Consider the following 56294-nt stretch of genomic DNA (forward strand, 5'->3'; position numbering starts at 1 on the left):
GATCGATCTCGGCTTCCTCTTCGCCGTCGACAGCGAGGTCGAAGTGCAGCCGGTTCTTCCCGGTCTTCGCACGGAACGGGGGACCGCCCCAGGTGACCTTCGGGCCGCCGTGCGGTGAGCGGATCGCGGTCTCCTGATCCTGGTCCCAGACCAATGGCCAGCCCAGTGCCTTGCTCCAGAAGTACCCGACGTCCTGCGAGCCGTCGCTCGAAAGCGCTCCGATGAACCCACAGTCGGCGAGGAAGTTGTTGCCCGCCTCGATGACGCAGAACTCGTTGCCTTCGGGGTCGGCGAGCACTACATGATCTTCCTCCGGGAGTTGACCGACGTCGTGGTGCCGGCCGCCGAGCGCGAGCGCCCGCGCGACCGTTTCCTGCTGCGCCTCCAGCGACGTGCTGGTCAGATCGAAGTGGATCCGGTTCGGACCGGTCTTCGGCTCCTGGGTGGAACCGAACCGGATCCGGAACCCGGTGTCGTCGCTCGGCAGCAGCACGATGCCGTCGCGTGCGTCCTCGGTCATTTCCCACCCGAGCACGCCGGCCCAGAAGCGCCCGAGGAGGAGCGGGTCGTTCGCGTCGAAACACAACGCGGAGAGTCGAGAAGTCATGCCGTTCCCTCCACTACCAGTGGACAGGCTGCCAAGCGCCTCTGTGTCTTCGAGGGCCCGACGCGTCGGCCAGCGTAGCGCGCCCAGGTTCGGTAGGCGACGTCGTTTACGGGGTAGTGGCGGCGTGGAGCCTGCGCCGTTGATTCAGCCGTTTTGTCCTACCCGCGAGGCCCCGGGTAATTCCGGTGCGTCGATGAACTGCGAGCCATAGATTGCGTGGGGTGACCGCGGACGTGCCTTCCAACCTTTCGCATCTCGGTGCGCCGATCGGGCCGATGATCCGCGTCCACGGCGGGTTCGCCAACCGGATGTACCGGCTCGACACCGACCAGGGATCGTTCGCGGTGAAGGAGTTGAACCTCGCCGACCGCCGCTGGACCTACCACGTCGAGGACGTGTTCAGGTTCGAGCGCGCGGCCTTCGCCGCCGGCATCCCGATGCCAGAGCCGATCTCGGTCAGCCACGACACGCTCGTCCACCGGTGGGTCGAGGGGGAGAAGGTGCCCGAAGCGCCGGTGCCGGCGGCGTACGCGTTCGAGATCGGTGAGATCCTCGCGCGCATCCACGCGCTCGACGTCGAGTGGAACCACCTGTCGATCGAGGACCCGGCGTCACGGGACTGGCCCGAGCTCGCCGAGCGGGCGGTGGCGACCGGACAGCCGTGGGCCGACGAACTCGCCTCCCGGGTGGAGACGTTTCTCGCGATTGCCCACTTCGTCGACACCTGCGAACGACCAGGCCCCGTCGTGCTGACCCACAGGGACATCCAGCCGTGGAACCTGCTCGCTCGAGACGGCCGGCCGGTGGTGCTCGACTGGGAGCTCTCGGGGATGCTCGACCTGTCCGGTGAGCTGGGCTCGACCGCGCTGAGCCTCGCGAAGGGACCTGGCTTCGACAACATCGAGCCCACCATCTTCCGTGCGGTCCTCGACGGCTACGTCGCAGGGGGCGGAGCGCTGCCGCCGTCGGGTCCAAGCTGGTTCGTGTTCATGATCGGCGGCTGGCTGGGGCACACGAGGTGGAACCTTCTCCGTTGCCTCGCCGGTGTCGAGGCGAGCACCGGCCCTGACCTCGCGCTGTCGCACGAGTCCGTGCGCAACGGCGTGCGCGGCCTTCCTGACCTGTTCGGCCGACTTCCGGAGCTCGAGACGCTGCTCGGGTGATTCAGCTGAAGCACTACGCGGACTCTAGTTGACATAATGTCGCTTATCGGACATTTCTGTGGGAGGCGCTGAGAGGGGCTGTCAGGTCAGCGCCGGGAAGGTTTTGGCGATCGGCAGGCTGTCGGCGAACGTCTGAAGATCCGGCGTGATGTCGCCGTGGATCTGCAGCGTCGTCATCTCGGCGAGTTGGTTCATCTCGGCCAGCAGATGCTCACAGTGGGCGTTGTGAGCGAACGCCGCCGCTGAGTCGGCGTACTGCTCGATCACCACGAACCTCTGTGGGTCGTTGTCCTCGAACCAGTCGTATCTCAGCGTCCCGGCTCGTCAGCCGTCGCCGCGGCCAGCGCCCGGGCGACCTGGAGGAAATCGTCTCGCCGGCCGTCCTGGACCGTCAGTTCCGCCCGTACGGTGATACTCATCCTCGAACGGTATCCCCCGGGAGGTTTCCGACCGACCGGACGCGGACGTTCTGTCATGCATAATCACCATTATGCAGCAATCATGACCGATAGTTGCTGCGCGCAACAATATGGACCGGGGGAGTCAGCCGGACTGTCGGTGGCGATCGGTACAACTCCCCTATGAAGGTTCTCGCAGCTCAGTCGGCGTTCTTCGCTGCCCGGCGTCCTCGCAAGGACTCCCCCCACACCACCGACGCCTACCGCCGCGACCTGGCCGGCATCACCAAACTGCTCAGCGACAACCTCGCCAAGGACCCCGACGAACTCCTCGTCGACGAACTCACCGCCCCCGTACTCCGGGCCGCCTTCGGCGCGTTCGCCGACGACCACGCGAAGAGTTCCGTACTCCGCGCCTGGTCGACGTGGAACCAGTTCCTCACCTTCTGCGTGTCCGACGGTCTGCTGGCGGGCAACCCGATGGGAGCGGTCGCCAGACCCAAGACCCCTCCCCTGTCCCCCAAGCCTCTCCGCGGCGAGGACACCCCCGAGAAGCTGCTGCGCTCCGCCGCCGACGGCACCAGGCAGTCCCGCGACCCCTGGCCGGAGCGCGACGTCCTGGTGATCGCGCTCGGTCTCGTCGCCGGTCTCCGCTCGGCCGAGATGCGCACCCTGACAGCGGATTCACTGGCCGGACGCCCCGGCGAGATGCGCCTGCACATCCACGGCAAGGGCAGCCGCGACCGCTCCATCCCGGTGGAACCGATCATGGAGAAGGTCATCGACACGTACGTCGACTCCTGCGCCCGACGTTTCCCCAGCAAGCGTTTCACCCGAACGACGAAGTTGCTGCTCGACCGCACCGGCGAACCCATCGGCCGAGGCGGTCTCGAATACCTGGTGAAGTCCTGCTACCGCTGGGCCGGCCTCCACGACCGCGTCCCGGTCGGCGCGAACCTGCACGCTCTGCGCCACACCTTCGCCACCAGACTCGCCGAGGACGGCGCCACCGCGACGGAGATCATGAGACTGCTCGGCCACGCCAGCCTGGCCACCAGCCAGAACTACATCGAAGCCACCGGCCGCGAACAACGAGCCGCCGCCGCCAGCAACCGCACCTACCGCTCCCTGGACCAGATGATCAGCACCTCTGACGCCGGGGACGTGATCAGCTGACCACCAGCAAATGAAGGTCTGGGCTAAATGCGTTGCTGGGCGTGGCCGGCGGCTGGTGTACTCGCAGTGTTCAGTCACCACCAGCTAGGAGCGCAGCATGCGACCTCTCTTCATGTCCACCCGGAAAGGCAAAACCACCTGTACAAGGGACATGAAGCTGCGTGAGAACACTGAACTTGGGAATCCTGGCGCATGTAGACGCCGGTAAGACCAGCCTGACCGAGCGGCTGCTGTACGCCGCCGGGGTCATCGACGAGGTCGGCAGCGTCGACGACGGCAACACCCAGACCGACTCGCTGGCGCTGGAGCGGCAACGCGGGATCACCATCAAGTCCGCGGTCGTCTCGTTCGCCATCGACGACATCACCGTCAACCTGATCGACACCCCGGGGCACCCGGACTTCATCGCCGAGGTGGAGCGCGCTCTCAGCGTGCTCGACGGCGCGGTTCTGGTCGTCTCCGCGGTGGAAGGCGTCCAGGCGCAGACCCGGGTGCTGATGCGCACGCTCCAACGGCTGCGCATCCCGACGCTGATCTTCGTCAACAAGCTCGACCGCGGCGGAGCGCAGTACGGGTCGCTGCTGAAGAGCATCGAGGAGAAGCTGTCAGCGGCGATCATCCCGATGGGCTCGACCGACGGACTCGGCACCCGCGCGGCCGCGTTCACGCCGTACGGGCGAGACGATGCCGGGTTCACCTTCAGCATGATCGACCTGTTCGCCGAGCACGACGATCAACTGCTGGCGACGTACGTGGAGAACGAGAACGCGCTCTCGTACGACGCGCTGCGCGGCCGCCTGGCCGAGCAGACGCAGCAGGCACTGGTGCATCCCGTGTACTTCGGTTCGGCGATCACCGGTGCCGGCACGGACGCGTTGATCGCGGCGATCCGGGAACTGCTCCCGGCCACCGAGGGCGACACCGACGGACCGGTCTCCGGGTCGGTCTTCAAGGTCGAGCGGGGACCTGCCGGGGAGAAGATCGCGTTCGTCCGGATGTTCTCGGGCGCGATCCGGACCCGCGACCGGCTGCGCTTCCAGGGCGGCAAGGAGTCGAAGGTCACCGCGATCAGCGTGTTCGACGCGGGCTCGGTGCTGACCCGGCCGGAGGTGTCCGCGGGCCAGATCGGCAAGCTGTGGGGACTCGGCGAGATCCAGATCGGGGACTCGATCGGGGTCGGCGACCACCCGGCGGAGAGCGGGTACTTCGCTCCCCCGACGCTGGAGACGGTGATCGCGCCGACGCGTCGGTCGGACAAGGGCAACCTGCAGGTGGCGCTGGCTCAGCTGGCCGAGCAGGATCCGCTGATCAACCTGCGCCAGGACGACGTCCGGCAGGAGACCTATGTGTCGCTGTACGGCGAGGTGCAGAAGGAGGTCATCCAGACGACGCTGGCCGGCGAGTTCGGCATCGACGTCACCTTCCGGGAGACGACCACGATCTGCATCGAGCGGCTGAACGGCACGGGCGCGGCGGTCGAGTTCAACAAGAAGGACGCGAATCCGTTCCTGGCGACGATCGGCCTGCGGGTGGAGCCGGCGCCGGTGAACTCCGGGGTCTCGTTCAGCCTCGAGGTGGAGCTCGGGTCGATGCCGTACGCGTTCATCAAGGCGGTCGAGGAGACCGTCCACGAGACGCTGCAGCAAGGCATCCACGGCTGGCAGATCCCGGACGCGAAGGTGGTGATGACGCATTCGGGGTACTCGGCGCGACAGAGCCACGCGCATGCGGTCTTCGACAAGAGCATGTCGAGCACGGCCGGGGACTTCCGGAACCTCACGCCGTTGGTGCTGATGACGGCGCTGCAGGAGGCCGGCACGACGGTGTACGAGCCGATGCACCGCTTCCAGGTGGAGATCCCGACGGACACGGTCCGAGGTGTCCTCGCCGCCCTCGCCAGACTCCGCGCAATCCCGCAGGTGCCGGCGCTGGGGTCGGAAACCTCAGTCCTGGAAGGGGAAATCCCCGCCGCCGCTGTCTATGAACTCGAGCAACAGCTACCGAGCTTGTCCCGCGGCGAGGGCGTCCTGGAGTCGGCCTTCGAGCGGTATCAGCCGGTCACCGGCCCACTGCCAAGTCGGCCACGCACCGACCACGACCCGCTGAACCGCCGCGAGTACTTGTTGCATGTACTCCGCCGGGTCTGAATCACAAATCGTTGGCGAGGGTGATCGACAGTGGGGCGAAACCTCGGCTTTGGTAGAGCTGAAGTGCGGCTTCATTGGCTGCGTAGGCCGTGACGTGCAGCCTGGTTGCTCCGCGTTCTTTCGCCCACTCCACGAAGGCGTCGACGAGACGACCCCCGACGCCCTGCCCGCGCAGGCTGGCTCGGACGAACATGCTCACCAGTTCCGCCCGGCTGGCGGTCCACATGTCCGACGGCTCAGCGAAGGTGCCGACGAGGTGGCCGACTACCCCGCCGTCGACGGACGGGCGAGGACCAGCGCTTGCGGATCAGCCAGCAGGTCCGAGCACCACTGGGCGCCGTACGCGGCGGGCCAGTCGGCGTTGCGGAGTTTGTCGCGGGCGGCGGCGTCCTCGGCGAAGAGTGCGGCGCTGGAGGCGACCACCCCGTCGAGGTCGTCGGCGGTCGCCGGGCGGATGTCCACGGAGCTACTCCTTGGTGCCGATGACGGTGGTGGCGTAGAGCTCTTCGGAGGTGCTGATCTGTGGGGTCAGGCCGTCGTGCTGGAAGATCGATGCGGCGGTTGATGCCTGTTCCTCGCTGGTTTCGGTCAGGATCGAGCCGCCGGGAGCTAGCCAGGAGCGAGCGTCCGCGCTGACTCGGCGGAGGATCTCCAGGCCGTCGTGGCCGCCGTCCAAGGTGACGCGCGGCTCGTGCACACGTGCCTCGGTGGGTAGGAGGCGCACCTCGTCGGTCGGTACGTACGGGACGTTCGAGAGCAGGAAGTCGACCTGCCCACGCAACGATCCGGGCAAGGCGGAGAACAGGTCGCCCTCGAAGACCTGGCCACCGATCGGCTCGACGTTGCGTCTTGCACAACGGACCGCGGCCGGCTCGACGTCGGCGGCGTACAGCTCGACATGCTGGGCTAACGCGACCGCGACGCCGAGCGCGCCGGAGCCGCAGCACAGGTCGACGACGACGGCACCTGGCCGGCTCAGCGCGACCGCTTCGCCGACCAAGTACTCCGTACGCCGCCGTGGCACGAACACGCCCGGGTCGACCGCGATCCGAAGCCCGCAGAACGACGCCCACCCGACGACGTGCTCGATCGGGAGCCCGGCGACGCGTTGCTCGATCATTGAGGCGAGCTCGGCATCGTCACGGGCCGAGGAGATCAGCATCTCGGCTTCGTCCTCGGCGAAGACGCAGCCGGCGGCGCGGAGGGTACTGACGATGGTGGAGTGGATGAGGAGTGACAACGAGAACCCTTCAACTGCTGGGGGCACTCCCGTGCTGTCGACTCTGCTAGCCGACGAAAGGTGGGAACGCCCGACCTGTACTGGCGGTGATCGGTCCCACCTCCTCAACTCGCATCCGATTCGACCCCGCAAACCCTACCGGACACCTCACCCCTCGACGGCGCTCACCCGTTCAGCCGAAGGCGTTCACTCCGGTGAGCTCTGCCGAGACCGTCCACAGTCGAGCCGCCGAGGCGGGGTCGATCGCGTACGGCCGCACGCCGGGCGCGTCGTCCGTGGACACCTCGGCGACCTCGCAGTCCTCGAGAAATACTCCGCCCAGGCCGTCGAGCTGCCGGGAGGTCGCCGCCCACACCTGGGTCGACGCGCCCTGCTCCGGCGACTTGAATCCCGGGTTGAGCGGATTGCCTTCCTCGTCGATCCAGCCGTAGCCGACCATCTCAGAGCGCTCCAGATGCCGCTGCAACGGCGTCAGGATCCCACCAGCTTTGGCCCGCTCTTGTGGCGGGTGGCGGGCCTGCCGGAACTCCAGGTCGTCCCAGCGGATGTCCGGCCCGACCCGGGTCTCGGGGCTGGCCATGATGCCGGCGTTGTTGACTAGACCCGGCTCTAGGTCAAGCGGCGAGGTGCGGATTCGCCTTGAGCGACTCGGCCAGCCGCTGGAGCGCCGGGTTCGGGCTGTCCGGGCTCCACGCCGCGTGCAGCGTCACCGAGTGCGCGTCGGCCGCGTCCAGTTCGCGGTACCGGATGCCTTGCACGCCCATCGCCATGATCGACCGCGGGACCAACGCGCACCCCAACCCAGCTCGTACCAGCGCGAGCATCGTCGGCACCTGCGACGCCAGTTGGCTCACGGCGTACCGGTTCATCCCGATCATCGCGGCGCAGATGTCATGCAGGTACTGCGACCCCTCCGGGCTGTAGCCGATGTAGTCATCCGTCACATCGGCAAGTGAAACCACGCCCGAGCCAGAGGCCAGCTTGTGATCAGCCGGTACTGCGAGCACCAGGTCCTCCGAGTGCACCAGCACCGAGTCGAACTGCTCCGGGATCGGCGGCCGCACCAAGCCAATATCAATCTCCAGATTCGCCAGCGCCTCGAACTGGTCCGGGCTCACCAACTCCGTCAGCTCCGACGTCACCGCCGGCGTCCGCTTGCTGACCATCGCCAGAAAATCGGCCAGTACTGCGTACGCCCCGATCGCCGTGAACGCGATCCGCAAAGTCCCGGTCTGTCCGTCGGCAGCGCGCCGGGTCGCCTCGGGCGCCACTTCGAGCAGCGCCAGAACCCGGCGGCAGTGCTCCAGGAACACCTCACCAGCGGCGGTCAGCCGCACTCCCCTGCCGGTCCGGTCGAACAACGAGACGCCGAGCGTGCGCTCCAGAGCCTGGATCTGCCGGGTCAGCGGCGGCTGGGTCAGGTTCAGTCGCTGAGCGGCCCGGCCGAAGTGCTGTTCTTCGGCCACCGCGACGAAGCCGCGCAGTCCCTGGAGCGAAAGATCCATCTGATGCCCTCACGGTATCGGTCGATGCGGAAATGGGCTTGGACGAGCATAACGGAAAGCCCTTACCTTCGAGCCCAGGGAAGCTCACGACCTATCACGACTCAGAGGAGTCCAGTTGTCCAAGCTGGCAGTGGTGATGACACCTGAACGAGCCGACGACGTCTGCAGTCCGGCGACCCGCGCGCTCCTGGCCGACAGGTTCGAGGTCAGCTGGGCGGGTTCCGACCTCAGCCCGCAGATGGTCGCCGACCTGGCCGCCGGCAGCGACGTCGTCCTGACCAGTTGGGGCACTCCGCCCCTGGACAAGGCGATCTGGGCCGACGGCAACGGCCCGAAGGCGGTCGCCCACGCGGCCGGCTCGGTGAAGAAGCTGATCGACCCAGTCATCCTCGAACAGGGCGTGGCGGTGTTCTCGGCCGGCACACGGATCGCATGGTCGGTCGGCGAATACTGCCTGGCCTCGATGCTCACCTTGGCGCGGCGCCTCCCCCAGTTCGATCAGGCATTGCGCCAGGGCGGTTGGAAGCAGAGCCACCTTCGCGGCGGCGAGTTGGCCGGCCAGGCGGTCGGCATCCTCGGTGCCAGTTCGACCGCGCGGGCGCTGATCACGCTGCTCAAGCCGTTCGGCTGCGACATCGTCGTCTACGACCCCTATCTGAGTGCCGAGAGAGCAGCAGAACTCGGCGTCAGGACAGCCGGACTCGAGGAGGCGCTCCAGTCGCGCTTCGTTTCGATCCACGTTCCTGACGTGCCGGAGACCCGCGGCCTGGTGACGCGCAAGCTGATCGAGCAACTGCCCGATCACGCGATCGTCGTCAACTCGTCCAGAGGCCCCGCGATCGATCAGCAGGCGCTGCTCGAGCATTGCCTCGACGGCCGGCTGTTCGCGGCGCTGGATGTCTACGACCCGGAGCCACCGAAGTTCGGCCCTGACGTACTGGCCGCGGGCAACCTCCTGCTCACGCCACACATCGCCGGGGACACCGTCGAAGGTCATCTCGCGCTCGCCGGCTACGTCATCGACGACGTACTGCGCTGGCTCGACGACGGCGTCCGGGGCTCCAGCTTCGTGGATCCCGCGGTCTGGCCGATCGCCGCATGAGCAGCCGGATCCGATCGGTCGAGGTGTTCCCGGTCCCGGTGCCGTTCGCGCGGCAGTTCGTGCTCGGCAGCGGTGCTGTCGGCGCACCCGGCCAGGCTACGGACCAGGGGGCCGCAGTCATCTTCGTGAAGCTCACCACCGAGGACGGCATCGTCGGCTGGGGAGAACAGCGGGCGCTTCCCAGTTGGAGCTACGAGACGGCCGAGACGATCGCGGTCGTGATCAAGCGCCACCTCGCTCCGATCCTGCTGGAGCTGACGCCGTTCGACGTCGAACTCTTCCACAGCCGGGCGACGAAGCGGTTGAGCCCGTCGGTCTCGAACGGTTTCCCGTTCGCCCGAGCAGCGGTGGACCTCGCGATGCACGATGCCGCCGGCAAGCTGGCCGGAGTACCGGTGCACGCGTTGCTCGGCGGGAAGCTGCACGACGAGATCCCGCTCTGCTCGGCGATCGGGGTCGGACCGCCCGAGGCCGTGCGGGAGCATGCCCGGCAGTCGTCGGACTATTCGGCGTACAAGGTGAAGATCGGTGGTGACCTGGACGCCGACGCGGCCGCGATCGAGACCGTCGCGGAGGTGGCCGGCGCCAAGCCGTTGTGGCTGGACGCCAACCAGTCCTACCGGCCGAGCGCGCTCAAGCAACTGCTCGACCGGACCCGGCACGTCCGGACCATTCATTGCGTCGAGCAACCGGTTCCGAGCACCGACACACTCGCCATGCACCGGTTGCGCGACCTGATCGACCTGCCGATCGCGATCGACGAAGGCAGCTTCACCGCCCAGGACCTGGCCCGGACGATCCAGCTCGAGGCCGCCGACCTGGTCGTGGTGAAGATCTGCAAGTCCGGCGGTCTGCGGAACGCGCTCAAGACCGCGCAAGTGGCGGTGTCGGGCGGATTGGAGATCCTCGCGAGCGGTCTGACCGACTGCGGGATCGGATTCGCTGCCGCGCTGCATCTGTTCAGCCAGCTCGACCTGGCCCTGCCGGCCGAGCTGAACGGACCCGAGTTGCTGTCCGACCTGTACGTCGAAGGGCTCACCATCACCAAGGCCGTCGCCACGGTCCCCACCGCGCCCGGTCTGGGCATCCAGGTCGACGAAGAGCGGATCCGCGCCGAGTCGATCGAACTGCTCTTCAGCTGAGGAGTCGCCATGTCCGCCCGCACCAACCCCCACCCACCACGCAGCGAACTGTCTCGCCGCGGCCTACTCAAACTCACCGGCCTGGCAGGACTCGCCGCGGCCTCGACCGGAGTTCTCTCCGCCTGCTCATCCACCCCGTCCGGCGCGGCAACCTGGTCGATGTGGTCGAGCAGCCCGGCCGAACGCAAGGTTTGGGACGACTTCAGCAAGTACGTCGCCGGCACGCTGAAGGTCGAGTCGATCCCGACCCTGACCCCGTCGGGCGGCTACCCGACCAAGCTCGACCTGCAACTCGTCAGCGGAACAGCCGGCCTGGTGACCGCGCTGAACGGAACCCTGATCCCCACCTACGCCGCCCGCGGCGCGCACCGTCCGCTCGATGACCTGATCGCCGCCGACCCCGACTTCCGGCTCGACGACTTCTACCCGGCCATCCGGAAGATCTCGACCTTCAACGGCCAGACCTACGCGATCGGCTTCGACGTCGCCCCGACGGTGCTCTACTACAACAAGTCCCTCCTGACGAAGGCCGGCATCCCGCTGCCGTCGCGGACCGAACCGATGACGTGGGAGACGTTCCGGGGTCTTGCCAAGGAGTTGACCCGGCCGCCGGACCAGTTCGGCTTCACCTGCGCGCCGGCGATCGACGACCTGGTCTCGTGGATCTACTGCGCGGGCGGCAACGTCATGAACGACGAGGGCACGGTCAGCACGCTGAACCGCCCGGAGGCGCTGCAGGCGATCCAGTTCGTCATCGACCTGTTCGTCAAGGACAAGGTGACGCCGCCGATCAGCAACCTGGTCACCGAGAGTTCGCTGTCCAATTTCATGGAGGGCAACGTCGCCTTCATGCAGAACGGCCCGTGGCAGGTGGTCAACGTCCGGAAGGCGAAGTTCGACTGGGACGTCATCCCGTTCCCCGCCGGCCCGGCCGGGAGTACGCCCCGCGTGTCCGGCTCGTCCTTCGCGATTCCGGCCGCGGTCAAGGGCGACGACCTCGAGTTGGCGTGGAAGCTGCTCAAGACGCTGACCAGTACCGGTGCGCTGGACATCTATGCGAAGGCCGGCCGGAACAACCCGGCGCGACTGGCGGCGGGCAGCGCGTTCAAGCCGCCACCGGACAACCTCGGCGTGGTGCAGCAGATCCTGGCGGGCAAGGTCGCCGGCGGCCACCCGTTCGACGTCACCACGAACTGGAACCAGGTCAAGCAACTGCTCGGCCAGGACCTGCCGCGCACGTTCCTCGGCCAGGTCAGCGTGCCCGAGGTGATCGACGGCCTGACGCCGCGCCTCGACGTACTGATGAAGCAGCACCAGGACAACATCCGCCAAGCCCAAGCCCGGAAGGGGTGAGCTCGAATGGCTGTCGACACGCTGCCCGCGCGGACTGCTCCGCGCGCGACCGCGCCGACCGGACCGACACCTCGCTGGCGGAACAAGGAGACGCTCGCCGCCTGGCTGTTCATCTTCCCGAGCCTGATCGGGTTCCTGATCTTCACCGCCGGGCCGGTCGTCGCGGCCGGGGTGATCTCGCTGCTCAATTGGAACCTCTTCAGCTCCCCCACGTGGGCGGGCCTGAAGAACTTCGCCCGGCTCGGGCCCGACCCGACGTTCTGGTCCGCGCTGGGCAACACGGCGTACTTCACCTTTGTGAGCGTGCCGCTGACGCTGCTGGTCAGTCTCGGGCTGGCCTTGCTGCTGAACCAGGGGCTGCGCCGGGTGGCGGTCTTCCGGTCGCTACTGCTGTTGCCGTACGCAACGATCACGGTGGCGGTCGCGTTCGTCTGGATCTGGCTCTACATCCCGCACGACGGACTGATGAACTCCGTGCTGGGCCTGGTCGGCATCAACGGGCCCGCCTGGCTGATCAGCGACAACTGGGCGATGCCGGCGCTGATCGCGATGAGTGTCTGGAAGAGCTTCGGCTTCGGCATGGTGGTGTTCCTGGCCGGGCTGCAGGCGATCCCGCAGCAGCTGTACGAGGCCGCGAGGGTGGATGGCAGCTCGGCTTGGCAGACTTTCCGCAGCGTCACCCTGCCGATGCTGTCGCCGGCGCTGTTCTTCGTCGTCGTCACGTCGGTGATCGGGTCGTTCCAGGTCTTCGACCAGGCCCTGATCATGACGAACGGCGGGCCGGGGTCCCGTACCACCACGCTCGTGATGTACATCTACCGAACCGGGTTCGAGAACTACGACCAGGGCTATGCGGCGGCTCAGTCGCTGGTGCTGTTCGCGTTCATCGTGGTGATCACCGCGGCCCAGTTCCTCCTCCAGAGGAGGCTCGTGCACTATGACAACTGAAGCCCTCGCGCCGCTGCGGCGGTCACTGGCCGGCAATCCGGTCGCGACCCGCAAACTCGTGGTGTTCGGCTGTTTCGTCGTCACCGCGGTGACGCTGGTCCCGGTCGTGATGATGGTGCTGGTCGCGTTCCAGTCCGACGCCGAGTCGATGGCCGCGCGGCCGTCGTTCTGGCCGAGCAGTTGGCATCCGGAGAATCTCACCCGCGCCTTCGACCTCGTCCCGCTCGGCCGCTACCTGCTCAACACGATCATCTTCGCGGCCGGCACCACCCTGCTGGAGACCGTGACGGCCGCCCTGGCCGCCTACGCCTTCGCCCGGCTGAACTTCCCCGGCCGGAGTTGGTTGTTCGGCATCTACCTGGCGACGTTGATGATCCCGTCACAGGTGACGCTGATCCCGCAGTTCGTCCTGGTCGCCAAGTTGCACGGGATCGACACCTGGCCGGGAATGATCCTGCCGCACGCGTTCACCGCGCTCGGCGTGTTCCTGCTGCGGCAGTTCTTCCTGGGCATCCCCCGCGACTACGAGGAGGCCGCCCGCCTGGACGGCGCGAACCGGTGGCAGGCGTTCACCCGGGTGATCGTGCCGCTGGCGATTCCGGCGATCGCGACGCTGGCCGTCTTCAAGTTCATCGGCCAGTGGAACAACCTGCTCTGGCCGCTCGTCATCTCCAACAGCGATTCAACCCGTACTGCGGCCGTCGGGCTGCAGGTCTTCCAGGACACCAACGGCACCCAGTGGAACCTGCTGCTGATGGCGGCGACGATCACCACCGTGCCGTTGATCGTGCTCTTCTTCCTGACCCAACGCTGGTTCGTCAAAGGCATCACCATGAGCGGGCTGGGAGGCCGCTGATATGAGCTATCTCTGGTCCGTCTTCACCAAGCCGTGGCCGGAACTCCCCGGTGACGAGCTCGGCCGGCTCGTCGCCGGGCTCGGCTTCACCGGCGCCGAGATCCCCGTCCGCGACACCGCCTACGTGACTCCCGCGACCGCCGAGGCCGAGCTTCCGAAGTTCGCCGCGCAACTGCGCGCGGAGGGCGTCGAACCGATCAGCATCGCCAGTGACCTGTCCGAGGCGACGTTCGCAGCGTGTGCGCAGGCAGGGGTGCCGATGATCCGGATCATGGCGCCGCTGGGCCCCGACGGATATGTCGCCTCGGTCAGGCGTACCAGGCGACTGCTTGAGGAGACAGCCGCGCTCGCGGAGCAGTACGGCGTACAGGTTGGGGTGCAGCCTCATCACGGCAAGTTCATGTCGTCGTCTTTGGGGGTCATGCAGTTGCTCGAGGGACTGCCTGGCCAGTTCAAGGTGGTCTGGGACGCCGCCCACGATGCGCTGGCGGGCGACGATCCCGCCATCACCCTTGAGCTGGTCCGCGAGCGCCTGGGGATCGTCAACCTCAAGAACGTCAAGTACGTCGAAGCCGACGGTGGCTGGAAGCCCTGGTTCGTCCAGGCCGGCGAAGGCTTGTCCGATTGGTCCGCGGTCTTCCGCCACCTGCAGGACTTCACCGGCCCGATCTGCCTCACCGGCCAGTACTCCGACCCGTCGGTGCCGGTCGAGGAGCGGCTGAGAGCCGACCTCCAGGCAGCTGTCACATCTTCGTTGGCCGATCCGTCAGGGGGATGACAGCAACGGAAAACCACTGAGGAGAACGACGATGGCCGTCAGGATGAAGAACCCCGCGAAGGTGTTGCCGGACGCAATGACCGGGATCCAGCACCTCTATCAGGCGATGCACAAGGGCGGCGTGCCGGCCACCACGCTCGAGCTGGTGCACCTGCGCGCCAGCCAGATCAACGGTTGCAGCGCCTGTGTGGACAGCGGGGTGAAGAGCGCGCGGAAGAACGGCGAGGCCGACGAGCGGCTGTTCCAGGTGGTGGCCTGGCGGGAGTCCGGCCTGTTCACCGACGCCGAGCGCGCGGCCCTGGCGATGACCGAGGCGGCGACCCGGCTGGCCGACCGCCCGGACGCGGTGACGGACGAGATCTGGGACGAGGCCGCGGACCACTTCGACGAGCAGCAACTGGCCGCGATCATCTTGATGATCAGCCTGACCAACCTCTTCAACCGCATCAACACCACGATCCGCGAACCCGCCGGCGCTACCTGGGGCTGATGGCCCTGACCGGCGTCACCGCCCGGGATCTCCGGGCCGGCTGAAGAGCCGCCCGCAGGGCCGGGGCCAGGATCCGGCGTACGTCGGCGTCCGTCATCGTCGACGCCGGACGGAGCGGGTTCAGGTAGCGGGTGAGGATCAGGCCACCGATCACCGCGACCGCGGCGGTGGCCCGATCGGTCGCCTCGGGACCGCGCAGAAATTCAGCAATCCGGCCGTGCACCTCGCGTTCGAGGAACTCCTGCAGCACCAGCATCACGTCCGCGTCCTGCGGCGCCATCCGGGTCAGCTCGGCCAGCGGCTGCGCGTCGGCCCACATCTCGAGCACCGCCTCGAGCAGCCGATCAGCGAACCCCGCCTGGTCCCCCTGCAGCGCCCGAGCCATCGCGGCCGACTTGCCGCAGCGAAACTGCATCGCCTCCCCGAACAGCCCTTGCTTCGATCCGAAGTGATAGCTGATCAGCGCGGAGTCGACCTCGGCCGCGGCAGCGACCTTGCGCACCGTCGTGTTCGGAGCGGCTGGTTCCACCGGCCGGGTCCTGGTCGAGCAAGCTCTGGCGGCGGGGCATCAGGTGGTGGCAGCCGTTCGTCATCCGGAGAAGGTCGAGCCGCGCGCGGGGCTGACCGTAGTACGGGCCGATGTGGCTGACGCGGCCGCAGTCCGTACCGCGGTGGCCGGCAGCGACGCCGTGTTCTCGGTCGTCGGAGGCAAACCGACCCGGCAACCCGTCGAACTCCACTCGACGGCGGCTCGCACGGTCATCGACGCCATGCACGAGCACGGCGTCAAGCGGCTGTTCGTCGTCAGTTCGGTCGTTCTCGAGCCTGGGTGGCGGCCCAGCAACGCGTTCTTCTTCAACAACGTGCTCGATCCCGTGGTGAACCGGGTGATGGTGCGGACGACCCACGACGACCTGCGACGGATGGAGCAACTGGTGCGCGCGAGCGGGCTCGACTGGACGATCGTGCGGCCGTCCGGATTGTTCAGCAACCACGCGCCGACGGCGTACGAACTGCCGGAGGACCAGGCCGACGGGTTGTTCACCGCCCGTGAGGACCTCGCGGCGAGCATGCTCGACCAGTTGAGCGGTGACGCCTTCGTTCGCCGGGTGATGGCCGTGATCACCACCGCGGTCCGGCCGAGGATCGCCCGGGTGATCTGGCGAGAGGCCATCATGTCGAGATGAGCGGCGGTGTTTCGACGTCCCCGCTGTCAGACCCCGACAGAGGAGCCACCGTGAAGTACATGCTGTTGATCTACGGCAACGCGGACACGTGGGACGCGCTGGCCGCCGAGGGGATCGAGTCCGTCTACGACGTGCACCGCGGGATGCTCGCGGAGACCCGTGCCAACGGCGAACTGCTCGCGGCCGACGGACTGACCACCGACCGGGCCCGCGTCGTCCAGGTCAAGGACGGGGTGCCGGCCGTGACGGACGGGCCGTTCACCGAGTCCAAGGAGGTGCTGGCGGGCTACTACCTGCTCGACTGCACCCTGGAACGCGCGACGGAACTCGCGGCCCGGCTGCCCGAGGCCCGCTACTCACCCGTCGAGGTCCGTGCGCTCACCGAGCCGTTCGAGGAGTAGGAACCGGCTGTCCAGGGACTTGCCGGTCTCAGCTCGGCGTTGACCTGAGACCGGCGAGCCACTGACTCAGCCGGTGTTACCCAGCTTCGGTCAGCTCGGACAGCTCGGTGCGAGAGTGACCCCACCTGAGGCGGGTTGGTCTCCCATCCCCCGGCCACCCTGGACGAACACGGTCGCGCCGGTCTCGGGCGCTCGCGCACCCTCGCCCAGACGCAGTGTGCTGGTCAGGCCGTTGCTCAGCCTCAGCACCGCCACGCGACGCGGCTGACCGGCCGGCATCGACGAGCTCACCTCGTGGATCCCGGTACAGACGGCCGGTTGGACCGCAGCCCGGCCGAGCTTTTGCGTGCCGTGACTCCTCACACCACGGCACTGCTCGGCGAGCTTCTTCATCGGTGACACACATCCCCCTCTCTTCGTTCCCCCGAGGAACAGTTGATGACGAAGCAACTGTCAGTACGGCGCAACGGTCCTCACTGCGCAGTACTGCGCAACAGTTGCACCACTCCGTACTCCACTCGGCACGGAAGTGATCCCGGCAGCCTTGCTCACGGTGACGACCTTTTCAAGGGATCGCCCGGTGAATCCCGCCTGCCGGAACCATTGTCCGCCGAACTACTACTGCCCGCCGAAACCAGTGGTCGCGATTCCCTTGATGATCTGCCTTTGGAAAAAGAGGAAAACGGCGACCAGTGGCAGCGCGGCGAGGATCGCGGACGCCATGTTCTGCGCATATTGCAGACCATAGGCGCTCTTTACCGTCTGCAGCCCGACCGGCAGCGTCATCAGGTCGGCGTCGGTGGTGACGATGAAGGGCCAGAGGAAGTTGTTCCACGCGCCGATGAAGACGAAGATCGCCACCGCGGCAAGGATCGGGCGCGACAGCGGCAGCACGATCGACCAGAAGACCCGGAGCCGATGGGCGCCGTCGACCCGGGCGGCGTCCTCCAGTTCCACCGGAATCTGGTCGAAGAAGCGCTTCAAAATGAGCACCATGGTCGGCGCAAACGCTTGCGGCAGAATGATTCCCCAATAGGTGTCGACCAGGTCGAAGGCGAGCATCTGCCGGAACAGCGGCACGATCAGCAACTGCGGCGGGATGATGATGGCCGCGATGATGGCGGCGTACAGCCAGCGCCGGCCGCGGAAATCCATTCGCGAGAATGCGTATCCGGCCAGTGCGGAGGTGGCCACGGTGACGAAAGTGATTGCCGCGGAAGTGATCAGGCTGTTCCACGCCCAGGCCGGGATGTCGCCGGCCGACAGCACCTTGCGATAGGCGTCCAGGCTGAACCCGTCCGGCGGCGACAGGCTGAGCGTCGAGGCACCGGCGTCGGCCTCGCTCTTCAGCGACGTGAGCACCGCCCACGCGAACGGGACCAGCCAGGTGGCCGCCAGGAACGCCAGGATCAGCAGCGCCACCATCCGCGAGACGCTCCACGGGTTCTCGCCCGGCTTGTATCCCCTGCCCTTGAGGCCGCGGGACAACGTGTAGGTGCTCACGAGCCACTCCTGCGGTTGATGAGTTTGTACTGCGCCAGCGAGACCAGCACGATGATCGCGAAGAAGAGGTAGGAGATCGCCGAGGAGTAGCCGAACCGGTAGCCGGTGAAGCCGGACTCGTAGATGTACTGCACGATCGAGCGGGTCGAACCGGCCGGTCCGCCGTTGGTCAGCATGTAGATCTGGTCGAACACCTTCAGCGACGCGAGCACCTGCAGCGTCAGGATCAGCGCGGTGGTCGGCGCGAGTTGCGGGATCACGATCGAGAACAGTTGCCGCCACTTCCCCGCGCCGTCGATCGCGGCGGCCTCGAACTGCTGCTCGGGGATGTTCTGCAACGCGGCCAGGTACAGCAGGAAGTTGAAGCCGATGGTCCACCACAAGGTGGTGATCACCACCGAGATCATCGCCACCTTCGGATCCTGCAGCCACGCCACCGGGGCGATCCCGAACTCGGCGAGCACGCCGTTGACCAGGCCGATCTTCGGGTTGTACATCCAGGCCCAGAACAGCACGACCACGGTGGAGGCGAGCAGGTACGGCAGGAAGAACGACAGCCGCCACAGCCACCGGCCCGGTAGGCCGAGGTTCACCAGCAGCGCGAAGGCCAGCGACAGCACGACCAGCGGCACGGTGCTGAGCAGGGTGAACCAGGCGGTGTTGCCGAGCGAACGCCACATGTCCGGGTCTCGTAGGGCCTCGGCGTAGTTCGCGAACCCGATCAGGTCGGAGTTGGAACCGGTCAGCGTCTCGCCGGTGAAGCTCAGGTACAGGCCGTAGATCGCCGGCACGACCAGGAACAGCACGAACAGGACCGCGAACGGCGCGGCGAACGCCCAGCCGGTCAGCGTCTCCCCCCGCCTGGCCCTGAGCTTGCTTTGGGCAACGACCGGCGTGGCGGCCGCGGGACTGTCGATGGCGGTCGACATACGCATCTCCTTCTCAGGCGTCAGACCGGTTGCGGCCGGTCGAGCAGCACGTTCAACCGCTTCACGAATCCGTCGAACCCGGCCGCGGGATCGCCGCTGCCCAGGTACACGTTCTGCACGTTCTCGGCGAAGTACCGGTGGAAGTCGCTGCCGGCGCCGCCGAACCAGGCGTCCGGGTCGTAGTTCACGTACTCCGGGATGCCGGCGTAGTTCGACTGGGGCTTCAACTGCTGGTACTCCGGGCTCTCGATCACCGGCTGGTACGCCGGGATGTGGCCCGCGCCCGCCCAGGACACGGACCGTTTGAGGATCTCCGCGACCATCCGGTACACGTGCTTGCGTCGCTCGGGTGACACCTTCGACTGCCGTGGCAGCACGAACGTGTGCGAGTCGGCGTACGCGGCCGGAGTACCGAAGAGGGTCGGGATGGGCTGCGCGTCGAACCCAAGCTTGGCCGCCTTGAGCACGGGCAACTCCCAGACTCCACCGAAGAAGAGGCCGCTCTCGCCGTGCAGGAACTCGCTGGTCGCGGTACCGCCGTCGCCGCTGCGGCTGGCGATGTTGTCGTCCAGCAACGAGCGAACGAAGGTCAGCGTCTTCACCGCGGCGGCCTCGTCGACGTCGGCCGGGCTGCCCGGGACGAGTTTCATCTCCGCGCCGGTCTGGCGATAGAGCGTGTAGAACAGCCGCCACATCTGCGAGCCGTCGCCGAGGTAGCCGTACGACAAGCCGTGTTTGCCGGTCACCTGCTGCAACTTGCGGGCGACCTCGACGAACTCCTCGGGCGAGTCCATCGTCTTCAGAGCGCTGGTGACACCGGCCTTCCGAGCGTGGTCGGTGTTGTAGTAGAGGACGAAGGGATGCGTGTCGAGGGCGATCGAGTAGAGCTTGCCGTCGTACATGCCCTTCTGCCACACCAGCGGCGGGAAGTCGCTCTCGTGGATGCCGACCTCGGCCAGTTCGTCGAGGTCCCACGGCTCGAGCAGACCGCCGGGCGCGTAACCGGCGATGCGGGAGGCGTGCATGACCGCCAGGTCGGGAGCTCTGCCGCCGGCCGAGGCCATCGCCAGCTTCGTGTAGTACGGCGGTCCCCAGGCCAGCACGGTCTGGGTCGCCCGAAAGCCGGCGTTGAGGCCGTTCACGGCGTCGACCAGGCCGGCCATCACGACGCCGTCGCCGCCGCTCATCAGGTGCCAATAGGTCAGGTCTTCCGCTGAGTTCCGTGCTCCCGGTGCGCAGCCGAGCAACAGGCCACCACCGGCCAGCGCGGCCGCTCCGGAGAGCAGGCGGCGCCGGGAGAACTGACGATCGATCGATGCCATGGGCTCTCTCCTTCGCAGGCGGCACCGATCATTACATCGTTGAAATAGGTTGACAAGAGGGTAGACGTCTTGGTTTTTGTGCGTTTATGTGGTCGGCGGGGGCTAGCGCGCCGTGCTGGCGCGGCTGACGATGCGGTGCGGGACGACTACCCGGCGTGGCTGGGCATCCTTGTCCGCCATCCGCTCACCGAGCAGATCGAGGGCCGACTGGACGAACTGCCGGCGATCGAAGTCGACGGTCGTCAGCGGCGGCACGGTGTACTGACTCTCGAGGATGTTGTCGAAACCCGCGACCGCGCAATCCCCCGGTACTGCGACCCCTGCCGTCCACAGCGCCGACAGGGCTCCGGCCGCGATCGTGTCGGTGAAGCAGAACAGCGCGTCCGGCGTCTCGTGGTCCTCGAGGTAGCGGCCGACCACCGTGGCGGCGCCCTCCGGACTCCAGCGGTCGAGGCCGATCTCGAGCTCCGGATCGTGGGGTAGGCCGGCTGCCTCCAGCGCCTCGCGATACCCGGTCGTACGGAGCCGGGCGGCCGCAGTACCGGGGGTGTCTGCGGTTCCGCCGACGCGGCCGGTGCCGCTCGCACCGCGGGGGATCTCCGGGGTGCCGACCGCTGCGATCCGGCGGAAACCCTGCTCGATGAGGTGCTGCGTCATCTCCCGGGCAGCGCCGACATTGTCGATGGCCACCTGGCTGACCACGTCCTGGTCGACGTCGCCGATCAGGACGACGGCGGGCAGTGGACCGGCGGTCATCACCGCACTGTCGTCGAGGTTGACCGGGTTGAGGATCAGGCCGTCGACGAGGTTCGCGCGAGCCTTCGAGAGCAACTCGAACTCTCGCTTCGGCTCGGCCGCGGTCTGCTCGATCTGCACTCCCCAGCCGCGCTGGTGAGCCAACTCCACGACCAGGTGGGTGATCTCGGCCGAGTAGGGCCGGAGCAGGTCGGGCAGCGCCAGACCGATCATCCCCGAGCGGCCGTTGCGCAGGCCGCGCGCGCTCAGGTTGGGAACGTAGTCCAGCTCGGCCAGGGCCTGCTCGACCCGCTCACGGGTCTCCGGACGGACGAAGACGATCCCGTTGATGACGTTGGACACCGTCTTCGGGGAGACCCCGGCCAGCTTGGCGACGTCTTTGACGGTGGCACGCATGCCCCCATTGTCACCGACGTCGGCTCGGCGGCTGGGATGCCTTCGTTGTCAACGGGTACTGCTCGATGAGGTCAGATGCCGCGAAGGCGTCGCGCGGCCAGTGTGAGTTCGGCCAGGTCGGCGGCCGCGGCGAAGTTGAACCGCAGCCACGCGCCGGGCTTCTCGGTGGCGAAGTAGCGCTGGCCGGCGCTGACCAGCACTCCGAGTCGCCTGGCCTCGGCTGAGACTTCGGTGTCCTCGATGCCGGGCGGAAGGCGGACCCAGAGGTGGAGACCGCCGTCGGGTGGCCGGTTGATCGTCCAGTCCGGCTGCACGTCGGCCAGTTGGGTCGCGAGTTCGCGGCAGCGTTGCCTCAGCGAGGTCGCGAGACCGCGCAGATGCCGTTCCCAGGAAGGCGAACTGACCAGTTCGAGAGCCGCCTCCTGCAGCGGACGCGGTACGAAGAAGTCATCGACCTGACGGATCGCCCGGAGGCGCTCGAGCACCGGCCCGCGGGCGATCAGCGCACCGATCCGCAGACTCGGCGCGGCCGGTTTGGTCAGCGAGGTCAGGTAGACGACCGTGCCGTCGCGATCCTCGGTCAGCAATGGCTTGGGGACCGGTGAGCCATGGCCGAGCAACCTGGCGAAGTCATCTTCCAGGATGAAGGCGCCTGCGGCCCGGGCAACTTCGACCACCTGCCGCCGGCGCTCGGCCGCGAGTACTGCGCCGGTCGGGTTCTGGTAGGTCGGCTGGCAGTAGAGCAGGCGCGCCCCGGACCTGGCGAAGGCCTCTGCCAGCAGGTCAGGACGCACGCCTTCCTGATCGAGAGGCACGGGAACTGGGCTGAGACCGGCGGCACGCGCCGCGGCCAGAGCACCCGGATAGCTCGGAGCTTCCACCAGGACAGGGCTTCCGGGGCCGGCGATGGCCCGAAAGGCGATCGACAAGGCACTCTGCCCGCCTGCCGTGATCAGTACGTCGTCCGGGGTTACGTCGGCCCCGGCGAGTCTGGCGAAGACCGTTCGCAACGAACTGAGGCCGTTGGCCGGCGCACGATCCCAGGCGTCGGGGCGGCGCGCAGCCCGGGCAAGGGCCGCGCTCAAACCTCGGGTCGGTTGCAGTGACGGGTGCAGGTAGCCGCCGTCGAGGTGGATCGCACCCTCGGGAGCCGGTCCAAGGGAGTCGCTGAGTGAGCGCGAGTCGACGCTGCGGTCGGCCAGGGCGACCGTCTGCCACGCGGTGTCGGGGATGGCGTCGGCTCGCGGTGAACGTGGAGCGACGTAGGTGCCGCTGCCGGGTCGGGTGATGACAGCACCTTCAGCAGCGAGTTGCGCGATCGCTCGGGAGACCGTGCCGGGACCGACGCGGTGACGGTCGATCAACTCGCGGCTGCTCGGCAACTTCTCCCCCGGCGCCGACCGCTGGACGAGGTCGCGGAGGGCGCTGAGCAGGGCGCCAGAAGTGCTACTGTCTGACATGAGAGAGCATAGTAGCGCTACTGCGCCGGAATGGGAATCGCTATCAGCCCTGCGGGCCGACACCCCGGGGTGCGAGCACGTCATCCACTTCAACAACGCGGGCTGCGGCTTGCTCGCGGCTCCCGTCCTGCAAGCGATGCAAGACCACCTCGATCTGGAAGCGCGGATCGGCGGGTACGAGGCGGCAGCCGCCCACGCGGACGAGGTCCGCGAGTTCTACGCCGAACTGGCCGCACTGATCGGCAGCGGCCCGGACAACATCGCGTTCGCAGGAAGTGCCACCCACGCCTATGCGACCGCGCTGTCGGCGATCCCGTTCCAGCGTGGTGATGTCATCCTGACCACCCGGAACGACTTCATCTCCAACCAACTGGCCTTCCTGTCGCTGCGGCGCCGGTTCGGCGTCGAGATCGTGCACGCGCCCGACCTGCCCGAGGGCGGTGTCGACGTGGACGCGATGGCGCTGCTGATGAAGGAGCACCGGCCGCGGTTGGTCGCGGCGACGCACATCCCGACCAACTCCGGCCTGGTTCAGCCGGTGGCCGAGATCGGCCGGCACTGCCGTGAGTTCGACCTGCTGTATCTGGTCGACGCGTGCCAGTCGGTCGGGCAGTATCCGATCGATGTCGAGGAGATCGGCTGCGACCTCCTCACCGGAACCTGCCGGAAGTTCCTGCGCGGGCCACGGGGTTCGGGGTTTCTGTTCGTGTCGGATCGGTTCCTGCGGGCCGGGTACGAGCCGCTGTTCATCGACATGCACGGCGCCGACTGGACCGCCCCGGGTGACTACCAGCCGAGCCGGACGGCCTCCCGGTTCGAGGAATGGGAGTTCCCCTATGCGACGGTTCTCGGCTGCGCTGCCGCTGTTCGGTACGCGCGGGAGGTCGGGGTGGAGGCGATCTCACGGCGTACTCCGGACCTGGCGCGCCGGTTGCGGAACGACCTCGACGCGCTGCCCGGAGTACGGGCGCTTGATCGGGGCAACCAGTTGGGGGCGTTGGTCACCATCGCGGTGGACGGGTGGGAGGCCGCGCCGTTCAAGGCAGCGCTGGATGCCCGGAGCATCAATTCGGCGCTGAGCTTCCGATGGTTCGCCCAGTTCGACTTCGGCGACAAGGACGTCGACTGGTGCCTGCGGCTGTCGCCGCACTACTACAACACCGAGGACGAGATCGCCGAGGTGGTCGCGGCCGTCGCCGAACTGCGGGCGGCTCGGTGACCACTCTCGACCAGGCGCCGACCTTGTGGCGCAACAGGGACTTCCGCAGGTTCTGGTTCGGCGAGAGTGTGTCGCTGCTCGGAACCCAGATCACCACCCTCGCGCTTCCGCTGACGGCGATTCACGCGTTCGGTGCCACCGACAGCCAGGTAGGGCTGTTGCGGTTCCTGCAGTTGGCGCCGTATCTCGGTCTGGCGCTGATCTTCGGTGTCTGGGTCGACCGGGCTCGCCGCCGCCGGGTGATGCTGGGCGCGAACCTCGTCCGGATGGTGCTGCTGGCAATGATCCCGACATTGCACTGGCTGGACCTGCTCGACCTTCCTTCGTTGCTGTTGATGGCTTGTGCGATCGGAATCGCCTCCGTGCTCTTCGACGTCAGTTGGATGTCTTACGTACCGGCGCTGGTCGAGGATCCACGCCACTACGTCGAGGCGAGTTCGAAGCTGGGAATGAGTTCGTCGGCTGCCGACGTGGCCGGTCCTGGCCTGGCCGGTCTGTTGGTGAGTTGGCTGACCGCACCAGTGGCGCTGATCGTCGACGCCTGCTCGTACGCGGCCTCTGTGGTGTCGTTGCTGCTGATCCGGCGGCCGGAGCCCCGCCCAGACCCTGCCGCGCGACGACATCTCGGCGTCGAACTGCGCGACGGCCTGCGTTGGGTCCTCGGTACGCCGCTGCTGCGCGCGCTCGCGCTGATCGGCTGCTGCTGCAACTTCTCGATGGTCACGGTCTGGACGATGTTCCTGCTCTACGGCACCCATGACCTGCACCTCGGGTCGCGAACGCTCGGAGTCATCTTCGCGACGGCTTCGGTCGGTGGACTGATCGGGGCCGCGTCGGCTCGGCGGATCATCGGCCGGTTCCCGGTCGGGCGGGTCTACCTGGTGGCGCAGTCGATGCTGCTGCTCGGCCCGCTGCTCATCGTGGTGGCGCCCGGCGGCTGGGTGGTGCTGTTCGTCCTGTCCTTCTTCGTCACCTATCTCGGGCTCGGCGTGGCCGGAGTGATCATCGTCAGCCTGCGGCAGAGCAGCACGCCGCAGGCGATGATGGGCCGGATGACGGCCGTCTTCCGCACCCTGCTGTTCGGCGGTGGCGCGCTCGGGGGACTCACGGCCGGGCTGCTGGCGGACGCGGTCGGCGCGCACATGGCACTGACGATTGCGGCCGTGGCGTCGGCGGCGGTCGTGGTCGCTCTGTTCTTCTCGCCGGTCAGCCGGCTGCGATCTCTCCCGGTACCGTGAGATTCAACGTCCGATAGAGGCTTATAGGCGGATCGCCGCGCTCAGGGCTTGGGCAAAGTCTCAACCGACATGTCAATGAGACGATGAAAGGCATGCCTGCCACGATTCAGCCGGAGTTGCCCGGCCATGAAGCCGCCGACAGTCACGACGTCATCCAGGTGCGGGGAGCCCGTGAGAACAACCTGAGCGGGGTCTCTCTGGACCTCCCGAAGCGCCGGCTGACCGTCTTCACCGGAGTCTCCGGCTCCGGGAAGTCGTCGCTCGTCTTCGACACCATCGCCGCGGAGTCCCAGCGGCTGATCAACGAGACCTACACCGCCTTCGTCCAGAACTTCATGCCCAGCCTGGCCCGGCCGGACGTGGAGTCGCTGCGCAACCTGAGCGCGGCGATCATCGTCGACCAGGAGCGGATCGGCGCCAACGCCCGCTCGACGGTGGGGACGGCGACCGACGCGCACACGATGCTGCGGATCCTGTTCAGCCGGATCGCGACGCCGGCCGTCGGGCCACCGTCGGCGTTCAGCTTCAACCGGGCCGAGGGTATGTGCCCGACCTGCGAGGGGCTCGGCAAGGCCTCCGAGATCGACCTCGACGAACTCGTCCACCGCGATCGCTCGCTCAACGCCGACGCCATCAAGGTGCCCGGGTTCGGCGTCGGCACGTGGTACTGGCAGTTGATGGCGAACTCCGGCCTGTTCGACCCGGACCTGCCGCTGAAGGACTATCGGGCCGAGCAGTGGGAGCAGTTCCTCTACCAGCCCGCCATGAAGGTGAAGGTCGGCAAGAGCAACCTCACCTTCGAAGGCCTCGTCGTCAAGGTGCGGCGGCTCTACCTGGCCAAGGACCGCGAATCGATGCAGAGTCACGTCCGGACGTTCGCCGATCGGGCGCTGAAGCTCACGGTCTGCCCGGACTGCGACGGCGCGCGACTGAACGAGGCCGCCCGGTCGGCGCGGATCGACGGCCTCGGCATCGTCGACTGCTCGAGGCTGCAGATCAGCGACCTGGCCGAGTTCGTCCGCGGCATCAAGAACCCCTCAGTCGGGCCGATGCTCGAAGGGCTGCTGGACACGCTGGAGTCGATGGTCGACATCGGGCTGGGATATCTGAGCCTGGACCGGGAGTCGTCGACGCTGTCCGGTGGTGAGGCCCAGCGGGTGAAGTTGGTGCGGCACCTCGGGTCGAGCCTCACCGACGTCACCTACGTGTTCGACGAACCCACGGTCGGGCTGCACCCGCACGACATCCAGCGGATGAACGACCTGCTGCTGCAGTTGCGGGACAAGGGCAACACCGTGCTGGTGGTGGAGCACAAGCCGGAGACGATCCAGATCGCCGACTACGTGGTCGATCTCGGTCCCGGTGCCGGGCTGGCCGGCGGGCGGTTGTGTTACGCCGGTGACCTGAAGGGGCTGAGGAAGTCGGGCACGTTGACTGGGCGGTACCTCGAACATCGGGTGAGCCTGCGCGACAAGGTCCGCGAACCCACCGGCAGCCTGCGGATCGAGGGAGCCAGCCTGCACAACCTGCAGGACGTGAGCGTCGACGTCCCGCTCGGCGTGCTGACGGTGGTCACCGGGGTGGCCGGGTCCGGCAAGAGTTCACTGATCCATGGGTCGCTGGCCGGACGGGACGGTGTGATCGTCGCCGGACAGGAGCCCATCCGCGGGTCGCGGCGCAGCAACCCGGCGACGTACTCCGGACTGCTCGATCCGATCCGGGCCGAGTTCGCCAAGGCGAACAAGGTGAAGCCGGGGTTGTTCAGCGCGAACTCGGTCGGGGCCTGCCCGACCTGCAAGGGGATCGGGCTGGTCTACACCGATCTCGCGATGATGGCGGAGGTGGCGTCGGTCTGCGAGGACTGCAACGGCGCCCGCTTCACCTCGGAGGTGCTCGCCTACCGGTTGCGGGGCAAGAACATCAGCGAAGTACTGAGCATGTCGGTGACCGAGGCGCGGGAGTTCTTCGTGAAGGGGCCGGCCCGGGCGATCCTGGAACGGCTGTCGGCGGTGGGGCTCGGGTATCTGGGCCTGGGGCAACCGTTGACCACGCTGTCGGGCGGCGAGCGGCAGCGGCTGAAACTGGCGATCCACATGGGGAAGAACGGGACGATCTATATCCTCGACGAGCCGACGACCGGGCTCCATCTTGCCGACGTCGACCAGTTGCTCAGCCTGCTCGACCGATTGGTCGACGACGGCAACACGGTGATCGTCATCGAGCACCACCAGGCGGTGATGGCGCACGCCGACTGGCTGATCGACCTCGGCCCCGGCGCCGGCCACGACGGCGGCCAGATCGTCTTCACCGGCATCCCCGCCGACCTGGTCGAGAGCAGCGCCTCCCTGACTGCCGAACACCTCCGCCAGTACGTCGGCGCCACCGCCGCCGCCTGATCCGGAGCCTCGCGGCTCAGTCCTTGTGGGGCTGGGCCGCGAGGTCGGCGGCGAGGGTTTCGATCAGGTCCTGCCACGGGGCGAGGTACTGCTCGGACGGTCCTGTCTGGGTGAGCACCAGGCGAGCCCCGCCGTTGCCGTCGCGGAGCCGCCAGGTGACCAGACCGTGCTGCCACTCGTAGCTCAGCTCCACCGGTGGCTCAACCGACCGCACCGCACCCGCTTCGATGCCTTTGGCAACGAATCCGGGAGGTGGGGTGGGCGCCGCCGCCCGATCCCCCGGCCGCGGCGCTGCCGCGTTGCCTTCGTCTGGGCGCGGCGCTGCCGCGTTGCTTTCGTCCGGGCGCGGCGCTGCCGCCTTGCCGTCTGCCGGCAGCGGCTCTAGCGGGATCGCTCCGGTCAGGCGTGTCCAGACATCTTCCTTGGGGGCGGTCAGTTGGCGTTCGAAGCGGATGCTGCCGTCGTCCAGCAGCACGCCCTCCTCGAGGCCGTAGACGTGGACGAAGTGTTCGTGCAGTTCGGCATAGTCCCTCGCCGGGACCTGGCCACCACCGAGGACTCGATCCAGGGCGTCGAAACACATCGTCCAGCCCGCGGTGAAGCTGGCCGAACCAGGGCGGTCGTCGTACGTGGCGGTGAGGGTGAGCAGGCACCCGGCATCGGTCGGCGTGAGCTCCCAGCGCTGGATCTCGGCGCCCCAGTTGTACTCGAGCAGCCGCGGCGGGTCATAGGCGCGGATGACGCCGGTGTTGTCGGGGTCTTCGACGAAGTCGTCCTCACCCTCTTCGAAGGTGAACTCGATCCGCCCGTCCAGCCGCAGATCCAGCTCGACCGCGGCAGGGAACCACCCGGCCAGTTCCGTCGGCTCGGTCAGCGCCCGCCAGACCTTCTCGGGCGGATGGGCCAGCGCCCGCTCCATCCGCAGTACGGTCCGTCCGTCCTTGCTGGTCAGTTGCTCGCTCATAGCTCCATATATACCGGCTCAGGCATATACGATCAACCCGTCAGGCGTCAGCGGATTGGGGTGGTTTGGGCCAACGCGATCTGCCAGGCGTCGTCGGTGCGGGTGAGGACGTAAGTCATCGCGCCGGCTGCCGGGAGGTCGGTCGCATCGGCTCCGGGGCGTTCGTCGTGGATGGTTTTCGTCAGGCTCACGATGGCGACATCGGGGGTGGTGAAGCGGACGTCCTCGATGTCCAGCACCGTCCGCACGTCCTTGAGCGGTGAGGAAAGGGCCTCGGCCATGGCCGACGCGAACGTCTCGCGCCCGAACAGGCGGCGGCCGGCGACGTTGATGAGGACCAGGTCGTCGGTGTGCAGCGCGGGCAGTACGTCGGGGTCGAGTTGTGCGTCCTGGCTACGTGCCACCAGTTCGCGGATCAGCTTCTCGTCGGAGGTCATGGCACGAACCTAGAACCTCAACCAGGCTTGAGATCAAGCCGGCTTCACGAAGCGGGCCAGGTCTTCGATCTCGGCAGCCAGCCCGGCCGGCTCGGCCGCCTGGTCGAACAGTTCGACCTTGGCGTTGCTGTGCTGCCAGGAGCCGATCACCAGACCGCCCTCGACCACCGCCGGTCGCAACATGCCACCACCGGGATGGATGTGCTTGCGGTGCTCGTCGGCCAAGGCGTAGCGGCGGTCCTTGTAGCCGAGCAGATAGGGATCGAACTCCCCCAGCAACCTGACGTCGTCACAACCGGGCAACTCGCCGATCGCCGCAAGGGACTCGCCTTCCACGACGACCTCGGTCGTCGCCACTGCCTTCACGGCAGCCCTTGCCGCCGGCACCGGTAACCCGGACCAGGTCGCGAAGTCCTGCGGAGTAGCCGGCCCGTACGCCGTGAGGTAGCGCCGAGCGAGGTCCGCGGCATCACCTTCCAGCTTCAACGGTTCGCCGAACCAGTCCCGCACAGCCACCCAGGTCTCCCCGGCATCGTGGCCCGGCCCGTAGCAGACCCGCCCGAGCAACCCAGCATGCCGGATGCACGCATACACGGCCTGGCCGGTGGGTTCGCCGATCAACCCCGCTTCCACCAGTACTGCGCCCAGCCGGGCTCGGCCGGTCGGGCCGTTCGCGAGCAGGTGTGACTCGATCACCTCGGCCGCGCGATCGGGAAGATCCCCCGCGAGCCCGAGTTCGCCGTACCGGCGGCGGCTGTCCTTGATGAGCTTGGCGCCCAGCAGTGCGAGGAGCGGGCCGGCTTGTTCGGTGGCGACCAGTTGGAGGGTGCCGCGCATGAACCAGCCCCGTACTACGGAGCGGTCGATCTCCTGCGCGTGGGAAACGTCGGACCAGGTGGTCGCGGTGGAACGCGCTCGCACCGCGTACGCCGCGCCTCGCCAGGTCTGGGCCTGGGGCCCACCCGTCCGGCGTACGACGTCGGCCACCCCTCCGGGGCCGGCCTCGGACACCGGACGGTCAAGGCCATTGGCCTGGACCCGAGCCGCGAGAAGCCGGCGAACAGACTTGTGCGGCACCCCTGCATAACATCACGTTCCGGGGCGCCGCGCAGGTCTATTGGTGTCTGAAACGGTTGTTGGTCAGGTCAGATGGTCGTCGACGAGGTTCGCGTAGCCGGCCTGACCGGTGACGTTCGGGTGGTAGGACTCGCTGACCGGGTTGGACAGGCCGTTGATCCACTCCGGGCTGCCGCAGACCGCGTGCCCGATGAACGCCGAGGTCGGGTTCACGAAACTGAACCCCGCGGCGTTCGCCGACGCGGCGATCTTGCCGTTCAGCAGGTCGGCCGTCTGGTTCAGCCGGGTCATCTCGGCGGCGCTGAAGAAGGTCCCCGCGTTGCAGTCGATGCCGTTGAACAGGCGCGGGTAGCCGACGATGATCACCTTCGCCGTCGACGCGCGGCTCTTCACCGTCGCGTAGAGGGTGTTCAGGCGGCCGGGGATCGTGTTGTTGATCGTCGCCTGCGCGGTGTTGATCGCCCCGTCGCAGTTGGCCAGCCAGGCCGGCTTGGCGCACTCGGTGATCACCGACGAGAAGCCGGCGTCGTTGCCGCCGACCTGCAGGGTGACCCAGCGGACGCCGCTGTTGAGCGGGCCGAGTTGCTTGTTGGTCACGTCGGCCACCCGGGCGCCGGAGCAGGCGACCGAGGTGAGGGCGGCGCCGACGCGAGCCGCGTCGAGGTACGGGTAGGACTTCGTCGAGCGCTGGCAGGAGCCGCTCTCGGCGGTGTAGGTGCGGGTGCCGACACCGGAGGCGTACGAGTCTCCGAGGGCGACGTAGACGGGGGCCGCCGCGTGGGCGGCGGTCGGGCTGACGAGCAGCGTGGTCCCGAGGACTGCTGCTCCGAGGAGTGCGGCGATTTTCTTCATGGGCGGACCGCCTTTTGCGCTGGTGGAGGGAACCAAGGCAGGGGTGTACTGAGAGTCACCTTCCCTGACCGGCGAGTAACAAGCAAGACCTCAGTAAGAAATTCACCGCTGGTTGCCGCAGTAGGTAGGTCGCGTTCGGCTGTCAGCTGTGCTGCCGCTGAACCTTGCGCAGGTAGCTGGCGATCCAGACCCAGGCGAGGGCGCCGGTGAGGATGAAGTTCGCGATCTTGATCCGGCCGTGGTCACCGACCGAGAGCATGTTCGCCGCGTGCTTGCGTACGTCGAAGCCGTTTGGTCTTGCCGACGCGGCGGACGGGACACCGCGAATCGACAGAACTCAGCGTTCGGGTCCTGGGACCGAGAGCGGGTCGAAGCCGTACGGGAGTTCCAGGCGGTGGGCGCTCATCAGTTCGGCGTCGCCCAGCAGGTCGCGGGTCTTGCCGTCGGCGACGATCCGGCCGTCGTCCATCAGCAGGCTGCGCTCGCACAGTTGGAGGGCGTACGGGAGGTCGTGCGTGATCATCAGCAACGTCACGTCGAGCCCGGACAGGATGTCGGCGAGCTCGCGCCGGCTGGCCGGGTCGAGGTTGCTGGACGGCTCGTCGAGGACGAGCACCTCGGGCCGCATCGCCAGTACGGTCGCCACCGCGACCCGTCGACGCTGACCGTACGAGAGGTGGTGCGGCGCGAAGTCCGCGTGGTCCTGCATGCCGACCTGGACCAGAGCCTCGTGCACCCGCTCGTCCAACTCGGCGCCACGCAGTCCGAGGTTCGCCGGTCCGAAGGCGACGTCGTCGCGGACAGTCGGCATGAACAACTGATCGTCCGGGTCCTGGAAGACCAGCCCGACCTTCCGGCGCACCTCGGGCAGATGCTCGCGGTGCAGATCCGAACCGCCGATCTGGATCCTGCCGCTCCCAGTGCCGCCGGCGACCGAGCCGAGAATCCCGTTCAGATGCAGGACCAGCGTGGTCTTGCCCGCGCCGTTCGGCCCGAGCAGGGCAACCCGCTCCCCCCGCTGAACCGTGAAGTCGACGCCGTACAGAGCCTGCCTGCCATCGGGATAGGCGAAGACCAGACGCTCAACATGAATCGAAGGACCACTCACAAGCCAGTCACCCTAGCCGTCAGCGCTATGGCGACCGCTGCCAGGGAGACGGCCAGACCCTCGGCCCACTGGACCCGGGCGGCGCCTGAAGCGGCCAGTTGTGGCATTCGCCCGGTGTAGCCGCGGGACTGCATCGCCAGGTGGACCCGCTCGCCGCGTTCGAAACTGCGGACGAACAAGGCGCCCACTCCCCCGGCCATCGCCTTCAGATGTCCCGCGCGACCGCCGGCGTACCCGCGGGACTCGCGGGCGATCCGCATCCGGTGCAGGTCGTCCGACACCACGCTCAGGTACCGGACCATGAACGACAGGATCGCCACCAACGTCGCCGGCAGCCGCAGCCGCTCGAGCCCCGCGAGGAGTTCCCGCGGTGCGGTCGAGGCCGACAAGACGATCGCCGCGATCACTCCGAGCGTGCCCTTCGCGAGCACGTTCCACGAACCGAGCACACCCGACTGCGACAACGACAACCCCAGTACTTCGATCCGCGGGCCGGTCGCCACGAACGGCAGGACCAGCGCGAACACGATGAACGGGGTCTCCACCGCCAGCCGCTTCATCACGATCAACGGCGGCAGTTTCGCGAGGAGCACGCAGCCGAGGAGCAGTACGGCGTACAGCGCGAAGGCCCAGAAGACGCCGGCCGGGGTGGAGACGACCGCGAGCACGAACACGAACAGCGCGACGATCTTCACCTGGGCGGGCAGCCGGTGGATCCGGCTGTCCACCGCGATCAGCAGGCCGTCGCCGGCGGAGCCGCTCACGACCGCATCAGGCGGCCTTGTCGGCGCGCGCGGACGACCGCAGCGACGCCAGCTTGGCGATCGCGAGACCGACCGCGATCGTCACCAGTACGCCGATGATGCCTGCGAGCGCGCCGGACACCTGGGTGTTGCCGATGCCGCTGACTCCGTAATCGGCCAGCGGGCTGCCCGCCACGGCCGAGTCCTTGGCCGCGCTCTCGAAGCCGAGCGAGGCGCCGACGAACTCCAGACCGTCCGGGTGTGCGCTGGCGAACAGGCTGATCACCCCGGCGACCAGCAAGGTGGCGGCGACCCCGACACCGAGCGACCGTCCGGCCGGCCTGGCCGCGATCGGGCGGTCCGGCGACACGGTGGAGCTCTTGCCGTCGGCATCTACCAGGATCAGGTCGGACTGCAGGTGCCGGGCGGCGTACACGAGATCGGGACGGGTGGCGACGACGGCGCTCAGCACCGCGGCCGTGATCACGGCCTCACCGAGGCCGACCAGGAGATGCCAGCCGACCATCGCCGTGGTGAGCTTGGCGAGCGGGATGTCGACCGCGCCGCCGATCGTGTAGAGGCCGGTGAACGCGAGGGCGGCGGCCGGTACAGAGACCAGGGCGCCGACCGTCGTGGCCGGAACGACGCTGCCGACCCGCTTGGGCAGCACCTTCAGCAGCGCGCGGGTGACGAAGTAGCCGACGACAACCGTGATGACGCCCATCAGCGTGATGTTCGTGCCGAGCGCGGTCAGCCCACCGTCGGCGAACAGCAGGCCCTGGACCAGCAGCACGGTCGACATCACCAGTACTGCCGACCACGGCCCGACCAGCGCCGCGGCCAACGCACCACCCAACAGGTGTCCGCTGGTGCCGGCGCCGACCGGGAAGTTCACCATCTGGACGGCGAAGACGAAGGCCGCGGTCAGCCCGGCCAGCGCCGGACCCGTCTCGCGGATCTCGCGGTTGGCGCGCTGGAGACTGAAGCCGACCGCCCCGGCCGCGATCAGGCCGGTGGCGATGGACGTCGGCGCGTCGAAGAACCCGTCAGGAACATGCATGCGCACATTCTCGATCTAGTTGCGACCCAATCGCAACAAGCGGCTCACAAACTCTGGATGGCCGAACCGATGGCCCGGTGGAACGTCGGGTATGCGTAGATCATCTGTCGCAGAGAGTGAACCGGCACCGCCGCGTGGACCGCGACCGCCAGCGCGCTGAGCACCTCGCCACCGGTCGGCCCCGCACTGGTCGCACCGACCACCACGCCGCGATCGTTGTCGACGACAAGCTTGATGAAGCCCTCGTTGCCGGCCTTGTGGATCCAGCCTCGGGTGGCCGCGGGGATCTGGGTGATCCCGGTCCGTACGTCGATCCCGGCGTCCCGGGCCTGCTTCTCGGTCAGCCCGACCGCGCCGATCTCCGGATCGGTGAAGGTGACCCTCGGCATCGCGTGGTAGCTCGCCGTCGGGGCGTCCTCGGCGCCGAGGATGTCGAGGACGGCGATGTTCGCCTGGTACATCGCATTGTGGGTGAACGCGCCCACGCCGGTGACGTCGCCCACCGCCCAGACGCCGTCGGCCGCCCGTACGTGCTCGTCCACCGCGATGCTCCGCGCGGCGGGGTCGATGCCGACCAGGTCGAGGCCGAGCGCCTTCGTGTCCACCCGGCGTCCCGTTGCCACCAGCAACTTCTCGCCGGACACCGTGCTGCCGTCATCGAGCGCGAGCGTGAACCCGCTGCCATCGTGGCTGACGTTCGTGGCATGCACACCGGTCCGGAAGGTGACGCCGTCGTGCTCCAGCGCGGCCCTGGCCAGGTCGCTCGACTCCGGCTCCTCCATCGCCAGGATCCGGTCGAGCCCCTCGACCACAGTCACCTGCACTCCGAACCGGGCGAACACCTGGGTCAACTCCAGCCCGATCGCGCCGCCGCCGAGCACGATCAGCGAGGCCGGCAGCGTCTCGGCCTCGATGGCCTCCTTGTTGGTCCAGTACGGCGTACCGGCGAGTCCGTCGATCGGGGGGATCACCGGGACGGTGCCGGTGGCGACCACGATGCCCCGGGACGCCTCGTACTCGCGGTCCCCCACCTGGACCCGGCCTGGCCCGGTGATGACCGCGCGTTCGCGGATGAAGCTGACCCCCTTCTTCACCAGTCGGTCCACCGCGACCTGGTCGTTCCAGTTGTCCGTCGCCTCCTCGCGGATGCGCTTGGCGACCGGGGACCAGTCGGGCTCGATGGTCGAAATACCGGCCATGCCGTCGACGCGGCGGGTCTCGGCGATCAGGTTCGCGGCGCGGATCATCATCTTGCTCGGGATGCAGCCCCAGTACGGGCACTCCCCGCCGACCAGGCGCGGGTCCGCGCCGACCACCGACAACCCCGCCTCGGCCAGTCGCCCGGCTGCCTCCTCGCCACCGACGCCGAGTCCGATCACGACCACATCCACCTGTTCAGCCATGCCGCCCAATCTCGCAGACGTTCCGGTGTGGGCCAAGACCAGGGTCGCGCTGTCGGCGGACGGTAATCACGCTCTCGGCGTTCTGCGGATAATCCATGTCGCGATGGACCTGGCTAACGGTAGGTTGTGGATCTGCCGTTAGACCTGCTGGAGGTTCGCCGTGTACGTGATTGCCCATCTGAGTGACCCGCATCTGGACGGATCGCCGGCCGCGCGGGACCGGCTTCGCGCCGTGACGCAGTACGTGCGGGGGTTCTCGCGGCCGGTCGACGTCGTACTCGTCACCGGCGACCTCGCCGACCACGGGCTGGAGTCGGAGTACGAGGAGGTCGCGGCGGAGTTGGCGTTCGACGTACCGGTCCTGATGCTCCCCGGCAACCACGACATCAGCGCGCCTTTGCGAGCCGGCCTGAGCTCGTACGTCGATTCGCCGGGTGACGGCCATCCCGTCCACCAAGTCCGCGACGTCGGCGAGGCGCGCTTCATCCTCCTCGACACCTCAGTCCCAGGCGAGGACCACGGACTCCTGAGCCCAGCCTCGCTCTCCTGGCTTGCCGAGACCCTCGACGACCCCTGGGACGGCCTGCACTTCGTCGCCTTCCACCACCCGCCGATCCCCCTTCAGCACCCGGTCCTCGATCAGTGGATCCTGCGCGACTCGGACGCCTTCGCCGACGTACTACGCGGCCGCCCCATCACCGCCCTCCTCACCGGCCACGTCCACAACGGCGCCTCCACCACCTTCGCCGGCCACCCGCTCCTCGTTGCCCCCGGCATCAGATCCACCGCTCCCCTCCCCTTCGAACCCCCAGCCGCTAAAGGTCTAGTCGACCTCCAGGCCGCCCCCGGCCTAGCCATCCACGTAGCAGTCCCCTCTCAACCTCTCATCACCGTCTACCGACCCGTACCCTCAACCTGAGGGTGAGCCTGGAGGTCTTGGCATGAGCGAGGAACTGATGGTCCGCGTGATCGGGCGGGTCGAGTCGTCGTTGACGAGGAAGGTTGACGCGCCTCGGCAGGGGGATGAAGGGGCGCCGGATGCGTGGCTGGTGTTCGTTGAGGGGGTGCGGGACGCGCTGCGGGATGTGAAGGTGGGCGACGAGGTCCTGCTGATCACCTGGTTCGACCGGGCCGATCGCGAGGTTCAGGTTGTCCATCCTCGTGGGGATGTCGAGCGGCCACCCACCGGCGTGTTCAGCACGCGCTCGCCTGACCGCCCCAATCCCCTGGGCCTTCACCGGGTCACTGTGCTGGCCGTTGACGGGCTACGCGTTCAGGTCAACAACCTCGAGGCGCTGGACGAGACTCCGATCGTCGACCTCAAGCCTGTTCTCACCGACGAACGCTGAACGCCAGGGCTGTAGGCCGTACCAGGACCTGATAGTCGGCTAAGAAGACGGCGCTGCGGACATTTCCGGGGTTGCTCGGCCGTTGATACTGGAAAGACGGCCGGCCTGGCCATCAGGGAGGAGTTGGCTGTGAGCCTTATCGGAACCTTGCTGGGGTATGCCCTGACGTTGTTCATGCTGCTGCTGATCGCGCGCATGGTGCTCGACTGGACGGGGCTGGTCGCGAACGGCCCGTCCTGGGCGGGCCGCGCCCGCGCGGTGACTCACACCTGGACGGAGCCGGTGATCGCGCCCGTCCGCCGGAGGCTCCCACCGGTACGAGCCGGCGGCGTGGCGTTCGACCTGGCCTTCACCGTGGTGTTCATCGCCGTCCTGATCCTCCGCTCCATCGCCTTCAGCCTGTAATCGCACATCGGCTGACAAAGTAGTAGGACCCCCTGGCAACAGCCAGGGGGTCCTACTACTACACAGCGATGCGGATCAGAAGTTGATCATGTGCCCTTCGAGGCCGTGGAAGGCTTCCTGGAGGGCTTCGCTCAGGGTCGGGTGGGCGTGAACGTTGCGGGCCAGTTCCTTGGTGGTCAGGTCCCACTTCTGCGCCAGGGTGAGCTCCGGAAGAAGCTCGGTGACCTCGGGCCCGATCAGGTGGGCGCCGAGGAGTTCGCCGTACTTCGCGTCGCTGATCACCTTGACGAAACCGGTCGGGTCGCCGAGGCCGTGGGCCTTGCCGTTCGCGGTGAAGGGGAACTTGGCGACCTTGACGTCGTAGCCCTTGTCCCGGGCCTGCTCCTCGGTGTAGCCGAAGCTGGCCACCTGCGGCTGGCAGAAGGTGGCCCGCGGGATCATGATGTGGTCGAGTTCCATCGTCTCGACCCCGGCGATCGTCTCGGCCGCGACCACGGCCTGCGCCTCGGCCGCGTGGGCGAGCATCAGCTTCGCGTTCACGTCGCCGATGGCGAAGATGTTCGGCACGTTGGTGCGCAGGTAACCGTCGGCCTCGATCGCGCCGCGCTCGGTCAGCTTCACGCCGATCTTGTCCAGGCCGTAGCCGTCGACGCGGGGCTGGAAGCCGATCGCCTGCATCACCTTGTCGGCCTCCAGCGTCTGCTGGTTGCCGTCCTTGCCGGTGACGGTGACCTTCACCGTGTCGCCCGAGTCGTCGATCGAGTCGACCCGGGTCGAGGTGAGCAGGTCGACACCGAGCTTCTTGTAGGCCTTCGCCAGTTCCTTGGACACCTCGACGTCCTCGAGCGGGACGATCCGGTCCAGGAACTCCACGATCGTCACCTTGACGCCGTAGTTGGCCAGCACGTAGGCGAACTCGACGCCGATCGCGCCGGCGCCCGCGATGATGATGCTGCCCGGCAGTTCCTCGGTGAGGATCTGCTCCTCGTAGGTCACCACGCGGTCGCTCAGCTGGGTGCCCGGCAGCAGCTTGGTGGTCGCGCCGGTGGCGATGATGCAGTTGTCGAAGGTGACGGTCTCGGACTGCCCGTCGTTCAGCGCGACGTCCAGGGTGTTCGCGTCGACGAAGCTGCCCCAGCCGTCGAGCTCGGTGATGTTGTTCTTCTTCATCAGGAAGTGCACGCCCTTGACGCGGCCGTCGGCCACCTTCCGGCTGCGCTGCACCGCGGTCGGGAAGTCGAAGCTCACCTCGCCGCTGATGCCGAAGGTCTTCGCCTCCTTGCGGAAGATGTGCGCCAGTTCCGCGTTCCGCAGCAGCGCCTTGGACGGGATGCAGCCCACGTTCAGGCAGACACCGCCCCAGTACTTCTTCTCGATGATGGCGGTCTTGAGGCCGAGCTGGGCAGCGCGGATCGCCGCGACGTACCCACCCGGACCCGCGCCGAGGACAACAACGTCAAAGTGCGAGGCCATGGCTGAAATCCTAGTCGGTGACGCCAGTGCCTCCCGCCACCGCCCGGGCCGGTACGCCGGGAGGTGACGGGCGTCACCATCGGGCCGAGTGTCCTGCCTCGCCGTCACCGAATGTGACGCGGGGTTCCGTCAGGACCGTACGGCGCCTACGCTGGGCACGCGCGGGGGCCTGGTGCTTCCGTGCGCTCGTGAGGCGAGTCGATGGGGGCTTGATGGTGCTGGGGAACGGTCGCGGGTTGCGGTTCGCCGCACTCGGTACGCTGCTGGCGGTGTTCGCACTGCCGTCCTACGCGGCGTACGCAGACGACCCCACCACTCCTCCACCGGCGTCCGTCACGGACGTGAACCGCTCGCTGGAGCAACTGCAGGCCGAGGCCGCCGCCATCCAGGCCGACGTCGCCAAAGCGACCATCGCCTACACAAGCGCCCTCAAGGTCGCCCAGGCCACCGAGGCCGTGGCCAAGAAGGCGGAAGCCTATGCGGCCAACACCAAGGGCAGGTCCGACGTCGAGCGCCGCAGGCTGGGGCTGCTGACCGCCCAGGCCTATCAAGTGGGCATCCCGACGGTCCTGGGCACGGAGTCGATGCTGTGGTCACTCGCGCCGGTCGCGGAGAACCTGCAGGAGATCGCCGACCGCCAGACCGCCATCCGGCAGCTCGGCAGCACCCAGGTTTCGCAGTACAAGGCCGCGACGGCCGCACAGAACACAGCCGGTACTGCGGCCGCTGACGCGGCGACCAAGCGCGCGGCAGCCGACAAGGCCGCCGCCACCGCCGAGCAGTTGCGCAAGGACGTCCAGAGCAAGGCAGCAAGCGCCTCCATGGCCATGGAAGGCCAGCTGGCTGACTTGGCCGGCGCCTCGCAGCTCTCCAAGCAGCTCCAGAGCACGCGCAACCAGCAGGCTCTGTCGAACTGGCAGACCTACCTGGCCGAGCTGACGGCCACCAAGGTCAAGGTGCCGGCTGCTGCCACCGTCAAGAACCCCGCAGCTCTCCCGGCCGGTCTGCTGCCCTACAAGGTCGCCGGACAGCCAGTGGCCGGTGCGGCATCTGTGGTCAGCGGCACCCGCGCTGTCCGCGTACTTCCGGCCGAGACGATTCGCGCCGTCAACCAGGCCTTCTCCTTGCTCGGGAAGCCCTACGGCATCGCCGGGACCGGCCCGGACAAGTACGGGTGTCTCGGCGCGGCCCGTGCCGCCTGGCAGCCGTACACGACGCTCGCGGGTGTCGTCGACAAGGTCTACTCCGGCTACCAGCGAGTGGCGCCGGCCACCGTCCAGCCCGGTGACCTCGTCATCATGGGAAGCAGGTCTGTCGGCCTGTTCCACATCGGCATCGCCCTCGACAACGGCGAGATGATCGCGGCCGACGAGGCGAAGGGATCCGTCGTCGTCACCTCGATCCCGGACAGCCTGTACGGCGCTTTGCGCCCGACGCTCGGCAAGCCGTCCAAGGCGCAGGTCCCGCCGGTCACCACCGCCGGAGCTTCCGCCTTCCGCTGCGGCAACACAGCCACCTCGTACGACGTCGGCGGCGGCGAGTGGACCTGGCCGCTGGCTGACGGCACCTACGAGATCGGTACTCCGTTCGGCCAGTCCGGCGCGATGTGGTCGAGCGGCATCCACACCGGCCAGGACTTCCCGGCCTCAGCAGGTACTCCGGTTCGCGCGGTCACCGCCGGAACGGTGCGGGTCGAGCACCCGGCCTGGGCGGGCAACCTGGTTCGCGTCGACCACGGGAACGGACTCGAGACGCTCTACGCGCACCTGAGCTCGATCGACGTGCCGGACGGCGCACGAGTCGCCGCCGGCCAACGGATCGGCACCGTCGGCTCCGAAGGCAACTCCACCGGCCCGCACCTGCATTTCGAAGTACGGCTTGGTGGCGACGCGGTGAACCCGATGCCGTTCCTCGCGACCGGTAGCGCGAGCACAGGCTGGGGTGGCTACAGCAACGGCCTGATCCCCACGTCGCAGCTGTGCGGCCTCGGCACGGGTCACATGCTGCGCTGCGACGCGGCCGCGGCGTACCAGCAACTGGCCAGCGCGTTCCGGGCCGCCTTCGGCAAGACCCTCTGCATCACCGACTCCTACCGCTCCTACGCCTCCCAGGTCGACCTGTACGGCCGCAAGCCGTCCCTGGCCGCCCTGCCCGGTACCTCGAACCACGGCTGGGGTGTGGCCATCGACCTGTGCGGCGGCATCGACCGCTTCGGCACCGCGCAGTACAGGTGGATGGAGGCCAACGCCGGGAGCTTCGGCTGGGTCCACCCGACCTGGGCCCGCCAGGGCGGCAACCGCGAGGAGCCCTGGCACTGGGAGTTCGGCAAGCCAGCCACTGCTTGAGCGGCCCTTCCGCTGGGTCCGCAACCACCGCTGGATCAGCTCGGCCTGCGCCATCGTGCTGGTAGGAGTCCTGGGAGTCGTGGCGACGCCGTACTGGTCAGCCTTCGGCACCAGCGACGGCTGGCAGGGCTACGGCAACGGCAAGATGCCCGCCTCCAAGCTCTGCCGGATCGCCGGCGGACACAAACTCCGCTGCGACGCGGCCGCGCAGTACGGGAAGTTGGCGGACGCCTATGAGGCCCACTTCCGGCAGAAGCTCTGCATCACCGACTCCTACCGCTCCTACCGGGCCCAGATCGACCTGCTCCGACGAAAGCCGGACCTCGCGGCCTTCCCGGGTACGTCGAACCACGGCTGGGGTGTGGCCGTCGACCTGTGTGACGGAATCAACGATTTCGGCACTCCCCAGCACGAGTGGATGCTGGCCAACGCCCCGGCCCACGGCTGGATCAACCCGGACTGGGCCCGAGAAGGGGGCTCTCGGCAAGAGCCTTGGCACTGGGAATTCGCGCAGGTTCCCTGACTTGGCACCAACACCACGTACGCTCTGTATGTGGCCGAGAAGACCAGTCCCGACCGCACCGATCACAACATCACGCTGGACGCCCAGGATGATCGCTGGGAGTGGCGGCGCAAGATCCGTGCGAATCCGCGCAAGCACCTGATCTACCGAATCGGGGTGGGCGTGGTCGGCGGCCTGCTGCTGATCGCCGCGCCGCTGACCGGCTGGTTGCCGGGCCCCGGTGGCATCCCGTTGTTCATCGCCGGTCTGGCCGTGCTGGCCAGCGAGTTCGAGTGGGCCCAGCGCTTGCTCTACCGGGTCAAGGAGTGGGTCCAGCAGTTCACCGCCTGGACGGGGAAGCAGCCGGCCTGGCTCAAGGCGCTCGGCACCCTCGCGTTGTTCCTCTGCGTGCTGGTGGCGATCTGGCTCTACCTCGCGGTCCTCGGCGTGCCGGGCTGGCTGCCGGACTCGTGGGAGTCGTTCCTCCACAAGCTGCCGCTGCTCAAGCCGTAGTCGCGGATCGCGAAGTCGCTGCTGATCTTCTCGCCCATCCTGAGCATCTGGTTGAGCAGGAAGGGCGAGTTCAGCATCCGGTTGCGGGCCGCGATGCCGAAGCGTGTGCCTGGGGCGAGGAACTTGCCCGTCCGGTTCCCGCCGGACTGGCAGACCTGGACGGGCTTGCGTAGCTGGCGTTCGTACGAGGCGAAGGCGGCCGCGTAGTCACCACCTGAGGTCGCCAGTTCACCGGCGAGCACGTAGGCGGCGACGATCGCAGTACCGGTGCCCATGCCGCCGACCGTCGCGCCGTAACCGGCGTCGCCGACCAGTGCCACCCTGCCAGCTGACCAACGATCCACATCTACTCGGCTGATCGAGTCGAAGTACAGCTCGGTCGAGGCGGCCAGACCGTCGATCAACTGCGGCACCTTCCAGCCGAGCCCGTCATAGGCCTGGCGCAGAATCTCCTTCTGCTGCTCAGGATCCCGCCGGTCGTAGGTGAGCTCGGGTGAGGCGAAGACGAACATCGCACCGGCCTTGCGGGTGTCCCGGTGATCGACTCCGACGCTCGCCAGCCGCCCCGGGACGTTGTACATCAACGTGTCCTGCTCGATCCCATAGTCGTTGGGCAGATCCCAGCCGGCGATGTAGTAGCCGAGGTGCTTCACGTAGTCCCGCTCCGGGCCGAAGGCCAGCCGCCGCACGACTGAGTGCAGACCGTCCGCCCCGATCACCAGGTCAAAGGTCCGCGTGGCTCCGCTCTCGAACGTGACCTCCACGCCGGCCTGGTGCTGCGTGAGAGTGGCGATCGAATCACCGAACATGTACTCCGCTCGGTCGCGGCTGTGGTCGTAGAGCACCTGGGACAGATCGGAGCGCAGTACCTCGAGGTCTCCCCCGGCGAACTCCGGCGGCAGCCGCATCAACTGCCTGCCGTCCTCGGCGACGAACCGCATCGCGCTACCACCGGTCTGGCGGGCTCGCAGGTCGTCGAGCACGCCCATCCGCTCCAGCACCACCTTGTTCGCGCCGCCGCGGAAATCGACGGCATAACCGCCTTGGCGCAGTGCTGGCGCGAGCTCGACCACGGTGACCTCGTAGCCGTAGCGGCCGAGCCAGTACGCCAGCGCCGGACCGGCGATACTCGCGCCGGAGATCAGAATCTTCATCGTCCATCCTTACTGTGTCCGCTGGACACTGTTGCGATATGTGTATCGTAGACACAGTTCACTGCGGAGGACAACCGGGAGCGGGAATGACGGAGTTGCTGTGGGGTCGCCGGCCGCCGCCCAGCCGAGGCCCAAAGCCGGCCATGACGCTGGAAGGCATCGCCGAGGCCGCGATCACGATCGCTGACGCGGACGGGCTCGACGCCGTCTCGATGCAACGGGTCGCGGGCGACCTCTCGTTCACCAAGATGGCGCTCTACCGCTACGTTCCCGGCAAGGCGGAACTGGTCGCGGTGATGACCGACCAGGCCATCGGCCTACCGCCTGAGCACCCCGGGTTGGCTTGGAGGGAGGCGCTCCAGGCTTGGGCGACAGACCTCTTCGCGGCCTTCGAGAAACATCCTTGGTTGCTCCACTCGACCGTCGGGCGCCGAGTGCTCGGACCGAACGAACTGACGTGGATGGACCGCGGCGTACAGGCCTTGGCGGGCAGCGGCCTCCATGGTGGCGAGCAACTCGACTCATTGGCCGTGGTCGCCGGGCACGTGCGGACGATCGCGGAGCAGTCGCTGACGATGCCAGGAGGGACCACGGGGTCGACGGAGGAGGACATCACCTCCGCGCTCGTCGAAGTACTGAGCACTGAGGCCGAGCGCTTCCCCGCTCTGGCGACGGCTCTGCAGTCGATCGACGGCAATCAGAACCAGGGTCTGACCTTCGGTCTCCAGCGCATCTTCGATGGCCTGGAGGTGCTGATCACTGCGCGGACGAGTGCACCGGCGGGTTCGCAGCCGGCTTGAGGTGGCGGGGATCGCTATTGAAACGTTGCCGATAGACGGAGGCGCTCAGGCCGTAGTGCGACCTGAATCGGCGGGCGAAGTAGTTCTGGTCCGGCCAGCCCACCGACTCGCCGATCCGGCTGATCGGCAGGTCGGTGTGCAGTAGCCGGTCGGCCGCGAGTTCCACCCGATGCCGGTTGAGGTAGGCCATCGGCGGCAGGCCGGTCGCGGACTTGAAAAGCCGGACCAGGTACCCCGGTGCGAGGTGCAGCGAGTTGGCCAGGTCGGCGAGCATCCACTGCCGGGCGGGATCGGCCTCCATCATCCGCATCGCGTCGAGGACGGCCGGATGCGTCTGTCCGCGCAGGTCGTCACGCTCGGCCACCGTCCGCGCGACACAACTCAGATAGAGGGACAACCGGCCGACGATGTCACCGCGATGCCGGCTGAGCGGCTCGTTGCGCAACCGCCGGAGCCCGTCGAGATGTTCGACGCCTTCGGTGAAGGCGGCCGGATCGAGATGCGTGCTGAGGATGCCACGTCGCTGCGCCGAGAACGGTCCGGTCCACAAAAGGTAACCCAGTAAGGGATCTTCGCGCGTCCAGGCCAGTTCGCGTTGGACCAGGTCGGCCGAGAAGCAGCAGTTGTAGACCTCGAGCGCACGGCAGTCCACGTACTCGTGCCATACCCCTGGACGGAGCAGGATCAGATCGCCGGCGGCGACGTGCTGACGGCCTGCGAGGCTGTGGTGCACCCCTTCTCCCCCGGTCACCAGGGCCAACTCGAAGAAGCTGTGCGTGTGCAGGGGATGCGACTTCTCGTGCACGTGCGAACCCGCGTGCACCATCGTCCCTTCGATGAAGTGCAACAGCGTTCCCGTGGTCCTGACGGGCTCGTCGACCATGCTTCACGTTACCGCCCGAGGTGCGTTTTGTGCTACCACGAGTGAATTGCGGGCTAACCCCCGACGGCCGTCGGCCGCAGGATCGGGGGACAGGCGAAACCCTCCCGCCACCAATCCGTAACAGAAACCCAGCCCTTCGCCAGAGCACCTGATGAATCGTTTCACTCGCCGGTAGGAGTCTTATGTCGCACCTCTCCGCACCCTCCCAGCTCCGCTTCGAGCACCGCACGGATTCCGGGCCCGTCCTGGGCATCGGTACCGCAACACCTCGCTTGTCCTGGCAGGTCCCCTCAGCCGACGCCGGCTATGAGCAGTCGGCCTACGAGGTCGAGATCACCAGAGCGACAACCCAGATCTACCCAGTCGAATCGCGCGACCAGGTGCTGGTCCCCTGGCCCGGCGACCCCCTCGCCTCGCGCGAGTCGGCCCAGGTCAGGATCCGCGTGCGGGGTGACGGAGATTGGAGCGAGTGGAGTGAGCCCGCCACCGTCGAGGCCGGTCTGCTCGGCGCCGACGACTGGACGGCGCGGTTCGTGAGTGCCCGCGAGATCGCTGCCGTCGGCTCGCCCGCTCCCCTGCTGCGCGGGGTGGTCCAGTTGCCCGAGGGAGTCACCCGCGCTCGGCTCTACTCCACCGCACACGGCATCTACCTGCCCGAGGTCAACGGCGAGCGGGTCGGCGACGACGAACTCGCGCCCGGCTGGACGACGTACGAGCAGCGCCTTCGCTACCAGACCTACGACGTCACCGACCTGGTCCGCTCCGGTGAGAACACCCTGGAGTTCCTGGTCGGCAACGGCTGGTACCGCGGCCGGCTCGGCTTCCACGGCAAGAACTCCCTGTACGGCGACCGGCTGGCCGTGCTCGCCCAACTCGAGGTCACCACCGCCGACGGCGAGGTCCAGGTCTTCGGCAGCGACGGCACCTGGACGGCACACGAGACCGCGATCGTCGCGGACGACCTGTACGACGGCCAGCGCACCGACCTCCGCCGGTCGCTCGGATCGGCGACACCGGTGGACGTGCTCGACGCGGACCTGACCCTCCTGGTCGCACCGGACGGCCCACCCGTGCGCGTGACCGACGTCCTGCCGGCCGTTGAGATCACGACGTCGCCGACCGGCAAGACCCTGGTCGACTTCGGGCAGAACGTCGTCGGCCGGATCCGGCTCACGGTTCGGGGCGGCGCCGAGGGCGACGAGATCGTCGTTCGGCACGCCGAAGTACTCGAGGACGGGGAGCTCGGCGTCCGGCCGCTGCGTACCGCCAAGGCCACCGACTCCTATCTGCTGGCCGGACCCGACGCGGTGACGCTGGACTCGCCGCTCACCTTCCACGGCTTCCGCTACGCCGAGGTCACCGGCGTGCAGAATCTTCGCGCCGAGGACCTCGAGGCCGTCGTGATCAACTCCGACCTCCGCCGGACCGGCTGGTTCGAGTCGTCGGACGAGCTGCTCAACCGCTTCCACGACAACGTCGTCTGGGGCATGCGCGGCAACTTCGTCGACGTGCCGACCGACTGCCCGCAGCGCGACGAACGGCTCGGCTGGACCGGCGACATCCAGGTCTTCTCCCCCACCGCCAGCTTCCTCTTCGATACCGCCGGGTTCCTCACCAACTGGCTGGCCGATCTGGCCGCCGAGCAGCAGAAGGACGGCTCGGTGCCGTTCGTCGTACCGGACATCCTGCGGCAGCCCGGTCCGGCGACCGCCGCTTGGGGCGATGCGGCAACGATCGTGCCCTGGGTGATCTACGAGCGGACCGGCGACAGCGGCGTGCTGGCTCGGCAGTTGCCGAGCATGCGGGCGTGGGTGGACCGGATGGTCGACCTGGCCGGAAGCGACCTGTTGTGGACCGGCGGGTTCCAGTTCGGCGACTGGCTCGACCCGACCGCGCCGCCGGACAACCCGTTCCGTGCGAAGGCGGACCCGGACGTCCTCGCCACCGCGCACCTGGCCCGCTCGGCGCAGGTGGTCGCGCAGGCGGCCGAGGTGGTCGGCGATGCCGAGCTCGCCCGCGAGTACGGCGAACTGGCGGCTCGCGTGCGGCAGGCGTTCGTCGCGGAGTACGCGACCGAAGGCGGCCGGGTGCTGAGCGACGCCGCCACCAACTACGCGCTGGCGCTGCAGTGGGAGTTGCTGCCCACGGAGGAACAGCGCCGCCGTGCGGGTGAGCGGCTGGCCGATCTCGTCCGGACGGCCGGCTTCCGGATCAGCACCGGATTCGTCGGTACGCCGCTGATGACCGACGCGCTGGCCGATTCCGGACATCCTGACCTGGCCTACCGGCTCCTGCTGCAGACAGGCTGCCCCTCCTGGCTGTACGCAGTGACGATGGGTGCCACGACGGTGTGGGAACGCTGGGACAGCATGTTGCCGGACGGCAGCATCAACCCCGGCCAGATGACGTCGTTCAACCACTACGCGCTCGGCGCGGTGGCCGACTGGATGCACCGCAGGGTCGCCGGGCTCGCACCGGGCGACCCGGGGTACCGCACGATCGTCGTACGGCCGTTGCTGACCTCGCAGCTCACCAGCGCAGCGGCGCGGCACCTCACGCCGTACGGCGAGGCCGCCGTTTCGTGGAGCCGGTCCGGCGATCAGGTGCGGCTGAGTGTGACCGTTCCTGTCGGCTCGCAGGCACAAGTCCAGGTGCCCGGCGAAAGCGCACCGATCAGCGTCGGCCACGGCACGCACGAGTGGACAGCCGCCGACCCGTACGCCGCCACGCTGCCGCTGCAGGCCGATGCGAGCATCCGGCAACTGATGGACCATCAGCCGACCTGGGACGCGATCGTCGTCGCGGCCCGGGAGAAGGACATCGTCACCGACGACGCCGAGCTCGCCGCCCGGCTCGAGCGCTACCTCGACCAGCCGGCCGGCCAGTTGGTCGAGGCAATCAGCCCGCGCGGCTTCTCGCCCTCCGCCGAGGCACTGCAGGCAGAGCTCGACGGCCTGCTCAACCCCTGATGAACACCCCTTGGAGGTCATGATGACGTTCCGTCCACGCACCGCAGGACTGGCCGTTGCCGCGGCTTGCTCGCTCGCCCTGACCGCCTGCAGCGCGGGCAGTCTCGGCTCCAGCGACGAGGCCGCCGGCTCCAGTTCGGTCACCATCACCTACCTGGCCGGCAACCAGGAACAGGACGTCAAGGAAGCCCAGCAGCTGATCAAGGACTTCAGCGCCAAGAACTCCTCCATCACGGTCAAGCTCGAGACCCGGCCGGCCGGCAGCGAGGGCGACAACATCGTCAAGACCCGGCTGTCCACCGGCGACATGACCGATGTCTTCGCCTACAACACCGGCTCGCTGTTCCAGGCGATCGCGCCGCAGAAGAACCTCGTCTCGATCAGCGACCAGCCCTACATCGGCGACCTGGACGACAACTTCAAGAAGACGGTGACGGCCGGCGACCAGGTCTACGGGGTGCCGTCCGGCGGCTTCATGGGTGGCGCGGTCCTCTACAACATCCCCGTCTACACCAAGCTCGGGCTGAAGGTGCCGACCACGTGGGCCGAGTTCATGGCCAACAACGCCAAGATCAAGGCGTCCGGGGTGGCGCCGGTGATCCAGACCTACGGCGAGACCTGGACCTCGCAGCTGTTCGTCCTCGGCGACTTCCACAACGTCGCGGCCGCCGAGCCGGACTTCGCCGACAAGTACACCAAGAACCAGGCCAAGTACGCGACGTCGCCCGCCGCCATCAGGGGCTTCGAGCACACCCAGGAGGTGCACGACGCCGGCTACGAGAACAAGGACTTCGCCTCGGCCAAGCTTCCCGACGGTCTCCGGATGCTTGCCCAGGGCAAGGGTGCGCACTACCCGATCCTGTCCGGGGTGGTCAACGACATGGTCGACACCTATCCCAACGCCGCCCAGGACGTCGGACTGTTCGCGTTGCCTGGTGACGACGCGAGCAAGAACGGCCTGACGGTGTGGACTCCCGGTGGCGTCTACATCCCGACCAGCACGACCGGCGACAAACTGGAGGCGGCCAAGAAGTTCCTCGCCTTCATCGCCAGCCCCGACGGCTGCAAGTCCCTGGCCACCGCGGGCGTCCCCACCGGCCCGTACGCCGTCAAGGGCTGCGACCTGCCGGCCGACGTACCGAAGTCGATCAAGGACATGCAGCCCTACCTCGACAAGGAGGGCGGGTCCAGCCTGGCGCTGGAGTTCGTCTCGCCGGTCAAGGGCCCGTCGCTGGAGCAGATCACCGTCGAGGTGGGCTCCGGCATCCGCAAGGCCAAGGACGGCGCCGCGCGGTACGACGACGACGTCAAGAAGCAGGCCCAGCAACTCGGGCTGGCTGGTTGGTGAGGTCGTGGCCATCACGTCTGTCCGCCCTCGCTCGCGCGCTGACGCGCCCCCGGCCGCATCCGCGGCCGGGGGGAAGATCTACACGCCGTACTCGAACTGGTTCTACCTGCCGTCGGCCGTCATCTACGGCGTGCTCTTCCTCGTCCCGACCTTCGCCTCGCTCTACTTCAGCCTGACCCGGTGGAGCCTGTTCGAGTCGAAGTTCATCGGGCTGGAGAACTTCCAGCTGTTCTTCTCCGAACCACAGTTGATCAAGGGCTTCACCAACACGCTGATCTTCGCCGTGATCACCTCGGGGTCGAAGGTCGTCCTCGGGCTGCTGCTCGCGGTCCTGCTGACCTCACGGGTGATCGGCCGCGGCTACCTGCGGTCGGTGGTCTTCTTCCCGGTCCTGGTCAGCACCATCGGTGTCGGTCTCACCTTCACCGTGCTGATGAACCCCGAGCGCGGGCTGATCAACGGTGCTTTGAGCGTGATCGGCATCGACGGACCGGGCTGGCTGACCGACCCGAAGTACGCGCTGCTGTCGGTCGCGCTGGTGGACGTCTGGAAGGGCGTCGGGCTGGCGACGCTGATCTACATCGCCGGGATCGTGTCGATCCCACGCGAGTACATGGAAGCCGCCCGGGTCGACGGGGCGGGGGCGTGGGAGACGTTCCGCCGGATCGTGCTGCCACTGTCCCGGCCGGCCACCGTCACCGTGATCATCTTGTCGCTGATCGGCGGGCTGCGGTCGTTCGACCTGATCTGGGCGATGACCCGCGGCGGGCCGGGCTTCACCTCGGACGTGATCGCCTCGGTCATCTACAAGCAGTACCAGGCCGGCTTCTACGGCCTGTCGACCGCGGGCAACGTGGTGCTGTTCGTCGTGGTCACCGCCGTCGTGCTGCCCCTGTCGTGGTTCCTCAACCGCAAAGAGGTGGACCTATGAGCACGGAGCTTGCGGCCGGGCCTCCGGCGCCGGCGTGGTCACGGGGCGTCAACTCCCGGTCTTCCCTCGTCGCTCCGCTCCTCAGTCCAGACCGGGAGGCCCTGTGACCGCCGAACTCGTCAATCACAGGCCGGGCCGCAACTATCTCCTCAGCGCGGTCGCGATCCTGGCCTCGATCGTGGTGTTCGTCATCCCGTTCGCGTTCATCGTGCTGACCGCGGTGAAGGACCGGCAGCAGGCCTCGTTGCTGGACTTCTCCTGGCCGCACCAGTTCCAGTTCGTCCAGAACTTCGTCCAGGTGATCGAGGCCCGCGACTACATGCTGGTGATCGCGTTCATCAACAGCACGGTGCTGACGGTGGCCAGCGTCACCGGCATGGTGGTGCTGGCGGCGATGGCCGGGTTCGTGCTGCAGCGGCGCAAGAGCCGGTGGAACCCGTTCATCAACTTCCTGGTGCTGTCGGGCCTGATCATCCCGCCGGCCGTCGTCCCGACGATCTGGGTGCTGCAGGGGCTTCAGCTGTTCCGCACCATGACCGGGCTGATCCTGATCGAGATCGCGTTCGGGCTGTCGTTCTGCGTCCTGCTGTTCCGGGCGTTCGTCGCGACCATCCCGCGCGAGCTCGACGAGGCGGCGATCATCGACGGCGCGGGGCCGTTGCGGCTGTTCTTCCGGGTCATCTTCCCGCTGCTGCGATCGGTGATCGTGACGGTCGTCGTGGTCCAGTCGGTGAGCGTGTTCAACGACTTCGTGAACCCGCTGTACTTCCTGCCCGGCGACCAGAACGCGACCGTGCAGCTGACCCTGTTCAACTTCTCCAGCCAGTTCAACACCCAGTACAACCTGCTGTTCATGAACATCCTGCTGATCACCATCCCGCCGCTGGTGATGTTCCTGTTCTTCAACCGCCAGATCGTCGCCGGCATGACGTCGGGCGCGGTGAAGGGCTGAGGTTCCCGAGGACCACCCGGCCCCCTGGCACCCCGTGTCACTAGCATGCGGAGATGGGCTTCTATGCGGATCGGGTGGTACCGCGGATCGTCAACGTCGCGTGCGGCGTCAAGTCGGCCGAGCCGCTGCGGCGCCGGGTGTGCGCGGGCCTGACGGGTGAGGTCGTCGAGATCGGCTTCGGGTCCGGGCACAACGTTCCGTACTACCCGCCGGCGGTGACCCGCGTGACCGCCGTCGAGCCGTCCGACCTCGGCTGGCGGCTGGCCGGCGACCGGGTGGCGGCGTCCAGCATCCCGGTCGAGCGGTCAGGTCTCGACGGCCAGTCCTTGCCCTTCGACGACGACCGCTTCGACACCGCGTTGTCCACCTGGACGCTGTGCACCATCCCCGACGTCGACGCCGCCCTCCGCGAGGTCAGACGAGTCCTCAAGCCCGGCGGCACCCTGCACTTCGTCGAGCACGGCCTAGCCCCCGACGAATCCGTACGCCGCTGGCAACGCCGCTTCGACCCCCTCGAACAACGCCTCTTCGGCGGCTGCCACCTCACCCGCCCGATCGCCGCCCTCATCACGTCCGCCGGCTTCACGATCACGGAAGTCGACGAGTTCTACGAGAAAGGCTCCCCCAAGGTCGGCGGCGCCTTCACGCTCGGTAGAGCAGATAACCCTGGGCAGCCTTGAGCTTCAGAGCACGGTCGGTAGGCGGGCGGCGAGTAGTTCGTAGTCGTGTGGAGAGTTGTAGGCGTGCGCTGACAGGCGGACGAAGACGCGGGAGTCGAAGGCGGTCAACGTGATCTCGGCCTTCAGCTCCTCCGACACCTTCGTCTTGAAGGCCTCCCCCGCCTCCGGGGACGGCACGCCGTCGAAAGGAAGCTCCACCAGACGCATGGTCGCCGCCGGGCGGGCCACCTCCGCGACGCCGGTGCCGAGTGCCTTGGCGACGAGCTTGGCGCCGTCGTCGATCATTGCCGACAGCTGCGGCCGGCGGCGGGACCAGTCCAGCTCCGCGAGCACGCGCAGCGACTCGGGCGCCGCGATCCACGGGGCGTAGTCGTAGGTGCCCTGCATGTCGAACCGCTCGGGCAGGCGTTCGTCGCGCTCGGACCAGCTGACGATCAGCGGCAGCGTCGCAGTACGCCACTTCTCGGCCACCACGAGCCCGGCGGTCGCCCGGGGCGAGGCCGGCCACTTGTGGAAGTTGCCGGTCCAGAAGTCGGCGCCGTCCTCGGCCGGGGCGTCGATCAGCGCGGGCGCGTGGGCGCCGTCCACGATCAGCGGTACGTCGTGGGCTCCGCACAGCTCGGCGAGCTGCCGGATCGGGAACACCATCGCCGTCGCCGAGCTGATCTGGTCGACGATCAGCGCGGCGGTCCGGTCGTCCACCGCGGTGGCGATGGCCGCCACCACCGTCGCGTCGTCGGCCTCCAGCGGGACGTCGACGATGACCACCTCGGCCTGGTTGATCCGGGCGAAGCGCTCAGCGGCGTACAGGACGGCGCCGTACGCGTGGTTGGTCAGCACGATCCGGCTGCCGGCCGGGATCGCCCCTGCCGTGTCCAGGGTGACCAGGGCTGCGGTGACGCCGGCGCTGGCGTTGGGGACCAGCGCGAAGCCGGCCGGGTCGGTCTGGAGGTAGGCGGCGAGCTCCAGGCGGCTGGCGGCCAGGCGCCCGGCCACCGAGCGGAACCAGCGCATCGGATTGGCCTCGGTCTCGGCCCGCAACTCCGCGAGGAGCTCCTGGGGCCGGCGCGGGACAGCGCCGTACGAGCCGTGGTTGAGGTGAAGGACGCCGGGGTCGAGGGTCCACAGGTCGGGGCGGGGGCTGAGTACCGTCACTGGTCAAACGGTACATACTTCTGGGCGTGTATCCCTACCTCGACCACGAGGGGCCGATCGCGATGGCCCACCGCGGCGGCGCGCTGCACCCGGACAACCTCGGCTACGAGAACTCGATGCACGCCTTCGAACAGGCCGTCGGGCTCGGCTACGAGTACCTCGAGACCGACCTGCACGCGACCAGCGACGGCGTCGTGGTCGCCTTCCACGACCACCGGCTGGACCGGGTGACCGACCGGTCCGGGGTGATCGCGCAGCTGCCGTGGTCCGAGGTCCGGAAGGCGCGGATCAACGGGCACGAGCCGATCCCGCTGCTGTCGGAGGTGCTGGAGCACCTCCCGCAGGTCCGGCTCAACCTCGACATCAAGGCGGACAACGGCGTACTGCCGACCGCGAAGGTACTGCGTGAGCTCAGCGCGATCGACCGGGTCTGCGTGTCGTCGTTCTCCCAGGCCCGGGTCCAGCTGATCCGGCGGGAGCTCGGCGAACGCCTGGCCACCGGGTTCGGGCAGCAGGAGATCGCCCGGCTCCGGTTCGCGCCGTTCCGGCTGAACTCCCCGGGCGCCTGCCTGCAGATCCCGGAGTACTACGGCCGCCTGCGCGTGCTCACTCCCGGGTTGCTCCGGCGAGCCCACGCCCTGGGCAAGCACGTGCACGTCTGGACGGTCGACGACCCGGCCTCCATGCACCGACTCCTCGATGCCGGGGTGGACGGGCTGATCACGGACCGGACGGACCTGCTTCGCGAGGTACTGATCGAGCGGGGCGAGTGGGCTAGATCCTGAAGGACAGCCAGCTGTCCGGCGGGATCTTCGGCTTGCCCGGCACCGGCCGGGACTCGTCCTTGTAGTTCGGGCCGACCAGATCGGCGACCACCCGGCGCCAGAACTTCGCGGCGCCCGGGTTCTCCTCCTGGAACGCGATCTCCCAATCCCCGGGGTGCCGCCGGATCACCTGGACAGCCGTCTCACGGCCGACCTGCTGCCGGCGGGCCGCCCGGACGACGAAGAACTCCCCCATCACCCGCAGGCCGCTCGACAACCCCCGGACGAACGCGAAGCCCGCCGGCCTGCCGTCGTGGTGGACCAGGTAGGCGCACTTGTCCGCCTCGGTCAGGAACAGCGGGAGCCGTCCCGCCGGGTAGAAGCCTTCTGCGTTCGGGTACGAGCCGCGGAACTCGGACATGTCGTGCTGGTACAGCTGCCAGAGCCGCTCGACCACCGGATGGTGTTCAGAAGTTGTCAGCCGAAGTGTTATCGAAGAAGGCACCGAGTCATCCTCACACCTGCCAAACTCCTGCGCATGGGATTACTCTCGGCCCCGGCAGCCGTCGACAAGCGTGAGTACTGGGGCTTCTGTCTGTACGACTGGGCGAACTCCGGCTACGTGACCACCGTCGCCACCGTGCTGTTCGCGCCGTACCTCACCTCGGTCGCCGAGACCGCCGCCTGCGGCCGGGTCGGGACGGTCAAAGACCCCTGCCACACCAACCTCCAGGTGCTCGGCCTCGGCATCTCCCCCGGCTCGCTCGCCTTCTACGTCGTCACCGTGGCGACGCTGGCGTCGGCGCTGTTCCTGCCGATCGTCGGCGCGATCGCGGACCGGTCGCCGCGTAAGAAGGTGCTGATGTGCGCCTTCGCCTGGTCCGGCGCGCTGGCCGCCTGCTGCATGGTGTTCGTCAGCGGCGGCCGGTGGGAGCTCGGCGCGCTGCTGCTGTTCCTCGGCAACCTGTGCCTCGGCTCGTCGATGGTCGTCTACGACTCGATCCTGGTCGACATCGCCGGACCCGACGACCGCGACGACGTGTCCTCCCGCGGCTGGGCCTTCGGCTACCTCGGGGGCTTCGTCCTGCTCGCGATCAACCTCGGCGTCGTCACGGCGCACGACGCGCTCGGCCTGAGCCAGGGCACCGCGGTACGGCTGAGTCTGCTGAGCGCGGGGCTGTGGTGGGGGTTGTTCACGTTCGTGCCGTTCGTCCGGCTGAAGAACCGGCCGCCGGCGAGCGTCGTACCGGTGCGCGGCGGCGGCCTGGTCCGGCAGAGCTTCGGACAACTGTTCGCGACGCTGAGGCACCTCAAGACCTACCCGATGACGCTGTTGTTCCTGGTCGCCTACCTGTTCTTCAACGACGGCATCCAGACCGTCATCTCGGTCTCCTCGACCTACGGCGAGAAGCAACTCGGGTTCGAGACCCAGGTGCTGATCATGACGATCCTGCTGGTCCAGTTCATCGCGTTCTTCGGCGCGCTCGCGTTCGGCCGGTTCGCCCGCCGGTACGGCACCAAGCGCACGATCATGAGCGGTCTGGTGATCTGGATGGTGATCGTGGTGGCCGGCTTCCTGCTGCCGGCCCGCCAGATCGTCCCGTTCCTGGCGATGGGCGCCGCGATCGGCATCGTCCTCGGCGGCACCCAGGCGCTGTCGCGCTCCGCCTTCAGCCAGCTGATCCCGAAGGGGCGCGAGGCGGAGTACTTCAGCCTCTACCAGGCCGGCGAACGCGGCACCTCCTGGCTCGGCACCCTCGTCTTCGGCCTGGTCCACCAGCTGACCGGCTCCTACCGCCCCGCCATCGTTGCCCTCGGCCTCTTCTTCCTCGTCGGCCTGATCCTGCTCTCCCGCGTCGACATGCGCCGCGGCATCGCCGAAGCGGGCAACGCCCAGCCGACGCTGATCTAGTGCGCCGTGGTGGCTGACCGTTGTTGGCGCGGCCTATCTGCTCTGGCTCGGAGTAGGAACGGTTGCCAAGCCGGGACGGGCCGGGGTTGAGCGGTCTGCTCGGCGGGTTCTGCTCAAAGGAGTTGGGATCAGCGGGCTGAACCCGAAAGGGCTGCTGCTGTTCCTGGCGTTGTTGCCGCAGTTCGTCGGCGGGAGTTGGCCGGTGGCCGTCCAGATCGGTGCGCTCGGGTTGTCGCACGTGGTCGTGTGCGGTGTCGTGTACTCCGGCGTCGCGACGGCCGCTCGCGTCGTACTGCGAACGCGGCCGGCCGTCGCGCGGGCGGTGACCCGCGGATCAGGTGTCGCGATGATCCTGATCGCGGCGGGTCTCCTGGTCGAGCGGTTGCACTGACTGCCGGCTCAGGGGGCGCTCGGGCCGACGTCGGCTGCGGTGAGAGGGCGGCGGGTCGGCACGGAAGTGGAGAGTTCGTCTGCGCCGACGTCGTACGGGGCGGTGCGGGGGTGGCCGTCGAGGTCGTCTGTGACGCGGCTGGAGTGGTCGAGGGAGGCGGCGTTTGCTGCCGCGCTGCCGGAGCCCAGGCGGTAGACGCCGTCGGTGCCGGCGGTCAGCTTGGGGTCGGCTCGGGTGAAGCCTGAGGACGGGATGTTGCCGGTGCTCGCCTGTCCCCAGACGATGTTGCCGGACCAGGTGAGGCCCTGGGTGTACGGCATCTGGACCAACTGACCGCTCTCCCCGACCAGCAGGTTGTCGGAGATGCGGCAGGCCAGCGGAGGGAGCGTGCGCTGGCTCTCACCGACCAGGG

59 protein-coding genes (2 of these 59 only partly in view) are annotated in these 56294 nt (G+C 67.9%); 30 read left to right on the forward strand and 29 right to left on the reverse strand.

Going from position 1 to position 56294, the window contains the following annotated elements; all coding sequences use genetic code 11:
• Positions 1-607, reverse strand: partial view of a VOC family protein gene (locus ABD255_RS12260; protein WP_344213066.1) — the 5' portion only. 110 nt of this gene lie to the left of the window's left edge; only the first 607 of its 717 coding nucleotides appear in the window; it begins with the start codon at positions 605-607; its stop codon lies beyond the left edge, outside the window.
• A gap of 221 nt (positions 608-828) precedes the next feature.
• On the opposite strand from ABD255_RS12260, the gene ABD255_RS12265 reads away from it, so the two are divergent.
• A complete protein-coding gene (locus ABD255_RS12265; RefSeq protein WP_344213068.1) occupies positions 829-1770 on the forward strand; it encodes a phosphotransferase family protein in 942 nt (313 codons plus the stop codon).
• A gap of 81 nt (positions 1771-1851) precedes the next feature.
• On the opposite strand, the gene ABD255_RS12270 is transcribed toward ABD255_RS12265, so the two are convergent.
• Together ABD255_RS12270 and ABD255_RS12275 are read right to left on the reverse strand one after the other, a co-directional pair.
• Positions 1852-2037, reverse strand: coding sequence for a hypothetical protein (locus ABD255_RS12270; protein ID WP_344213070.1), 186 nt, complete (start codon positions 2035-2037; stop codon positions 1852-1854).
• A 41-nt stretch (positions 2038-2078) separates the two neighbouring features.
• Entirely contained in the window at positions 2079-2189 is a 111-nt protein-coding gene (locus ABD255_RS12275) for an antibiotic biosynthesis monooxygenase (protein ID WP_344213072.1), read from the reverse strand.
• A gap of 162 nt (positions 2190-2351) precedes the next feature.
• Between ABD255_RS12275 and ABD255_RS12280 the strand changes: the two genes are divergently transcribed.
• Both ABD255_RS12280 and ABD255_RS12285 read left to right on the forward strand, forming a co-directional pair.
• Entirely contained in the window at positions 2352-3344 is a 993-nt protein-coding gene (locus ABD255_RS12280; RefSeq protein WP_344213074.1) for a tyrosine-type recombinase/integrase, read from the forward strand.
• Positions 3345-3505: 161 nt separating this feature from the next.
• Positions 3506-5491 carry a GTP-binding protein gene (locus tag ABD255_RS12285; RefSeq protein WP_344213076.1) on the forward strand — a complete coding sequence of 662 codons (1986 nt, stop codon included), beginning with the start codon at positions 3506-3508 and terminating at the stop codon, positions 5489-5491.
• A 1-nt stretch (position 5492) separates the two neighbouring features.
• Here ABD255_RS12285 and ABD255_RS12290 read toward each other — a convergent pair whose 3' ends face one another.
• The 5 genes from ABD255_RS12290 to ABD255_RS12310 all read right to left on the reverse strand — a co-directional run bounded on the left by ABD255_RS12290 (position 5493) and on the right by ABD255_RS12310 (position 8236).
• Positions 5493-5717, reverse strand: a complete 225-nt coding sequence (locus ABD255_RS12290; protein WP_344213077.1) for a GNAT family N-acetyltransferase — start codon at positions 5715-5717, stop codon at positions 5493-5495.
• A 38-nt stretch (positions 5718-5755) separates the two neighbouring features.
• Complete coding sequence (locus ABD255_RS12295) at positions 5756-5953, reverse strand: hypothetical protein (protein WP_344213079.1); 198 nt, start codon at positions 5951-5953, stop codon at positions 5756-5758.
• 4 nt (positions 5954-5957) lie between these two features.
• Positions 5958-6731 (reverse strand): putative protein N(5)-glutamine methyltransferase, encoded by a 774-nt coding sequence (locus ABD255_RS12300; RefSeq protein WP_344213081.1) that lies wholly within the window; start codon positions 6729-6731, stop codon positions 5958-5960.
• 172 nt (positions 6732-6903) lie between these two features.
• On the reverse strand, positions 6904-7311 hold the full coding sequence (locus ABD255_RS12305) for an SDR family NAD(P)-dependent oxidoreductase (protein ID WP_344213083.1): 408 nt from the start codon (positions 7309-7311) through the stop codon (positions 6904-6906).
• Positions 7312-7345: 34 nt separating this feature from the next.
• Complete coding sequence (locus ABD255_RS12310) at positions 7346-8236, reverse strand: LysR family transcriptional regulator (RefSeq protein ID WP_344213085.1); 891 nt, start codon at positions 8234-8236, stop codon at positions 7346-7348.
• Between the two features lie 115 nt (positions 8237-8351).
• On the opposite strand from ABD255_RS12310, the gene ABD255_RS12315 reads away from it, so the two are divergent.
• The 7 genes from ABD255_RS12315 to ABD255_RS12345 are packed head-to-tail and all read left to right on the forward strand — an operon-like array spanning position 8352 to position 14905.
• Positions 8352-9338: a hydroxyacid dehydrogenase gene (locus ABD255_RS12315; protein ID WP_344213087.1), complete on the forward strand. Its 987-nt coding sequence runs from the start codon at positions 8352-8354 to the stop codon at positions 9336-9338.
• Positions 9335-10480, forward strand: a complete 1146-nt coding sequence (locus tag ABD255_RS12320; protein ID WP_344213089.1) for a mandelate racemase/muconate lactonizing enzyme family protein — start codon at positions 9335-9337, stop codon at positions 10478-10480. The genes ABD255_RS12315 and ABD255_RS12320 overlap by 4 nt, the downstream gene beginning before the upstream one ends.
• A gap of 9 nt (positions 10481-10489) precedes the next feature.
• Positions 10490-11833: an ABC transporter substrate-binding protein gene (locus ABD255_RS12325; protein WP_344213091.1), complete on the forward strand. Its 1344-nt coding sequence runs from the start codon at positions 10490-10492 to the stop codon at positions 11831-11833.
• Between the two features lie 6 nt (positions 11834-11839).
• A complete protein-coding gene (locus ABD255_RS12330) occupies positions 11840-12781 on the forward strand; it encodes a carbohydrate ABC transporter permease (RefSeq protein ID WP_344213093.1) in 942 nt (313 codons plus the stop codon).
• The gene (locus tag ABD255_RS12335; RefSeq protein WP_344213095.1) at positions 12771-13637 is read left to right on the forward strand and encodes a carbohydrate ABC transporter permease; all 867 of its coding nucleotides are present in this window, start codon (positions 12771-12773) and stop codon (positions 13635-13637) included. Before ABD255_RS12330 ends, ABD255_RS12335 begins: the two co-directional genes overlap by 11 nt.
• A gap of 1 nt (position 13638) precedes the next feature.
• A complete protein-coding gene (locus ABD255_RS12340; RefSeq protein ID WP_344213097.1) occupies positions 13639-14415 on the forward strand; it encodes a sugar phosphate isomerase/epimerase family protein in 777 nt (258 codons plus the stop codon).
• Between the two features lie 31 nt (positions 14416-14446).
• Positions 14447-14905, forward strand: a complete 459-nt coding sequence (locus ABD255_RS12345; protein ID WP_344213099.1) for a carboxymuconolactone decarboxylase family protein — start codon at positions 14447-14449, stop codon at positions 14903-14905.
• Here the strand turns inward: ABD255_RS12345 and ABD255_RS12350 are convergent.
• Complete coding sequence (locus tag ABD255_RS12350; RefSeq protein WP_344213101.1) at positions 14892-15434, reverse strand: TetR/AcrR family transcriptional regulator; 543 nt, start codon at positions 15432-15434, stop codon at positions 14892-14894. The genes ABD255_RS12345 and ABD255_RS12350 overlap by 14 nt on opposite strands.
• Between ABD255_RS12350 and ABD255_RS12355 the strand changes: the two genes are divergently transcribed.
• Together ABD255_RS12355 and ABD255_RS12360 are read left to right on the forward strand one after the other, a co-directional pair.
• Positions 15400-16092, forward strand: a complete 693-nt coding sequence (locus ABD255_RS12355; protein ID WP_344213103.1) for an NAD(P)-dependent oxidoreductase — start codon at positions 15400-15402, stop codon at positions 16090-16092. The genes ABD255_RS12350 and ABD255_RS12355 overlap by 35 nt on opposite strands.
• Positions 16093-16151: 59 nt before the next feature.
• The gene (locus ABD255_RS12360) at positions 16152-16493 is read left to right on the forward strand and encodes a YciI family protein (RefSeq protein WP_344213860.1); all 342 of its coding nucleotides are present in this window, start codon (positions 16152-16154) and stop codon (positions 16491-16493) included.
• Between the two features lie 90 nt (positions 16494-16583).
• On the opposite strand, the gene ABD255_RS12365 is transcribed toward ABD255_RS12360, so the two are convergent.
• From ABD255_RS12365 to ABD255_RS12390, 6 genes are all read right to left on the reverse strand, one after another.
• A complete protein-coding gene (locus tag ABD255_RS12365; protein WP_344213105.1) occupies positions 16584-16886 on the reverse strand; it encodes a hypothetical protein in 303 nt (100 codons plus the stop codon).
• 225 nt (positions 16887-17111) lie between these two features.
• Complete coding sequence (locus ABD255_RS12370; RefSeq protein WP_344213107.1) at positions 17112-17996, reverse strand: carbohydrate ABC transporter permease; 885 nt, start codon at positions 17994-17996, stop codon at positions 17112-17114.
• The gene (locus ABD255_RS12375) at positions 17993-18925 is read right to left on the reverse strand and encodes a carbohydrate ABC transporter permease (protein ID WP_344213109.1); all 933 of its coding nucleotides are present in this window, start codon (positions 18923-18925) and stop codon (positions 17993-17995) included. Before ABD255_RS12375 ends, ABD255_RS12370 begins: the two co-directional genes overlap by 4 nt.
• Positions 18926-18945: 20 nt before the next feature.
• Positions 18946-20247, reverse strand: a complete 1302-nt coding sequence (locus ABD255_RS12380) for an extracellular solute-binding protein (RefSeq protein WP_344213111.1) — start codon at positions 20245-20247, stop codon at positions 18946-18948.
• A 102-nt stretch (positions 20248-20349) separates the two neighbouring features.
• The gene (locus ABD255_RS12385; protein ID WP_344213113.1) at positions 20350-21399 is read right to left on the reverse strand and encodes a LacI family DNA-binding transcriptional regulator; all 1050 of its coding nucleotides are present in this window, start codon (positions 21397-21399) and stop codon (positions 20350-20352) included.
• A gap of 71 nt (positions 21400-21470) precedes the next feature.
• Positions 21471-22859, reverse strand: a complete 1389-nt coding sequence (locus tag ABD255_RS12390) for an aminotransferase-like domain-containing protein (RefSeq protein WP_344213115.1) — start codon at positions 22857-22859, stop codon at positions 21471-21473.
• Between ABD255_RS12390 and ABD255_RS12395 the strand changes: the two genes are divergently transcribed.
• The 3 genes from ABD255_RS12395 (at position 22858) to ABD255_RS12405 (ending at position 27712) form a co-directional block, all read left to right on the forward strand.
• Positions 22858-24078 (forward strand): aminotransferase class V-fold PLP-dependent enzyme, encoded by a 1221-nt coding sequence (locus ABD255_RS12395; protein ID WP_344213117.1) that lies wholly within the window; start codon positions 22858-22860, stop codon positions 24076-24078. The two genes, ABD255_RS12390 and ABD255_RS12395, sit on opposite strands and share 2 nt — an antisense overlap.
• Positions 24075-25316: an MFS transporter gene (locus tag ABD255_RS12400; RefSeq protein ID WP_344213119.1), complete on the forward strand. Its 1242-nt coding sequence runs from the start codon at positions 24075-24077 to the stop codon at positions 25314-25316. Before ABD255_RS12395 ends, ABD255_RS12400 begins: the two co-directional genes overlap by 4 nt.
• 92 nt (positions 25317-25408) lie before the next feature.
• Positions 25409-27712 carry an ATP-binding cassette domain-containing protein gene (locus ABD255_RS12405; RefSeq protein ID WP_344213121.1) on the forward strand — a complete coding sequence of 768 codons (2304 nt, stop codon included), beginning with the start codon at positions 25409-25411 and terminating at the stop codon, positions 27710-27712.
• 16 nt (positions 27713-27728) lie between these two features.
• Here ABD255_RS12405 and ABD255_RS12410 read toward each other — a convergent pair whose 3' ends face one another.
• The 8 genes from ABD255_RS12410 to ABD255_RS12445 form a co-directional block, all read right to left on the reverse strand.
• Complete coding sequence (locus ABD255_RS12410) at positions 27729-28676, reverse strand: SRPBCC family protein (protein WP_344213123.1); 948 nt, start codon at positions 28674-28676, stop codon at positions 27729-27731.
• 47 nt (positions 28677-28723) lie between these two features.
• Positions 28724-29113, reverse strand: coding sequence for an SgcJ/EcaC family oxidoreductase (locus ABD255_RS12415; RefSeq protein WP_344213125.1), 390 nt, complete (start codon positions 29111-29113; stop codon positions 28724-28726).
• 33 nt (positions 29114-29146) lie between these two features.
• Positions 29147-30100, reverse strand: coding sequence for a winged helix DNA-binding domain-containing protein (locus ABD255_RS12420; RefSeq protein ID WP_344213127.1), 954 nt, complete (start codon positions 30098-30100; stop codon positions 29147-29149).
• A 153-nt stretch (positions 30101-30253) separates the two neighbouring features.
• Complete coding sequence (locus tag ABD255_RS12425; RefSeq protein WP_344213129.1) at positions 30254-31042, reverse strand: SGNH/GDSL hydrolase family protein; 789 nt, start codon at positions 31040-31042, stop codon at positions 30254-30256.
• 337 nt (positions 31043-31379) lie between these two features.
• Complete coding sequence (locus ABD255_RS12430; RefSeq protein WP_344213131.1) at positions 31380-32150, reverse strand: energy-coupling factor ABC transporter ATP-binding protein; 771 nt, start codon at positions 32148-32150, stop codon at positions 31380-31382.
• Positions 32147-32914, reverse strand: a complete 768-nt coding sequence (gene cbiQ, locus ABD255_RS12435) for a cobalt ECF transporter T component CbiQ (protein WP_344213133.1) — start codon at positions 32912-32914, stop codon at positions 32147-32149. The genes ABD255_RS12430 and cbiQ overlap by 4 nt, the downstream gene beginning before the upstream one ends.
• A gap of 7 nt (positions 32915-32921) precedes the next feature.
• The gene (locus tag ABD255_RS12440) at positions 32922-33953 is read right to left on the reverse strand and encodes an energy-coupling factor ABC transporter permease (protein WP_344213135.1); all 1032 of its coding nucleotides are present in this window, start codon (positions 33951-33953) and stop codon (positions 32922-32924) included.
• Positions 33954-33997: 44 nt separating this feature from the next.
• Entirely contained in the window at positions 33998-35356 is a 1359-nt protein-coding gene (locus ABD255_RS12445; RefSeq protein WP_344213137.1) for a dihydrolipoyl dehydrogenase family protein, read from the reverse strand.
• A gap of 160 nt (positions 35357-35516) precedes the next feature.
• Here ABD255_RS12445 and ABD255_RS12450 point away from each other — a divergent pair, with 160 nt between their 5' ends.
• From ABD255_RS12450 to ABD255_RS12460, 3 genes are all read left to right on the forward strand, one after another.
• Positions 35517-36275: a metallophosphoesterase gene (locus ABD255_RS12450; RefSeq protein ID WP_344213139.1), complete on the forward strand. Its 759-nt coding sequence runs from the start codon at positions 35517-35519 to the stop codon at positions 36273-36275.
• Between the two features lie 22 nt (positions 36276-36297).
• On the forward strand, positions 36298-36705 hold the full coding sequence (tsaA, locus tag ABD255_RS12455) for a tRNA (N6-threonylcarbamoyladenosine(37)-N6)-methyltransferase TrmO (protein ID WP_344213141.1): 408 nt from the start codon (positions 36298-36300) through the stop codon (positions 36703-36705).
• A 129-nt stretch (positions 36706-36834) separates the two neighbouring features.
• The gene (locus tag ABD255_RS12460) at positions 36835-37110 is read left to right on the forward strand and encodes a YggT family protein (protein ID WP_344213143.1); all 276 of its coding nucleotides are present in this window, start codon (positions 36835-36837) and stop codon (positions 37108-37110) included.
• 75 nt (positions 37111-37185) lie between these two features.
• On the opposite strand, the gene lpdA is transcribed toward ABD255_RS12460, so the two are convergent.
• A complete protein-coding gene (gene lpdA / locus ABD255_RS12465) occupies positions 37186-38583 on the reverse strand; it encodes a dihydrolipoyl dehydrogenase (protein WP_344213145.1) in 1398 nt (465 codons plus the stop codon).
• Between the two features lie 212 nt (positions 38584-38795).
• On the opposite strand from lpdA, the gene ABD255_RS12470 reads away from it, so the two are divergent.
• The 3 genes from ABD255_RS12470 (at position 38796) to ABD255_RS12480 (ending at position 41943) form a co-directional block, all read left to right on the forward strand.
• On the forward strand, positions 38796-40928 hold the full coding sequence (locus tag ABD255_RS12470; RefSeq protein WP_344213147.1) for a peptidoglycan DD-metalloendopeptidase family protein: 2133 nt from the start codon (positions 38796-38798) through the stop codon (positions 40926-40928).
• Positions 40929-41007: 79 nt separating this feature from the next.
• Complete coding sequence (locus ABD255_RS12475) at positions 41008-41451, forward strand: M15 family metallopeptidase (RefSeq protein WP_344213149.1); 444 nt, start codon at positions 41008-41010, stop codon at positions 41449-41451.
• A gap of 30 nt (positions 41452-41481) precedes the next feature.
• Positions 41482-41943 (forward strand): PGPGW domain-containing protein, encoded by a 462-nt coding sequence (locus ABD255_RS12480; RefSeq protein ID WP_344213151.1) that lies wholly within the window; start codon positions 41482-41484, stop codon positions 41941-41943.
• On the opposite strand, the gene ABD255_RS12485 is transcribed toward ABD255_RS12480, so the two are convergent.
• Positions 41859-43097, reverse strand: coding sequence for an FAD-dependent monooxygenase (locus ABD255_RS12485; RefSeq protein WP_344213153.1), 1239 nt, complete (start codon positions 43095-43097; stop codon positions 41859-41861). The genes ABD255_RS12480 and ABD255_RS12485 overlap by 85 nt on opposite strands.
• Positions 43098-43183: 86 nt before the next feature.
• Between ABD255_RS12485 and ABD255_RS12490 the strand changes: the two genes are divergently transcribed.
• Positions 43184-43897 carry a TetR/AcrR family transcriptional regulator gene (locus tag ABD255_RS12490; protein ID WP_344213155.1) on the forward strand — a complete coding sequence of 238 codons (714 nt, stop codon included), beginning with the start codon at positions 43184-43186 and terminating at the stop codon, positions 43895-43897.
• Here the strand turns inward: ABD255_RS12490 and ABD255_RS12495 are convergent.
• The gene (locus tag ABD255_RS12495; RefSeq protein ID WP_344213157.1) at positions 43854-44780 is read right to left on the reverse strand and encodes an AraC family transcriptional regulator; all 927 of its coding nucleotides are present in this window, start codon (positions 44778-44780) and stop codon (positions 43854-43856) included. The two genes, ABD255_RS12490 and ABD255_RS12495, sit on opposite strands and share 44 nt — an antisense overlap.
• A 182-nt stretch (positions 44781-44962) precedes the next feature.
• Between ABD255_RS12495 and ABD255_RS12500 the strand changes: the two genes are divergently transcribed.
• The 5 genes from ABD255_RS12500 to ABD255_RS12520 all read left to right on the forward strand — a co-directional run bounded on the left by ABD255_RS12500 (position 44963) and on the right by ABD255_RS12520 (position 51660).
• Positions 44963-47749 carry a family 78 glycoside hydrolase catalytic domain gene (locus tag ABD255_RS12500; protein ID WP_344213159.1) on the forward strand — a complete coding sequence of 929 codons (2787 nt, stop codon included), beginning with the start codon at positions 44963-44965 and terminating at the stop codon, positions 47747-47749.
• 22 nt (positions 47750-47771) lie between these two features.
• Complete coding sequence (locus tag ABD255_RS12505) at positions 47772-49097, forward strand: ABC transporter substrate-binding protein (RefSeq protein WP_344213161.1); 1326 nt, start codon at positions 47772-47774, stop codon at positions 49095-49097.
• A gap of 4 nt (positions 49098-49101) precedes the next feature.
• Complete coding sequence (locus ABD255_RS12510; protein ID WP_344213163.1) at positions 49102-50028, forward strand: carbohydrate ABC transporter permease; 927 nt, start codon at positions 49102-49104, stop codon at positions 50026-50028.
• 103 nt (positions 50029-50131) lie between these two features.
• Entirely contained in the window at positions 50132-50980 is an 849-nt protein-coding gene (locus tag ABD255_RS12515) for a carbohydrate ABC transporter permease (protein WP_344213165.1), read from the forward strand.
• A 53-nt stretch (positions 50981-51033) separates the two neighbouring features.
• Positions 51034-51660 (forward strand): methyltransferase domain-containing protein, encoded by a 627-nt coding sequence (locus ABD255_RS12520; protein WP_344213167.1) that lies wholly within the window; start codon positions 51034-51036, stop codon positions 51658-51660.
• A gap of 3 nt (positions 51661-51663) precedes the next feature.
• Here ABD255_RS12520 and ABD255_RS12525 read toward each other — a convergent pair whose 3' ends face one another.
• On the reverse strand, positions 51664-52815 hold the full coding sequence (locus tag ABD255_RS12525) for an aminotransferase class V-fold PLP-dependent enzyme (protein WP_344213169.1): 1152 nt from the start codon (positions 52813-52815) through the stop codon (positions 51664-51666).
• Positions 52816-52841: 26 nt separating this feature from the next.
• Here ABD255_RS12525 and ABD255_RS12530 point away from each other — a divergent pair, with 26 nt between their 5' ends.
• Complete coding sequence (locus ABD255_RS12530) at positions 52842-53600, forward strand: glycerophosphodiester phosphodiesterase family protein (RefSeq protein WP_344213171.1); 759 nt, start codon at positions 52842-52844, stop codon at positions 53598-53600.
• Here the strand turns inward: ABD255_RS12530 and ABD255_RS12535 are convergent.
• Positions 53590-54084 carry a GNAT family N-acetyltransferase gene (locus ABD255_RS12535; RefSeq protein WP_344213173.1) on the reverse strand — a complete coding sequence of 165 codons (495 nt, stop codon included), beginning with the start codon at positions 54082-54084 and terminating at the stop codon, positions 53590-53592. The two genes, ABD255_RS12530 and ABD255_RS12535, sit on opposite strands and share 11 nt — an antisense overlap.
• A gap of 33 nt (positions 54085-54117) precedes the next feature.
• On the opposite strand from ABD255_RS12535, the gene ABD255_RS12540 reads away from it, so the two are divergent.
• Both ABD255_RS12540 and ABD255_RS12545 read left to right on the forward strand, forming a co-directional pair.
• Positions 54118-55491 (forward strand): MFS transporter, encoded by a 1374-nt coding sequence (locus ABD255_RS12540; RefSeq protein WP_344213175.1) that lies wholly within the window; start codon positions 54118-54120, stop codon positions 55489-55491.
• 13 nt (positions 55492-55504) lie between these two features.
• A complete protein-coding gene (locus tag ABD255_RS12545; RefSeq protein WP_344213861.1) occupies positions 55505-55882 on the forward strand; it encodes a LysE family translocator in 378 nt (125 codons plus the stop codon).
• Between the two features lie 8 nt (positions 55883-55890).
• Here the strand turns inward: ABD255_RS12545 and ABD255_RS12550 are convergent, their stop codons facing one another.
• Positions 55891-56294: the 3' portion of a polysaccharide lyase 6 family protein gene (locus ABD255_RS12550; RefSeq protein WP_344213177.1), read on the reverse strand. 1036 nt of this gene lie beyond the right edge of the window; the window shows 404 of its 1440 coding nt (coding positions 1037-1440); the start codon falls outside the window, past its right edge — the gene reads right to left on this strand; its stop codon occupies positions 55891-55893.

Source organism: Kribbella sancticallisti (assembly GCF_039530625.1).
Lineage (GTDB): Bacteria > Actinomycetota > Actinomycetes > Propionibacteriales > Kribbellaceae > Kribbella > Kribbella sancticallisti.

Coding starts and splice junctions, on each gene's coding strand:
- ABD255_RS12275 (WP_344213072.1), bottom strand. CDS start 2,189: ATGAGTATCACCGTACGGGCGGAACTGACGGTCCAGGACGGCCGGCGA.
- ABD255_RS12280 (WP_344213074.1), top strand. CDS start 2,352: ATGAAGGTTCTCGCAGCTCAGTCGGCGTTCTTCGCTGCCCGGCGTCCT.
- ABD255_RS12290 (WP_344213077.1), bottom strand. CDS start 5,717: ATGTGGACCGCCAGCCGGGCGGAACTGGTGAGCATGTTCGTCCGAGCC.
- ABD255_RS12305 (WP_344213083.1), bottom strand. CDS start 7,311: ATGGCCAGCCCCGAGACCCGGGTCGGGCCGGACATCCGCTGGGACGAC.
- ABD255_RS12310 (WP_344213085.1), bottom strand. CDS start 8,236: ATGGATCTTTCGCTCCAGGGACTGCGCGGCTTCGTCGCGGTGGCCGAA.
- ABD255_RS12320 (WP_344213089.1), top strand. CDS start 9,335: ATGAGCAGCCGGATCCGATCGGTCGAGGTGTTCCCGGTCCCGGTGCCG.
- ABD255_RS12325 (WP_344213091.1), top strand. CDS start 10,490: ATGTCCGCCCGCACCAACCCCCACCCACCACGCAGCGAACTGTCTCGC.
- ABD255_RS12330 (WP_344213093.1), top strand. CDS start 11,840: ATGGCTGTCGACACGCTGCCCGCGCGGACTGCTCCGCGCGCGACCGCG.
- ABD255_RS12335 (WP_344213095.1), top strand. CDS start 12,771: ATGACAACTGAAGCCCTCGCGCCGCTGCGGCGGTCACTGGCCGGCAAT.
- ABD255_RS12340 (WP_344213097.1), top strand. CDS start 13,639: ATGAGCTATCTCTGGTCCGTCTTCACCAAGCCGTGGCCGGAACTCCCC.
- ABD255_RS12345 (WP_344213099.1), top strand. CDS start 14,447: ATGGCCGTCAGGATGAAGAACCCCGCGAAGGTGTTGCCGGACGCAATG.
- ABD255_RS12360 (WP_344213860.1), top strand. CDS start 16,152: ATGCTGTTGATCTACGGCAACGCGGACACGTGGGACGCGCTGGCCGCC.
- ABD255_RS12365 (WP_344213105.1), bottom strand. CDS start 16,886: ATGAAGAAGCTCGCCGAGCAGTGCCGTGGTGTGAGGAGTCACGGCACG.
- ABD255_RS12375 (WP_344213109.1), bottom strand. CDS start 18,925: ATGTCGACCGCCATCGACAGTCCCGCGGCCGCCACGCCGGTCGTTGCC.
- ABD255_RS12380 (WP_344213111.1), bottom strand. CDS start 20,247: ATGGCATCGATCGATCGTCAGTTCTCCCGGCGCCGCCTGCTCTCCGGA.
- ABD255_RS12385 (WP_344213113.1), bottom strand. CDS start 21,399: ATGCGTGCCACCGTCAAAGACGTCGCCAAGCTGGCCGGGGTCTCCCCG.
- ABD255_RS12395 (WP_344213117.1), top strand. CDS start 22,858: ATGAGAGAGCATAGTAGCGCTACTGCGCCGGAATGGGAATCGCTATCA.
- ABD255_RS12390 (WP_344213115.1), bottom strand. CDS start 22,859: ATGTCAGACAGTAGCACTTCTGGCGCCCTGCTCAGCGCCCTCCGCGAC.
- ABD255_RS12405 (WP_344213121.1), top strand. CDS start 25,409: ATGCCTGCCACGATTCAGCCGGAGTTGCCCGGCCATGAAGCCGCCGAC.
- ABD255_RS12410 (WP_344213123.1), bottom strand. CDS start 28,676: ATGAGCGAGCAACTGACCAGCAAGGACGGACGGACCGTACTGCGGATG.
- ABD255_RS12415 (WP_344213125.1), bottom strand. CDS start 29,113: ATGACCTCCGACGAGAAGCTGATCCGCGAACTGGTGGCACGTAGCCAG.
- ABD255_RS12425 (WP_344213129.1), bottom strand. CDS start 31,042: ATGAAGAAAATCGCCGCACTCCTCGGAGCAGCAGTCCTCGGGACCACG.
- ABD255_RS12440 (WP_344213135.1), bottom strand. CDS start 33,953: ATGCATGTTCCTGACGGGTTCTTCGACGCGCCGACGTCCATCGCCACC.
- ABD255_RS12445 (WP_344213137.1), bottom strand. CDS start 35,356: ATGGCTGAACAGGTGGATGTGGTCGTGATCGGACTCGGCGTCGGTGGC.
- tsaA (WP_344213141.1), top strand. CDS start 36,298: ATGAGCGAGGAACTGATGGTCCGCGTGATCGGGCGGGTCGAGTCGTCG.
- lpdA (WP_344213145.1), bottom strand. CDS start 38,583: ATGGCCTCGCACTTTGACGTTGTTGTCCTCGGCGCGGGTCCGGGTGGG.
- ABD255_RS12470 (WP_344213147.1), top strand. CDS start 38,796: ATGGTGCTGGGGAACGGTCGCGGGTTGCGGTTCGCCGCACTCGGTACG.
- ABD255_RS12485 (WP_344213153.1), bottom strand. CDS start 43,097: ATGAAGATTCTGATCTCCGGCGCGAGTATCGCCGGTCCGGCGCTGGCG.
- ABD255_RS12490 (WP_344213155.1), top strand. CDS start 43,184: ATGACGGAGTTGCTGTGGGGTCGCCGGCCGCCGCCCAGCCGAGGCCCA.
- ABD255_RS12495 (WP_344213157.1), bottom strand. CDS start 44,780: ATGGTCGACGAGCCCGTCAGGACCACGGGAACGCTGTTGCACTTCATC.
- ABD255_RS12500 (WP_344213159.1), top strand. CDS start 44,963: ATGTCGCACCTCTCCGCACCCTCCCAGCTCCGCTTCGAGCACCGCACG.
- ABD255_RS12505 (WP_344213161.1), top strand. CDS start 47,772: ATGACGTTCCGTCCACGCACCGCAGGACTGGCCGTTGCCGCGGCTTGC.
- ABD255_RS12520 (WP_344213167.1), top strand. CDS start 51,034: ATGGGCTTCTATGCGGATCGGGTGGTACCGCGGATCGTCAACGTCGCG.
- ABD255_RS12540 (WP_344213175.1), top strand. CDS start 54,118: ATGGGATTACTCTCGGCCCCGGCAGCCGTCGACAAGCGTGAGTACTGG.